The 57482-nt window shown below is 60.9% G+C and carries 48 protein-coding genes, 3 tRNA genes and 1 pseudogene (1 of these 52 running past the window's edge); 19 read left to right on the top strand and 33 right to left on the bottom strand.

Translation table 11 applies throughout. The features are described 5' to 3' along the window. The 10 genes from ACTHLA_RS06685 to coxB form a co-directional block, all read right to left on the bottom strand. On the bottom strand, positions 1 to 790 hold the start of the coding sequence (locus ACTHLA_RS06685) for a putative bifunctional diguanylate cyclase/phosphodiesterase (RefSeq protein WP_440186475.1). The gene continues 1010 nt to the left of window position 1, outside the view; 790 of the gene's 1800 nt are visible here — the first part of the coding sequence; its start codon is at positions 788 to 790; its stop codon lies off the left edge, out of view. A 103-nt stretch (positions 791 to 893) separates the two neighbouring features. Continuing rightward, positions 894 to 2150 carry a M16 family metallopeptidase gene (locus ACTHLA_RS06680; RefSeq protein WP_440186473.1) on the bottom strand — a complete coding sequence of 419 codons (1257 nt, stop codon included), beginning with the start codon at positions 2148 to 2150 and terminating at the stop codon, positions 894 to 896. Beyond that, positions 2147 to 2866, bottom strand: a complete 720-nt coding sequence (locus tag ACTHLA_RS06675; protein WP_440186471.1) for an SURF1 family protein — start codon at positions 2864 to 2866, stop codon at positions 2147 to 2149. The genes ACTHLA_RS06680 and ACTHLA_RS06675 overlap by 4 nt, the downstream gene beginning before the upstream one ends. A 1-nt stretch (position 2867) precedes the next feature. Next, positions 2868 to 3233 (bottom strand): DUF983 domain-containing protein, encoded by a 366-nt coding sequence (locus ACTHLA_RS06670; RefSeq protein ID WP_440186469.1) that lies wholly within the window; start codon positions 3231 to 3233, stop codon positions 2868 to 2870. Further along, positions 3233 to 4108: a cytochrome c oxidase subunit 3 gene (locus ACTHLA_RS06665; RefSeq protein ID WP_440186467.1), complete on the bottom strand. Its 876-nt coding sequence runs from the start codon at positions 4106 to 4108 to the stop codon at positions 3233 to 3235. Before ACTHLA_RS06665 ends, ACTHLA_RS06670 begins: the two co-directional genes overlap by 1 nt. Before the next feature lie 139 nt (positions 4109 to 4247). Further along, positions 4248 to 4784: a cytochrome c oxidase assembly protein gene (locus ACTHLA_RS06660; RefSeq protein ID WP_440186465.1), complete on the bottom strand. Its 537-nt coding sequence runs from the start codon at positions 4782 to 4784 to the stop codon at positions 4248 to 4250. A gap of 5 nt (positions 4785 to 4789) precedes the next feature. Continuing rightward, positions 4790 to 4975 carry a hypothetical protein gene (locus ACTHLA_RS06655; RefSeq protein ID WP_440186463.1) on the bottom strand — a complete coding sequence of 62 codons (186 nt, stop codon included), beginning with the start codon at positions 4973 to 4975 and terminating at the stop codon, positions 4790 to 4792. Further along, a complete protein-coding gene (gene cyoE / locus ACTHLA_RS06650) occupies positions 4972 to 5967 on the bottom strand; it encodes a heme o synthase (protein ID WP_440186531.1) in 996 nt (331 codons plus the stop codon). The genes ACTHLA_RS06655 and cyoE overlap by 4 nt, the downstream gene beginning before the upstream one ends. Before the next feature lie 129 nt (positions 5968 to 6096). Beyond that, a complete protein-coding gene (gene ctaD / locus ACTHLA_RS06645; protein WP_440186461.1) occupies positions 6097 to 7788 on the bottom strand; it encodes a cytochrome c oxidase subunit I in 1692 nt (563 codons plus the stop codon). Positions 7789 to 7811: 23 nt separating this feature from the next. Beyond that, the gene (gene coxB / locus ACTHLA_RS06640; RefSeq protein WP_440186459.1) at positions 7812 to 8780 is read right to left on the bottom strand and encodes a cytochrome c oxidase subunit II; all 969 of its coding nucleotides are present in this window, start codon (positions 8778 to 8780) and stop codon (positions 7812 to 7814) included. Positions 8781 to 9163: 383 nt separating this feature from the next. Between coxB and ACTHLA_RS06635 the strand changes: the two genes are divergently transcribed. Together ACTHLA_RS06635 and ACTHLA_RS06630 are read left to right on the top strand one after the other, a co-directional pair. Then, positions 9164 to 10606, top strand: a complete 1443-nt coding sequence (locus ACTHLA_RS06635; RefSeq protein WP_440186457.1) for a TldD/PmbA family protein — start codon at positions 9164 to 9166, stop codon at positions 10604 to 10606. A 210-nt stretch (positions 10607 to 10816) separates the two neighbouring features. Continuing rightward, on the top strand, positions 10817 to 12850 hold the full coding sequence (locus ACTHLA_RS06630; RefSeq protein ID WP_440186455.1) for a TonB-dependent receptor plug domain-containing protein: 2034 nt from the start codon (positions 10817 to 10819) through the stop codon (positions 12848 to 12850). Between the two features lie 9 nt (positions 12851 to 12859). Here ACTHLA_RS06630 and ACTHLA_RS06625 read toward each other — a convergent pair whose 3' ends face one another. The 3 genes from ACTHLA_RS06625 to ACTHLA_RS06615 form a co-directional block, all read right to left on the bottom strand. Then, positions 12860 to 14752, bottom strand: coding sequence for a peptide MFS transporter (locus tag ACTHLA_RS06625; RefSeq protein WP_440186453.1), 1893 nt, complete (start codon positions 14750 to 14752; stop codon positions 12860 to 12862). 104 nt (positions 14753 to 14856) lie between these two features. After that, complete coding sequence (locus ACTHLA_RS06620) at positions 14857 to 16227, bottom strand: glutamate--cysteine ligase (RefSeq protein ID WP_440186451.1); 1371 nt, start codon at positions 16225 to 16227, stop codon at positions 14857 to 14859. 103 nt (positions 16228 to 16330) lie between these two features. Then, complete coding sequence (locus tag ACTHLA_RS06615; protein ID WP_440186449.1) at positions 16331 to 17074, bottom strand: 16S rRNA (uracil(1498)-N(3))-methyltransferase; 744 nt, start codon at positions 17072 to 17074, stop codon at positions 16331 to 16333. Positions 17075 to 17165: 91 nt separating this feature from the next. Between ACTHLA_RS06615 and ACTHLA_RS06610 the strand changes: the two genes are divergently transcribed. Continuing rightward, positions 17166 to 18164, top strand: a complete 999-nt coding sequence (locus ACTHLA_RS06610) for a calcium/sodium antiporter (protein WP_440186447.1) — start codon at positions 17166 to 17168, stop codon at positions 18162 to 18164. On the opposite strand, the gene ACTHLA_RS06605 is transcribed toward ACTHLA_RS06610, so the two are convergent. From ACTHLA_RS06605 to ACTHLA_RS06575, 7 genes are all read right to left on the bottom strand, one after another. Beyond that, positions 18142 to 19065: an alpha/beta hydrolase fold domain-containing protein gene (locus ACTHLA_RS06605; protein ID WP_440186445.1), complete on the bottom strand. Its 924-nt coding sequence runs from the start codon at positions 19063 to 19065 to the stop codon at positions 18142 to 18144. The two genes, ACTHLA_RS06610 and ACTHLA_RS06605, sit on opposite strands and share 23 nt — an antisense overlap. A gap of 99 nt (positions 19066 to 19164) precedes the next feature. Continuing rightward, on the bottom strand, positions 19165 to 21093 hold the full coding sequence (locus ACTHLA_RS06600; protein WP_440186443.1) for a M61 family metallopeptidase: 1929 nt from the start codon (positions 21091 to 21093) through the stop codon (positions 19165 to 19167). A gap of 95 nt (positions 21094 to 21188) precedes the next feature. Beyond that, positions 21189 to 23168 (bottom strand): M61 family metallopeptidase, encoded by a 1980-nt coding sequence (locus tag ACTHLA_RS06595; RefSeq protein ID WP_440186441.1) that lies wholly within the window; start codon positions 23166 to 23168, stop codon positions 21189 to 21191. 111 nt (positions 23169 to 23279) lie between these two features. Further along, a complete protein-coding gene (locus tag ACTHLA_RS06590) occupies positions 23280 to 23690 on the bottom strand; it encodes an OsmC family protein (RefSeq protein ID WP_440186439.1) in 411 nt (136 codons plus the stop codon). 5 nt (positions 23691 to 23695) lie between these two features. Continuing rightward, positions 23696 to 24562, bottom strand: coding sequence for a pirin family protein (locus ACTHLA_RS06585; protein WP_440186437.1), 867 nt, complete (start codon positions 24560 to 24562; stop codon positions 23696 to 23698). An 11-nt stretch (positions 24563 to 24573) separates the two neighbouring features. Continuing rightward, positions 24574 to 25320 carry a hypothetical protein gene (locus ACTHLA_RS06580; RefSeq protein ID WP_440186435.1) on the bottom strand — a complete coding sequence of 249 codons (747 nt, stop codon included), beginning with the start codon at positions 25318 to 25320 and terminating at the stop codon, positions 24574 to 24576. A gap of 69 nt (positions 25321 to 25389) precedes the next feature. Next, positions 25390 to 26424 (bottom strand): DNA-deoxyinosine glycosylase, encoded by a 1035-nt coding sequence (locus tag ACTHLA_RS06575; protein ID WP_440186433.1) that lies wholly within the window; start codon positions 26422 to 26424, stop codon positions 25390 to 25392. A gap of 100 nt (positions 26425 to 26524) precedes the next feature. Here ACTHLA_RS06575 and ACTHLA_RS06570 point away from each other — a divergent pair. From ACTHLA_RS06570 to ACTHLA_RS06545, 6 genes are all read left to right on the top strand, one after another. Beyond that, a tRNA-Ser gene (locus tag ACTHLA_RS06570) sits at positions 26525 to 26616 on the top strand. 91 nt (positions 26617 to 26707) lie between these two features. After that, on the top strand, positions 26708 to 28213 hold the full coding sequence (locus ACTHLA_RS06565) for an exopolysaccharide biosynthesis polyprenyl glycosylphosphotransferase (protein WP_440186431.1): 1506 nt from the start codon (positions 26708 to 26710) through the stop codon (positions 28211 to 28213). A 3-nt stretch (positions 28214 to 28216) separates the two neighbouring features. Next, on the top strand, positions 28217 to 29692 hold the full coding sequence (locus tag ACTHLA_RS06560) for a lipopolysaccharide biosynthesis protein (RefSeq protein WP_440186429.1): 1476 nt from the start codon (positions 28217 to 28219) through the stop codon (positions 29690 to 29692). Continuing rightward, positions 29689 to 30612, top strand: coding sequence for a glycosyltransferase family 2 protein (locus ACTHLA_RS06555; protein WP_440186427.1), 924 nt, complete (start codon positions 29689 to 29691; stop codon positions 30610 to 30612). Before ACTHLA_RS06560 ends, ACTHLA_RS06555 begins: the two co-directional genes overlap by 4 nt. Further along, positions 30612 to 31391 (top strand): polysaccharide deacetylase family protein, encoded by a 780-nt coding sequence (locus ACTHLA_RS06550; RefSeq protein WP_440186425.1) that lies wholly within the window; start codon positions 30612 to 30614, stop codon positions 31389 to 31391. Before ACTHLA_RS06555 ends, ACTHLA_RS06550 begins: the two co-directional genes overlap by 1 nt. Before the next feature lie 3 nt (positions 31392 to 31394). Further along, positions 31395 to 31865: a GNAT family N-acetyltransferase gene (locus ACTHLA_RS06545; protein WP_440186423.1), complete on the top strand. Its 471-nt coding sequence runs from the start codon at positions 31395 to 31397 to the stop codon at positions 31863 to 31865. A gap of 280 nt (positions 31866 to 32145) precedes the next feature. On the opposite strand, the gene ACTHLA_RS06540 is transcribed toward ACTHLA_RS06545, so the two are convergent. The 4 genes from ACTHLA_RS06540 to ACTHLA_RS06525 all read right to left on the bottom strand — a co-directional run bounded on the left by ACTHLA_RS06540 (position 32146) and on the right by ACTHLA_RS06525 (position 38029). Next, positions 32146 to 34857: a valine--tRNA ligase gene (locus ACTHLA_RS06540; protein ID WP_440186421.1), complete on the bottom strand. Its 2712-nt coding sequence runs from the start codon at positions 34855 to 34857 to the stop codon at positions 32146 to 32148. A gap of 99 nt (positions 34858 to 34956) precedes the next feature. Next, entirely contained in the window at positions 34957 to 35511 is a 555-nt protein-coding gene (locus tag ACTHLA_RS06535) for a DUF2497 domain-containing protein (protein ID WP_440186419.1), read from the bottom strand. Positions 35512 to 35701: 190 nt separating this feature from the next. After that, positions 35702 to 37114 (bottom strand): TolC family outer membrane protein, encoded by a 1413-nt coding sequence (locus tag ACTHLA_RS06530; protein ID WP_440186417.1) that lies wholly within the window; start codon positions 37112 to 37114, stop codon positions 35702 to 35704. Between the two features lie 285 nt (positions 37115 to 37399). Continuing rightward, positions 37400 to 38029 carry a protein-L-isoaspartate O-methyltransferase family protein gene (locus tag ACTHLA_RS06525; RefSeq protein WP_440186415.1) on the bottom strand — a complete coding sequence of 210 codons (630 nt, stop codon included), beginning with the start codon at positions 38027 to 38029 and terminating at the stop codon, positions 37400 to 37402. 222 nt (positions 38030 to 38251) lie between these two features. Between ACTHLA_RS06525 and ACTHLA_RS06520 the strand changes: the two genes are divergently transcribed. Continuing rightward, positions 38252 to 38325: transfer RNA gene (locus tag ACTHLA_RS06520), tRNA-Cys, on the top strand. Between the two features lie 27 nt (positions 38326 to 38352). On the opposite strand, the gene ACTHLA_RS06515 is transcribed toward ACTHLA_RS06520, so the two are convergent. Then, entirely contained in the window at positions 38353 to 39651 is a 1299-nt protein-coding gene (locus ACTHLA_RS06515; RefSeq protein WP_440186413.1) for a methyl-accepting chemotaxis protein, read from the bottom strand. 318 nt (positions 39652 to 39969) lie between these two features. Here ACTHLA_RS06515 and ACTHLA_RS06510 point away from each other — a divergent pair. Both ACTHLA_RS06510 and ACTHLA_RS06505 read left to right on the top strand, forming a co-directional pair. Continuing rightward, positions 39970 to 40045: transfer RNA gene (locus ACTHLA_RS06510), tRNA-Asn, on the top strand. A gap of 96 nt (positions 40046 to 40141) precedes the next feature. Next, a complete protein-coding gene (locus tag ACTHLA_RS06505) occupies positions 40142 to 41680 on the top strand; it encodes a hypothetical protein (protein ID WP_440186412.1) in 1539 nt (512 codons plus the stop codon). Positions 41681 to 42181: 501 nt separating this feature from the next. Here ACTHLA_RS06505 and ACTHLA_RS06500 read toward each other — a convergent pair. The 5 genes from ACTHLA_RS06500 to ACTHLA_RS06480 all read right to left on the bottom strand — a co-directional run bounded on the left by ACTHLA_RS06500 (position 42182) and on the right by ACTHLA_RS06480 (position 47481). Beyond that, positions 42182 to 42421, bottom strand: a complete 240-nt coding sequence (locus tag ACTHLA_RS06500) for a hypothetical protein (RefSeq protein ID WP_440186410.1) — start codon at positions 42419 to 42421, stop codon at positions 42182 to 42184. A 6-nt stretch (positions 42422 to 42427) separates the two neighbouring features. Next, positions 42428 to 42802: a hypothetical protein gene (locus ACTHLA_RS06495; RefSeq protein ID WP_440186408.1), complete on the bottom strand. Its 375-nt coding sequence runs from the start codon at positions 42800 to 42802 to the stop codon at positions 42428 to 42430. A 207-nt stretch (positions 42803 to 43009) separates the two neighbouring features. Next, positions 43010 to 44068, bottom strand: coding sequence for an AAA family ATPase (locus ACTHLA_RS06490; RefSeq protein ID WP_440186406.1), 1059 nt, complete (start codon positions 44066 to 44068; stop codon positions 43010 to 43012). Between the two features lie 1478 nt (positions 44069 to 45546). Then, positions 45547 to 46176 (bottom strand): BRO-N domain-containing protein, encoded by a 630-nt coding sequence (locus tag ACTHLA_RS06485; protein ID WP_440186404.1) that lies wholly within the window; start codon positions 46174 to 46176, stop codon positions 45547 to 45549. Between the two features lie 600 nt (positions 46177 to 46776). After that, on the bottom strand, positions 46777 to 47481 hold the full coding sequence (locus ACTHLA_RS06480; RefSeq protein ID WP_440186402.1) for a recombinase family protein: 705 nt from the start codon (positions 47479 to 47481) through the stop codon (positions 46777 to 46779). Between the two features lie 782 nt (positions 47482 to 48263). Here ACTHLA_RS06480 and ACTHLA_RS06475 point away from each other — a divergent pair. From ACTHLA_RS06475 to ACTHLA_RS06455, 5 genes are all read left to right on the top strand, one after another. Next, the gene (locus ACTHLA_RS06475) at positions 48264 to 48860 is read left to right on the top strand and encodes a hypothetical protein (protein WP_440186400.1); all 597 of its coding nucleotides are present in this window, start codon (positions 48264 to 48266) and stop codon (positions 48858 to 48860) included. Positions 48861 to 49006: 146 nt separating this feature from the next. Next, positions 49007 to 50500, top strand: coding sequence for a tyrosine-type recombinase/integrase (locus ACTHLA_RS06470; protein ID WP_440186398.1), 1494 nt, complete (start codon positions 49007 to 49009; stop codon positions 50498 to 50500). A gap of 121 nt (positions 50501 to 50621) precedes the next feature. Further along, positions 50622 to 50963 carry a type II toxin-antitoxin system RelE/ParE family toxin gene (locus ACTHLA_RS06465; RefSeq protein WP_440186529.1) on the top strand — a complete coding sequence of 114 codons (342 nt, stop codon included), beginning with the start codon at positions 50622 to 50624 and terminating at the stop codon, positions 50961 to 50963. After that, on the top strand, positions 50941 to 51141 hold the full coding sequence (locus ACTHLA_RS06460) for a hypothetical protein (RefSeq protein ID WP_440186396.1): 201 nt from the start codon (positions 50941 to 50943) through the stop codon (positions 51139 to 51141). The genes ACTHLA_RS06465 and ACTHLA_RS06460 overlap by 23 nt, the downstream gene beginning before the upstream one ends. A gap of 35 nt (positions 51142 to 51176) precedes the next feature. Beyond that, positions 51177 to 51437, top strand: a complete 261-nt coding sequence (locus ACTHLA_RS06455; protein WP_440186394.1) for a hypothetical protein — start codon at positions 51177 to 51179, stop codon at positions 51435 to 51437. Positions 51438 to 51470: 33 nt separating this feature from the next. Here the strand turns inward: ACTHLA_RS06455 and ACTHLA_RS06450 are convergent, their stop codons facing one another. Beyond that, positions 51471 to 51968, bottom strand: a complete 498-nt coding sequence (locus ACTHLA_RS06450) for a DUF4142 domain-containing protein (RefSeq protein WP_440186392.1) — start codon at positions 51966 to 51968, stop codon at positions 51471 to 51473. Positions 51969 to 52257: 289 nt separating this feature from the next. Between ACTHLA_RS06450 and ACTHLA_RS06445 the strand changes: the two are divergent. Beyond that, a pseudogene (locus ACTHLA_RS06445) lies at positions 52258 to 54510 on the top strand (FdhF/YdeP family oxidoreductase); the annotation flags it as partial. On the opposite strand, the gene fdhD reads toward ACTHLA_RS06445, so the two are convergent. Together fdhD and ACTHLA_RS06435 are read right to left on the bottom strand one after the other, a co-directional pair. Further along, positions 54511 to 55326 (bottom strand): formate dehydrogenase accessory sulfurtransferase FdhD, encoded by an 816-nt coding sequence (gene fdhD / locus ACTHLA_RS06440; RefSeq protein ID WP_440186390.1) that lies wholly within the window; start codon positions 55324 to 55326, stop codon positions 54511 to 54513. After that, positions 55319 to 56338, bottom strand: coding sequence for a YihY/virulence factor BrkB family protein (locus tag ACTHLA_RS06435; protein ID WP_440186388.1), 1020 nt, complete (start codon positions 56336 to 56338; stop codon positions 55319 to 55321). Before ACTHLA_RS06435 ends, fdhD begins: the two co-directional genes overlap by 8 nt. Positions 56339 to 56527: 189 nt before the next feature. Here ACTHLA_RS06435 and ACTHLA_RS06430 point away from each other — a divergent pair, with 189 nt between their 5' ends. Continuing rightward, on the top strand, positions 56528 to 57232 hold the full coding sequence (locus ACTHLA_RS06430; protein WP_440186386.1) for an MgtC/SapB family protein: 705 nt from the start codon (positions 56528 to 56530) through the stop codon (positions 57230 to 57232). Positions 57233 to 57482: the final 250 nt, after the last annotated feature.

The raw sequence follows: 57482 nt of genomic DNA, 5'->3' as shown, positions 1-57482 counted from the left end.
AGACACGCGGAAAGCCGCGATGCGTCAGGACGGCGAACTCATCCTCGCCCAGTCGCGCCAGCACCGTATGATCAGCCGGTGGAAAGGCGTCGCGCAGGCGCTGTCCCAGCATGGTCAACACGCGGTCGGCGCGCTCATGGCCCAGCGCCTCATTGAGCCTGCGGAACCGGTTGAGATCGCCGACGACCAGATCGAAATCGCCGGGACGGCTTAACGCGGTTTGCGCCGCTTTCAGAAAGCCCTGGCGACTGTGCAGTCCCGTCAGCAGGTCCGTGTGAACATCGTGCAGATTGGCGTCGGCGCCGCCGTCAAGCCGGACGTCGCGGCTCAGATCGGTGAGCGTGCCCATGGCCAGGGCGCGACTCGTGCGCCGCCCTTTGAGATACAGACAGCGCTGGTCCTTGAGACGCAGCAGGCATTGCACCTGACCAATGCCCGCGCCGTCTCCCGGCAAGTCGGCGGCGGTCAGAACGTCGAGCGTGTGCAGCGCCGCTTCAAGCCGGTCAACCTCGCCCGTCTCCAGAAGCGGGGCCAGATCCTGCGGCGACAAGCGCCCCTGCAGCGAGGTCAGGCCAAGAGCGGCGGCGTCGCCATGAAATTCAAACCGACCGAGCGGCGCGTCATAAACCCAGATCAGACAATCGGCGGCGGCGGCGGCGGCCAGCAGGTCGCAGACCTCCAGCTTTTCGCTTCCCAGCTTTGTCGTCGCCATCGTCGCCTCATGCGTCATGTCAGGGCGGACCGCCGCCAAAGCGGAGCGACGCCAGCCAAACAAACCGTAATCCGCCATCAGCTTACCCAAACGTCATCATCAAGCAACAGGCTTGTCTTAACCTTAACAGGTTAATTTTGCTTGTGATCATCCGATAGTATATTGCAGCGCACAGATAAATTTACGCGGCCAAAATCATGGATTTCGGTCCCAGGCAGGCGCTGGCGTACATGCCCTGCCCGATAATGTTTTCGCCCATGCGAACAAGATCGTCGCGTGTCACGCTGGCGATTTCGGCGGCGACCTCATCGAGACTCAGGATGCGTCCAAAGACCGACAGATGGCTGGCGAACGTGCTGGCGCGGCTGGCGGCGTTTTCATGGTTCAGGAACAGGGAGGTTTGAAACTGCGCCTTGGCGCGCGCCAGTTCATCCTCGGACGGAGCGCGCGCCAATTGCGCCAGAACCTCCAGAATCAAAGCCTGCAAGGCCGCGGCGTCGCCGGGCGCGCAACCCGCATAGACGCCGAACACGCCGCCGTCGCGATAGGGCGTCGCCCACGAATCGACCGCATAGGCCAAACCGCGCTTTTCCCGCGCCTCCTGAAAGAGACGCGACGCCATGCCGCCGCCGAGAATTTCACTGAACAGGCGCAAGGGGATAATATCCGCGTCCATCCGCCCTACGCCTTGAAAGGCCAATGTCAGATTGGCCTGTTCGATGCGGCGACGCTGAACCGCCCGTCCCGCAGCAAAGGTCATGGCGGCGGGCGCGCCGAAACCGGTTTGCGGCGCGACCGGCTCGATACGCCCCTTGGCCGCACGCAGCACGTCCTCCGCCGTCACGCCGCCCGACACGCAGATCACCACGCGATGCGGCGCGTACAGCGTCTCCGCAAAAGCGCGCACCGCTTCCGGCTGCGCCGGCTTCAGGCTGGCCTTGCTGCCCAGAATCGGGCGGCCAAGCGCCTGATCGGGAAACATCGCCCCTTGCAACAGATCGAAGACATGATCGTCGGGCGCATCATAGGCTTCGAGAATCTCCTGCTCGATGACCTTCTTCTCGCGTTGCAGTTCATCCTTGTCGAGCGTCGGTCGGAACATCAGGTCGGTGACGACTTCAAGCGCCAGCGGCATAAGCTGCGTCAACCCCCTCACCTCAAAGCGCGTATGCTCATAGCCGGTCGAGGCGTTGATACTGCCGCCCTCATGCTCGATGGCTTCGGCCAAGGCGCGCGCGTCGCGACCGCCCGCGCCCTTGAACACCATATGCTCCAGCAGATGCGCCCAACCCGACTGCGCTTCGGTCTCAAAGCGCGCGCCGCCATAGACCAGCGCATTCAGCGCAAAGGTGCGCAGGCCGGGAACAGGATCGACCAGCAGGCGCAGACCATTGTCGAATTGGAAAAGGCTTTGCCCTTCCAGCAGGGAGGCGGTCATGCGGCGTTGGCGGCCTTGTTCTGTTGCGCCCGCTGATAAACGAAGCTGATAAAGACGCCGATCAGCGCCCAGGCCAGCCCAAACCAGGTCAGGGCGTATTCAAAATGTCGATTGCGCAGCGGCGCGGTCAGCGGCCCCTGCGTCAGCCCCGTCATATGGGCTTTTGACGCCTCGAGATCAAGCACGAGGAAATAATCGCCGCGCATAGGCGTTCCCAACGCCTTGCCCATATCGTTGGCCGAACGCCAGTACCAATCCTTGTCGGCAGGTCGATTGACCGGCGTGAAGGCATTGCCCTTTTCGAAGGGACGCAGACGTCCCACCGGCGTCAGGACCGTATTGGGCAGAGGCGTTTTATCGGTCATGAAGCCCAGATCGGTCAGCATGGCGCCGTTTGGCAGGGGACATGGGGTCAGGACGCGATAGCCCGGCGTTCCATCCATTTCAGAGTGCATGTAAATCAGACGGTCATTACGGATCGAACAATCCGGCAACCGCGCAGAGCGCCAGTCCGGTTTCTTTTCCTTCAGCAAATCCATGACGGGCACAGGCGGCATGGCTTCACTGCGCGCCATGTCGGCGATGAGACCTTCCTTCCAGCGCAGCCGGTAAAGCTGCCAGACGCCAAGGCCGTTCAACAGGACAAAACAGATGGCGACGCTGATCGCCATGCCAAGCGGCGCGGCGCGCGCCCAGTCGGACAGGCTGAGTCTCATATCAGTCCTTCACGCGGTGCCGCAGTTGCGACGCGACCATCAATGCCTTGAGCGGCTGCATCAGCAATAGGCTGACAATAATCGCGAAGGCGGGCCAGATCAGCAGGTGCGTGGCAATCGGCCAATCCGGGAACATGAAAAACGTGGTCAGCAGACCGGCGCAAGCCAGAAAACCGGCAATGAGGATAACGAAGACGACAGGGCCGTCGCCAGCCTCCGCCGCTTTGAAATTCGTTCCGCAAACTGTACAGACGTCCGCAACCTTGAGCCAAGAGCTGAACAATTTTCCCTTGCCGCAGACCGGACACTTGCCGAGCGCGGCTGCCGCGAACTTAACCTCGACAACCGCGTTCGGATCGTCGGCCATCAGTGCGCGCCGCCAAAAATCACATAGATAAAGGCGAACAGGAACAGCCAGACCACATCGACGAAGTGCCAGTACCAGGCGGCGGCTTCGAAGCCGAAGTGCTTTTTCGGCGTGAAGTCCCCGGCCAGAAGGCGAATCAGGCAGACGATCAGGAAGATGGTGCCGATGATGACGTGGAAGCCATGGAAGCCGGTCGCCATGAAGAAGCTGGAGCCGTAAAGCCCCGCATTGCCCGCTTCTTCGGAGAAGAACAGATGTTCGCGGATAATTTCGCTGTATTCGGTCGCCTGCACGGCGGTGAAGCACAGACCCAGCAGAATGGTCAGCAGCAGTCCCCACTTGGCGCCGTTGCGGTCGCCCTGCTGCAGCGCATGGTGCGCCCAGGTCACGGTCGTGCCGGAGGTCAGCAGCAGCAAGGTATTGACCAGCGGCAACTGCCACGGGTCCAGCGTCTCGACGCCCTTGGGCGGCCAGGTTGACCAGGCGGTCTTGACCTCGTCGATCGCCTCGGCGGCGCCGGAGCGATGGCCATGAAACAGCGCCATTTCAAAGAAGATCCAGAACCAGGCGACAAAGAACATCACTTCGGAGGCGATGAACATGATCATGCCGTAACGCAGACCAAGTTGCACGACCGGCGTATGGTCGCCTTTATGGCTTTCCTTGATAACGTCGCGCCACCAGAACACCATGGTCAGCAGGATGCCGACAATGCCGACAGCGAACAGCCACCATGTGCCCTTGGGCTCGCCAAACAGACCGCGCAGGCCCATCACCAGGCCGAGCGCCCAGCAGACGGCCGAGGCCGACCCCATCAGGGGCCAGGGGCTGGGATTGATGATGTGATAATCGTGTTTAACGCCTTGATGGGCCATCCTAGAGTCCACTCACTGTCTGGGCCGCTCTTGAGTCGCGGCTGATTATCAATATTGGGCAGAACCGATAACGGATTTATGCCAAGTTTTTGTACGCAGCACAATGCGAACGCTGTTCCGTTCGCGGTGTTTTTCAACCCTATTTCGTCTTGTCGAGTTGGAAGAAGGTGTAGGACAGGGTGACATCCGGCACATCCTTGGTGTCGCTGTCCTTCATGAGGCGGGGATCAAGGAAATAGACCACCGGAAACTGCTTGGTTTCGCCCGGTTGCAGGGTCTGATCGGTGAAGCAGAAACATTGCAGCTTCAGGACATAGTCGTGCATGGTGTCGGGCAGGACATTATAGGTCGCGCGCCCGGTGATCGGCGTCTTGGCGTTGTTGGTGACGGTGAAATAGGCCATGGCCGTCTTACCGACGCGCACGTCCTGATAGGGCTGGTCAGCCTTGAAGGTCCAGGGGATCGCGCTGGTGTTCGAGTCGAAATGCACGCGAATCACCTTGTTCACGACAGTTTTCGGAGCTTCCTTGGCCCGGTTCTGCGCGCCGGTCTGTATGGCGAGTGGACAGAAAAGGCGATAGAGCGGCGGCGCCGCCGCGACCGCGCCGCACATAAACAAAAACGCCCCGACCAGAATCAGAACCAGCTTGGCGTGGCTACGTTTTTGCGTCGCCATGATCTTTACGACTCCGCCGACGCGGATGCTGCGATGTCGGCATTATCGTGTTTGAGCCCCTGCGCCATGCGCGACATCGACACGAAGAAGACGATGATAACAAAGGCCGCCAGCGCCAGGCCGATGAACAGATTGCGTTGCTTTTGCGCCTTGAGATAGGCCAGCTTGTCCTCTGGAGAAGCTTCGGTCATGAAAAAAGCCCCTTGATCGCATGTTCGGCCAGCAAGGTGGCGAACAGCAAGGTCAGATACAGTATCGAAAACGCGAACAGATTGCGGGCGGCCAGAGCTTCTTTTTTAACGTCATAAAGCCCCGCCTCGCCACCTTCGGGATGGTCGCCCGCCCGCGACAAAAAGACGCGGACGGCCAGGTAGATGAAGATCGCGCCGCCCAGCACAGAGACGACGGCATAGGCGATTCCGCCGAGGTCGAACGCAATCGGCAAACAGGCGACCGGCGCCATGACCAGCGAATAGAGCAGGATTTGCAGCCGCGTCGATCTGGCGCCCCTGACCACCGGCATCATGGGGATGCCCGCATTGGCGTAGTCTTCGGTTGTGTAAAGGGCCAGCGCCCAGCTATGCGGCGGCGTCCACAGGAAGATGATCGCGAACAGCACCCAGGCTTCGAGCGGCGCATGCCCCGTCGCCGCCGCCCAGCCGATCACCGGCGGAAAGGCGCCCGCCGCCCCGCCTATGACGATATTCTGCGGCGTACGTCGCTTCAGGATCAGGGTGTATAAGACAACATAATAGAGGATGGTCAGGGCCAGCAAGGCCGCCGCCAGCCCGTTCGGAAAAGCCAGCCACATCACCGCCACCGACAGAAAAGCCAGCACGCCGCCAAAGGCGAAGGCGTCGTTGCGGCTGACGCGCCCCGCCGCCACGGGCCGCAGGCGCGTGCGACGCATCAGAGCGTCGGTCTTGCCTTCGATCGCCATATTGAGCGCGCCCGCCGCACCGGCGCCGAGCGCGATGCACAGGATGGCGATAAAGGCGAGAAAGGGCGAAATCCCGCCGCCGCCCGAAACTTGCGGCGCGACCACCAGTCCGGTCAGAGCGGTGAAGACGACCAGCGACATGACGCGCGGCTTCAACAGGTCGAAATAGTCGCGCGGCGTCCCGCGCGACGCCTTGGCGGCGTAGGCGGCTTCAAGCCCGGCCTTGAGTTCGGCCTGGGTCATGCCGCCTTGCGCGGCGATCTTGTCGGATTTGGAAGGGATGCGGGTCAAATCAGGTCTTTTTGAAAAAGCAAAAGGGGTGAAGATCATACAACCTTCACCCCCGCGCGTCTGCGTCAGGTTACGCAGATTTTAGTGATGCTCTTCCTCTTCTTCAAGCACCGGAAGTTCGGAGAACTGGTGATAGGGCGGCGGCGAGGACAGGGTCCATTCCAGCGTCGTGGCGCCCTCGCCCCACGGATTGGCCTCGCCCTTGCGGCGGACGATCAGGGCCTCAGCGAACATGACGAGGAAGACCAGCACGCCGACAGCGGTAAGCACGTAGCCGATCGACGAAATATGGTTCCAGAAGGTGAAGCCTTCGGGATAGTCGATATAACGACGCGGCATGCCTTGCAGGCCAAGGAAGTGCTGCGGGAAGAAGATCAGATTCACGCCGACGAACATGATCCAGAAGTGCAGCCCCCCGAGGAAGCCATTGTACTTCACGCCGTACATCTTCTCGAACCAGTAGTAGAAACCGGCGAAAATCGAGAACACCGCGCCCAGCGACAGCACGTAGTGGAAGTGGGCGACGACGTAATAGGTGTCCTGCAGGCTGTAATCGACGGCGGCGTTCGACAACACGACGCCGGTGACTCCGCCGACCGTGAACAGGAAGATGAAGCCGATCGCCCACAGCATAGGCACCTTGAACTCGATCGAGCCGCCCCACATGGTCGCGATCCATGAGAAGACCTTGACCCCCGTCGGCACGGCGATGACCATGGTGGCCATCACGAAATAGGCGCGCAGGTCGAAGCTGAGACCCACTGTGTACATATGGTGCGCCCACACGATGAAGCCGACGAAGCCAATGGCCACCATGGCGTAGGCCATGGCCAGATAACCGAAGACCGGCTTTTTCGAGAAGGTCGAGACGATGTGCGAGATGATGCCGAAGCCCGGCAGGATGAGAATATAGACTTCCGGGTGGCCGAAGAACCAGAACAGGTGCTGGAACATGACCGGGTCGCCGCCGCCGGACGGATCGAAGAAGTGGGTATGGAACTCACGGTCGGTCAACAGCATGGTGATGGCGCCCGCCAGCACCGGCAGCGACAAAAGCAGCAGGAAGGCGGTGACCAGAACCGACCAGGCGAACAATGGCATACGGTGCAGGGTCATGCCCGGCGCGCGCATATTGAAGATGGTGGTGATGAAGTTGATCGCGCCCAGGATCGACGAGGCCCCGGCCAGGTGGAAGGACAGGATGACCAGATCCATCGCCGGTCCCGGCGAGCCGACCGTGCTCGACATCGGCGGATACATGGTCCAGCCGCCGGCGAATCCGTTCTGTCCCGCGCCCGGACCGGACTGGGTGAAGATCGAGGTGCACAGCACGATGAAGGAGGCGACCAGCAGCCAGAACGAGATGTTGTTCAGACGCGGAAAGGCCATATCGGGCGAGCCGATCATAATCGGCACGAACCAGTTGCCGAAACCGCCGATCATGGCGGGCATGACCATGAAGAAGATCATGATGACGGCGTGCGCGGTCACCACCGAATTATAGGCGTGCTTGGCGTTGTCGGGATTGTCGAGATTGAACAGGCCGATGGAGTCGAGCAGCGAACCGTGCGCGAACACCTGCAGGCCCGGCTCGGCCAGTTCCCATCGGATCAGACCCGAAAAGGCGCCGCCGATAAGACCGGCCATGATGGCGAACAGCAGATAGAGGGTGCCGATATCCTTGTGGTTGGTGGTGAAAACCCAACGCGCGAGGAAACCGGGCTTGTGGTCGTGATCATCATGATGATCGTGCGTTACAGCAGGGGACGACATGGTTGTTTCTCTCTGTACTGTTCTTATTTCGAGGCTTCGGCCGAGGCCGGGGCGCCGGAAGACGATGCCGAATCAGAAGCGGCTGCGCTGGATACGGCGGCGGCGGACGCGGCGGCGGCCTGAGACGCGGCGGCGCTGGCGGCAGCGTCAGCGGCGATCATCGCCTTGGTCTTGCCGCCCTGACTGACGATGTATTTGTCGAAGTCTTCCTGTGACACGACCTTGACCTCGATCGGCATGAAGGCGTGGTCCTTGCCGCACAGTTCCGAACATTGGCCATAATAGGTGCCGATCTTGGTCGCCTTGAACCAGGTGTTGTTCAGACGGCCCGGAATGGCGTCCATCTTGAAGCCGAAGGCCGGAACGGTAAAGGAATGGATCACGTCGGCGCCGGTCACTTCGACATGCACGACCTTATTGACCGGCACGACCAGCGGATTGTCGACCTCAAGCAGGTACGGAATGTGTTTGGCGTGGGCGGTCTTGATGTCCTTGGCGTCGTCCAGCAGACGCGATTCGACGTCCTCGACGCCCTGTTCCGGGTAGTCATAGGTCCAGAACCACTGATTGCCCGTGGCCTTCACCACCACATCGGGCGAAGGCATATTGTTATAATCGCGCAACAGACTGAGCGAATAGACGGCGATCACGACCAGAATGGCGACCGGCACAGCGGTCCAGATGATCTCGATGACCGTGTTGTGCGAAAAGCGCGCCGGAACCGGATTGGCCCGCTTATTGTAGCGGATCATGATCCAGATTAGCAGACCCGCGACCAGCAGACAGATGCCGGTGATAATCGGAAACAGAAGATGGTTGTAGAAGTCCTCCGTCTCGACCTTGAGCTGGGTCGCCGCAGGTTGCCATCCCATCGCCTTGTCGGTGGGCTGCCCCATCAAATCCTCAGCGAACGCCTGCGCCGAAATAGCTCCGACCACGCTTGCCGTGGCCAGAGCGCCTGCAGCGGTCGTGAATAGCCTTCTAATGCCCATTCGCAAAACCCTCGTTTCGTTGACCGAACGGCGCCATCGCCCCCTGCGGCCTTATTATTACTGTATTGCTGGCTGCCCCTGTCGCCATGCGCGTCGCGCATAGACCGGGACATTATGTCCTACCCTAGGCCTCAACCCATAATGCCTTCGCCGCAAAATGCAAAGGGCAAAAACGCCGGTATTTAACGGCGGGCAAGGCTGCCGCCGCAAGCGTGCGCAATGGCTTGGGAGCGCCGCCTTCCAAGCAGACGCGCGTGATGCGGTTTATTGTCGCAGGCGCCCACAGAGGATTCGCGACGGGATGAATTTCGATTCGGCTATGGCTATCGCCGTCCGCACAGCCTACATAAAGACTTTCCCTGTTCGTCTTATGATAAAACGCCATGCCTGACGCCTCTCATCCCGCCGCCAACGCCTCGCCCTCCGACTGGGGCGATTTCGACCTCCATGCCGCGCAAGGCGTGCTGGACGACGCGCTGAGCGGGGCCGACGATGGCGAAATCTATCTGGAGCGACGCGAATCGGAATCGCTCTTTTTCGATGACGGACGTTTGAAGTCCTCGGCCTACAACGCCGATCAGGGATTTGGCCTGCGCGTGGTGGCGGGCGAGACCATCGGCTTCGCCAATTCCGCCGATATGACGGTCGCGGCGGTGCAACGCGCCGCTGAGGCTGCGGTGCTGGCCAAGAGCGGGAAAAGCGTCTCCGCCACGATCAGCGATAACCCGGCGCGCAGCAATCACAGCTATTATCACCCGCGCGATCCGGTGGGCGAAATGGCCTTTTCCGACAAGATTGCGCTGCTGCAGGCCATTGATCAGTATGCGCGCGACCTGCACCCCGGCGTGGTTCAGGTTTCGGCCTCGCTGGCCGCCGACCGCCGCTTCGTCACGATCTTACGCGCAGGCGGCGAAATGTATCACGACGACCGGCCGCTGGTGCGGCTGAACGTGTCCGTGTCGGTTGAAAAGGATGGTCGGCGCGAAACTGCTTCCGCAGGCGGCGGCGGACGCATTTCCTGGCTCGACATCACCTCTCCGGAAAAATGGCGGGCGCAGGTCGATGAGGCGTTACGTCAGGCTCTGGTCAATCTTGACTCCATAGCGGCGCCTGCCGGTGAGATGGATGTGGTGCTTGGCCCCGGCTGGCCGGGCGTGCTGCTGCACGAAGCGGTCGGACATGGCCTCGAAGGCGATTTCAACCGTAAGGGAACCTCCGCCTTTTCCGGCAAGATGGGACGCCAGGTCGCCGCCAAGGGCGTGACCATCGTCGATGACGGCACCGTGCCGGATGCGCGCGGCTCGCTCAATATTGACGACGAAGGCACGGCGACCTCCTGCACGACCCTGATCGAAGATGGCGTGCTGGTCGGCTATATGCACGACCGTTTGTCGGCGCGGCAGATGGGCGCCAAAGCGACCGGCAATGGGCGGCGCCAATCCTATGCGCACCAGCCCCTGCCCCGCATGACCAACACCTTTATGCGCGGCGGTTCTGACAAGCTGGCCGACATGATCGCCAATACGAAGCGCGGCCTCTACGCCGTCAATTTCGGCGGCGGTCAGGTCGACATCACCAATGGCAAGTTCGTCTTTCAATGCACCGAAGCCTACCTGATCGAAGATGGCAAGATCGGCAAGGCGGTCAAGGGCGCCAGCCTGATCGGCGACGGCCCCGCCGCCATGCGCCAGGTCGATATGATCGGCGATGACTTCCGCTTCGATCCCGGCGTCGGCACCTGCGGTAAGGCGGGCCAGAGCGTGCCCGTGGGCATAGGTCAGCCCTCCTTGCGCATTCGCGGCCTGACCGTCGGCGGAACCGGCTGATCAGGTTAAATATTTGTCATTAAGACTTGCGATCAAGGCGCTAATTCATCGCGTAATGATCTGATTTATGACGCAAATTTTGGCAAAGGCTGCGAACGTGAAATGATTTCCTCTGAAATCGTTACAGCCATTTAACTTGTCCCAAGGCGACGCGCTCCTATTGCTGACCCCGGTATTTTTCGTTGCGACTCGCCGGGGACATTCATCATTATGCGCCATAGCCTGCGCCTTCTCACCACCACCGCCGCGGTGACGCTCGCCGTTCTGGGCATCGGTCTGCCAGCCTATGCCGATGGCGCCGCCGCAGCCACAACCGTTAGCAGCAGCAGCGGCGGTCAGGTCGTCAGCTACAAGCCTGCCTATTTTGCCCAATATCAGGTCGCCACCGCCTTCGACATGGTGTTGCATGTGCCGGGCTTCGTCTTTGACGGCGGCGAAAGCGCGCGCGGCTTTTCCGGCACGGCGGGCAATGTGGTGATCGACGGTCAGCGCCCGACCACCAAGGCCGATCTCGGCAACACCCTGTCCAATATCAACGCCGATCAGGTCGATCATCTTGAGCTGATCACCGGCGGCGCGCCGGGCATGGACATGCACGGCCATCGTCAGATCGTCAACATCGTGCGCAAGAAGGACGCCAAGCCGAATTTTTCCGTCCTCGGCATCGTCCGCAATATGGACGGCCGGACCAATGCCGGGGTGCTATTGTTCACCTTCAACGCCAATCGCGACGGGCGCAGCACCGACATCACGGCGGATATTTTCAACTTCTTCGACAACGGCGCCCAGAACGCCCGCCGCATCACGACCGACGCCAGCGGCGCGACGCCGATGGCAATTTACGAACATGCGGGCGGAACCGGGATCGAATCGCAGGCCTCGCATTCCGAGCCGCTGTTCGGCGGCAAGATCACCTTCAACGGCACCTACAATCCCAGCATCTATCGCCAGACCGCCGATTATGTTCAGGACGGCGACGCCGGGCACGAGCATTATATCGAGAAGGACATGCCCAGCGAGCTGGGCGGGCAGTATGAGCGCAAGTTCGGCCACGGCCTTGATCTGAACCTGAACCTGCTGCGGCGTTATGAGCGCGACAACATCATCGACTCCTATGTCGATTCCAGCGGCGCTTCCGATTACCTCGCGCTCAGCCGCAGCCGTGAGAATATCCTCAATGGTCGTCTGGGCTGGGAGAAAAGCGACCGCCTGAGCTTCGCCATCGGCGCCGAGAGCGCCTATAACCGGCTCGACCGCGCCACGACGATCACGCTCGACACCGGCGCGTTCGACGATGACGTGCGCGTTGAGGAAAACCGCACAGAGTCCTTCATCTCCAGCAGTTGGAAAGCGACGCGCAAGCTGAATTTTGAAGGCGAGATCAGGGTTGAGACCTCGACCATCTCCGTCCCCGCCGCCAATCGCTCCGACTCCTTCGTCTATGTCAAACCGCGCTTTCAGGCGGTTTACGCCCTGAGCGACAAGACCAAGCTGAGCTGGAAGACGATCCGGCAGGTCGATCAGCTCAGCTTCAGCAGTTTCGCCAATTCCGTTCAGTTGCAGACCAGCCATGTCACCCTCGGCAATACCGCTTTGGTGCCGCAAAAAGACTGGTTGAACACCTTGATTCTGGAGCATAATTTCTGGGACAAGGGCGCTGTCAGCCTCGCCTACGAGCACTATGATTACGAGGATACGTCCGACTTTATCGCGGTGTTCGACGGCGCTGACGTCTATACGGCCAGCGGCAATATCGGCAAGGCGCAGTCCGACGTGCTGCATGCGAAGCTGGACACGCCGCTCGATAAGCTGTTCGTGCCGCACGGCTCGCTCAGTCTGGAATATTATTACCGCAATACGCGCGTCAAAGATCCGATCACCGGCGACGAACGCCATATTTCCGGCGTTGAACCCCACGTCTATTCCGCCAGTTTCAGCCAGGAATTTCCGAAGTCTCACACCAGCTGGGGCGTCGATCTTGAGAGCAACAACAAGGACCGCAACTATCTGGCCAATGAGATCGACGATTCCTTCTTCAATCCCTGGAGCCAGGTCTGGTTCCAGTATGTGACGCCGAAGAAGGTCACGTTCAAGATTGCGGTCAAGAACCCGCTCGCCCTGCGTTATACGCAGGATCGTTGGGTCTATTCCGGCCTGCGCGGATCATCGCCTATCGCCTATACGCAGCACACCACGTCCAAGGTGCCGCCCATGCTGGAAATCCGGCTCAAGAAGGATTTTTAAGCCTTCGTCTCACACATTCTGGCCGCTGCCCGCCGCTTCAGGCGCCGAGTCATTGGCGCCGAACGACCAGCCCTTGATAAAGAAGCTAAGGGCGAACAGGGCAATGCCGAAGACGATCACTGCGACGCCGATCATGTTGAACACCGACAAAGAGGCGCGCAGACTCTCCGCCGGATCGACGACGTGGCCGCCGATGGTCAGGGCGCTCATGCTTTTGGTGATCAGACCGCCGAAATACTGCGCCCAGGCCGTGCCGACGAACCACAGCGCCATCATGGTCGAGACGGTCATGGCGGGCGACAGCTTGGTCTGCTGCGACAGGCCGACCGGCGACACGGTCATTTCGCCGATGGTCGTCATCAGATAGTTGAGCACCAGGAAGATCAGCGGCAACTGGAAGGCGGCGTTGGCCATCGGTCCGGCCCAGACCAGAACGAGGAAGCCGAGACCGGTGCTGACAATGCCGAAGGCGAACTTCTTGACCGGGTCGGGATCTTTGCCGCGCTTGCCGAGGAAGGCGAACAGCGCGGCGAAGATCGGCGCCAGGATCAGAATCCAGCCGGTATTGATGGTCTGGGTCTGCGCCGCCGTATAGGTCATGTCGATCCAGACATGGCCCGCAGGCAAGGCGCCGAGCGTCGTGAGCTGATCCTGCGACGCGAAGACGATCTCGCGACCGAAGACATGCCAGATCACCGGCGCCTTGAGAAGGTTCAGATCGACATTGCGATCTGCGAACAGGGCCAGAGCCGAGCCCGCCAGTTCCTCCAGCGTGAAAAAGACGATCGACGCGAAGCTCAAGATCAGCGCCAGCCCCGTGCGAAAACTCTCGGCGCGCGTGAACTTCGTCATCATGTGCCAGACGATGTAGCCGAGCATGGCGATGGACATCAGCAACAGGGCGTAAAACACGATCGTGTTCTTCTGCACCAGGACATAGATGACCCCAACGCCGATCAGGCTGACGAGATAGATCAGCCAGTCCTTGCGCACCACGCCGCCGACGCGCGCCGACAGGGCGTCCGGATCGGGCGCCTCGCCCTTGCCCATCAGCCACGACTTGCCGAGCAGAAAGCCGACGAGGCCCAGAGCCATGCCGACGCCCGCGGCGCCGAACCCGGCCCACCAGCCGACCGTCTCGCCCAGATAGCCGCAGATGATCGCCGCCCAGAACGAGCCGAGATTGATGCCGAAATAATAGAGCTGGAAGCCGGAATCGCGGCGTGGATCGCGGTCGGGATAGAGCTGGCCGACAATGGTGGAGACGTTCGGTTTGAGATAGCCGACGCCGAGAATGATTAGGGCCACCGACAGGAAGAAGGCGTCCTCGGCCCAAGGCGTCACGACATGGCGTTCCAGCTTATAGTTTCCGGCGGGCAGAACCTGCGGCAGGGCCGCCCCGTCCGGCAGGCCGGTAATGGCCAAATTCTCCTGCGCGTCGGCGCTGTAGGCGTAAAGGTGATCGCCGACCTTGAGCTTGGGCGCATCCATGCCCTGACGCACGAACTCATAGGTCTGACCGTGATAGATCAGGGTCTGTTGCGCGGGTTTGCCCTCGAACGCCATGCCGAAATGGCCCAGCACCAGCAGGACGGCGCCGAAAATCGCGGCGCGGCGTGTGCCCAGCCACCGGTCGGCCACTAGCCCGCCGACGAGCGGGATCAGATAGATCAGCGTCATGTAGGAGGCGTATTGCGCGCTGGCGTGGCTGTCGCTGAACAGGAAATGCTTGGTCAGGTAATAGATCAGCAGCCCGCGCATGCCGTAAAACGAAAAGCGCTCCCACATCTCGATAAAGAAGCAGGCGATCAATCCCTTGGGGTGATGGCGCATCTGCAGGAAGACCGGAATGGCCGTGCAGACCGTGATGAGAATACCGGCGATAAAGACGAGATTGAGCATACGGCCTCAGGACATGGCGTCAGCCATCGTTACGGAACGATGGTTGCGCTTTTAACGACATGCCTTGGTGTGGCAGGTCTTTCCCGGTTTGACAAGCCTGCGGCCTAGTAGGCTTCCTCGGCGTAGAGATGGCGCAGATCGCCCTGCCAGCGCCCGTGATAGAGCGCCAGCAGGCGCTCGGCGGGCGTCACGCCGCTGTCGGCGATCTCGAACAGTTCCGACAGATAACCGGTTTCATCGACCATGCCGCCGGACAGGCGGTTGCGGTTCCTCAGGCCCAGCTTGGCGATGTCGAGCATGTCGAGCGTCCAGTCGCGCACCGGACGCCCGGCGATCTCGCCCTTGAGCCCGGTCTTCGCCGCCATGCCGCGCAGGGTGTCATGATCGGCTTTCGACCAGCCTTTGACCAGTTCCCACGCCTGATCAAGCGCCACAGTGTCGTACAGCAGGCCGCCCCACAGCGCGGGCAAGGCGCACAGACGGCTCCAGGGGCCGCCGTCGGCGCCGCGCATTTCGAGGTATTTCTTCAGCCGCACCTCTGGAAACAGGGTCGTGAGATGATCGGCCCAGTCGTCCATGGTCGGCAATTCACCCGGCAGGGCGGGCAGCTCGCCTTTGAGAAACGCTTTGAAGTCCTGACCGGAAGCATCAATATAACCGGCATTTTCCGGCACATCGCGCTTGACGAAATACATGGGGACGTTCAGCGCGTAACGCGCATAGGCCTCGTATCCGAAGCCTTCGTCAAACACAAAACCCAGCATGCCGGTGCGGTCCGGGTCGGTGTCGGTCCAGACATTGGCGCGCGCCGACAAGAATCCGTTCGGTCGGCCTTCGGTGAACGGCGAATTGGCGAACAGCGCCGTGACCAACGGTTGCAGGGCCAGCGAGACGCGGAATTTCTTCACCATATCGGCTTCGGAGGCGTAATCGAGATTGGCCTGCACCGTGCAGGTGCGCAGCATCATGTCGAGGCCCAGCTCGCCCTTTTTCGGCATATAGGCGCGCATGATATTGTAGCGCCCCTTGGGCATGATGGGCGTTTCTTCGCGCGACCACAGAGGCGAAAAGCCCAGACCGATAAAGCCCAGCCCCAGTTCCGACGCGACGGCCTTGACCTCTTCGAGATGCTGGCCGGTTTCTGAACAGATGTCGTGAATCGTCGCCAGCGGCGCGCCGGACAATTCGAACTGGCCGCCCGGCTCCAATGTCACCGAGGCCCCATTGCGCGTCAGGGCGATCAGCTTGTCCTGCTCGTAATAGCCCTGCCAGCCAAAACGCATCAGCCCCTTGAGCATGGCTTCGATGCCATCGGGACCGGCATATTCCGGTCGGCGCAGATCGCTGAGACGGAAGGCGAATTTTTCATGCTCGGCGCCGATGCGCCAGTCTTCGCGCGGCTTTTCCCCGCTGGCGAAATAGCTGACGAGATCGTCCATTGTGCGGACCGGCTTCGCCTCAGTTACGACCGCCATACGCCCCTGCTCTTTCCTGCTCAACCCGTCGATGCGTCGCCTATATGGGCGGCGCCTGGCGCTCTGGCAAGCCGGGGCGCAATTTATATCATCGTCGGTTACATTAACGCCAGTCGCCAACCGCCGCCTGACACAAGGTCAGGGCCGCGATCGCCGCCGTATCGGCGCGCAGGATGCGCGGCCCCAGATTGACGGCGCGCACGTTTGGCAAGCTTCGCAAGGTAGCGCGCTCCGTTTCGTCAAAGCCGCCTTCCGGCCCGATCAGGACGGTTATCGGCGCGGTCGAATCCGCCAGGGCCTGCAACAGAGGCGGCGTGGCGCGCGCATGACCTTCATGCGTCGAATCTTCGTCGCCAAAAATGAGCGTTCCCGCCCCCGGCTGCGCCAGCCAGGCGTCCAGCTTCAGCGGCGGCAGGATGTCCGGAACGTCGAGCCGTTCGGTCTGCTCGGCGGCCTCGCGCGCTATGGCGGTCAGGCGCTCGACGCGGGTGTGATCGGCATTGCTGCGACGGGTAATCAACAGTTGAATCCGCGCCACGCCCAACTCAGTCGCCTTTTCGATGATGTATTCCAGCGCCGCACGTTTGATCAGCGCCACAGCCAGGGCCAGGTCGCCAGGCGCCGTTTGTTCGCGCGTACGCTCAACCAGTTCCAGCGTTACAGCCTTCTTGCCAGCGTCGGAGATCCGCGCGCGCCATTCGCCGTCGCGACCATTGAAGACGCACAGCTCGTCGCCGACGGCGCGGCGCATGACGCTCACCAGATAGCGACCCTGATCAGGATGAAGCGCCAGCTTTAGACCGGGCGCAAAGACAGGCGTGGTTTCAGCAATATACAGTCGGACCATGGTCAAGGTTTAGGCCTATGCCAGCATACGCTCAAGCCGGTTTTGCTGAGTTCCGTCATCGGAATGTGGTAAGGACGCTGAGGGGAATGTCATGCCGCAAATCGTCACAAGCCATATCGACCTGATCCGCCTCATTGGCGGCCTGCTGGCGCTATTCCTCGGCGGCGAAGCCCTGATACGTGGCGCGACGGCGCTGGCCGATAAGCTGGGTGTGCCCAAACTGGTCATCGGCGTCACCATCATCGGCTTCGGCACCTCACTGCCGGAACTGCTCGTCGCCCTGCAGGCCGGGAGCCAGGGCGCGCCCGACATAGCGCTCGGGAATATTATCGGCTCCAACATCGCCAATCTGCTGCTGATCCTGACCATGGGCGCGCTGATTCTTCCGGTGGCCAGTACGGCGCGCAATCTGCGTCGCGACGCGCTGGTCATGCTGCTGGCGACCGGCGGCCTGATCTGGTGCGCCTGGCGCGGCCAGGTCACGCGGCTGGATGGCGAAGTCCTGACCGGCGCGCTGATCCTCTATTTGCTGATCGTGCTGATCGGGGCCTCAAGGTCGAAAATCGTCGAAGCCGCCCCGATCGCGTCCCTGCCGATCCCGCGCGCCCTGCTCTATCTGCTGGCGGGCATGGCGGGGCTGATCCTTGGCGCCGATCAGCTTGTGATCGGCGCTACCAGTCTGGCGCGCCATCTCGGCGTCTCAGAGGCCGTGATCGGCTTGACCGTCGTCGCGCTGGGCACTTCGCTGCCGGAACTGACGGTTTCGGTGATCAGCGCTTTGCGCCGTCAAAATGAGGTGGCGCTCGGCAATGTCATCGGCTCTAACATTTTCAATATCCTCGGCATATTGGGCATCGCCGCCTGGGTGCGCCCGATGACCGTGGCGCCGCATTTTCTGCGCCTCGACCTGCCCTTGCTGGCAGGAGCGTCGCTGGTCGTCGTCGCGCTCGTGTTGCGCGGTAAGCCTCTGGGCCGCGTCTTCGCGCTGATCGGGCTTGCCACATACGCTCTTTACTGCGCCTGGATAACGCTGGGCGCCGACGCCATAACGGCTCAGATCGTCACCCTTATCGCAAATGTGCAGCGATAAAGGCGTCCACAGCGTCCGTATAGGCGCCAGGCAGGCCCAGATCGTGGTTGATCTGCATGTGCGTCAGCTCTTGCGGGACCACAGGCGCATCCTGACCTATCGCCTGAAGTTTAGCGGCGAAGGCATTTGACTGCCCGCAGGAATCGTCCGGTCGCTTCAGTGAGCAGACAAGTTGCATCGGAACGGCGTCGGGCTTGAGTTGCGCCGCTGGCGAGACGCTGGCCCAATAGGCGGGATCCTTGCCAAACGCATCGTCATAGAGTTTGGCATGCCGCTTGTTCATTACGCTGGCGACATCAAGCGCGGCGCTGTCCAGCACCACCGTGCCCCGCCAGGCATGACCGCCCGACGCCGTCACGCGCGACGGATCGGCGGACAAAAGCGCCGCCAGATGTGCGCCCGCAGAATGGCCCATCAGGATCAATTTGTCACCGTTTCCGCCCCATGCCGCCGCATGGTTTTCGACATAGGCGACAGCGGCGGCGACGTCCTTCGCCTGCTCGCTGACCGGCGTGGGCAGCAGGCGATAATTGACGCTGACCAGGATATAGCCCTTGGGCAACCAGAATTTCAGCTTGTTGTCGATCACGCCAGGGCTGGTCTTGTCGCCGAGCCGCCAGCCGCCGCCATGCACCATGACGAGGATCGGCGCTCCCTGAGCATGCGGCGGCATGAAGACGTCCAGCGCCTGCGCCGCATCCGCGCCATAGCTCAGGGTCAGGCGCCGCGCGCCGGGAAGGATCGTCGCCGGATCGGTTTCGGGCTGGACGGACTTTGCCTTCATGCGGTCGATAAAACGGTCGCGCAGGGTTTGCGCATCTGCGGGCGCGCTGAGACTTGCGCACAGGATGGCGAGGCTGATCAGGCTTATTATGCGGAAAGAACCGGCTGTGATTTTCATGGACATCTCCCAAAGACAACAAAGCCGTCCGCAGAATACGACCCTGCGGACGGCCAAATTGCGGCGTTTGCGGCCTAAGGGGTTACAAGCCGTTACGGCCTATTTCTTCGCCGCAATGATGTCGCCTAACATATCCTTGGTTCCGTCGATGCGGACCAGAGACGGGTAACGCAGACCGCCATGATAATCGATGCTGACGGTCTTGTAGCGGTCATCCGCCTTGATCAGCAGGTCGATCTTGTCGCTGGTCTTGGCGTCGGCCTTGACCACGTCCTTGAGATTGTCGGCGTCGAACTCCAGACCGTTGACCGCGATCAGCTTCATGCCCTTGGTGAGTCCCGCCTTAAAGGCAGGGCTGTCCCATAATACATTGATGATCGCGCCTGTCTTGCTGACCGAGAAGCCGAGACTGTAATTGAAATCGGTCATCTTGTGATAGGTTTCGCGCGCCTTGAAATAGCTGGTCGGCGTATCGGTATAGACCAGCTTGTAGCCCGCGCGGGTCAGGCCGTCGAACGGCGGGGCCTTGCCGTGGTCATGCAGACGGTCGTTGAGGAAACTCGCCCAATCATAAGGATAGACCTTGTTGAGCGCGGCGACCACATCGTCGAAATTGTAGGTCAGCGTGTCCCAGGCGCCGTTGTTGACGCCGAAAAACGCCTTGGCGAAATCGTCGAGCGACTTCTTGCCGCCGGTCTTTTCGCGGATCAGCGTATCGGCGTCGAGCCAGATCAGCAGGCCCTCGTCGTAATATTCCTCGCTGGCCTGCCAGTTCGGCCAGCTTTGCGCCGCGCGCTCGGCGATGATCGGATCATTGGTTGTGTCCTGAAGGTCGCGCCACTGACGCGCCGCCAGATTGTCGTAATAGGCCGCGATCATGGCGATATGGCCAAGATACTGGTCGCGATCGTAAAGACCCGAACGCGCCGCCAGCACATTGCCCCAGTATTCGGTCTGGCCCTCATAGACCCACAGCAGCGAGTCGCGCATCGGCGCCTGATAGTCTGGCGTCCACAAATCCCACGGGCGGCGATACTTGCCGTTCCAGGAGTGCGTGTATTCGTGCGCGAACAGGTCGCGGCCATAGAAGGACTTGTCCCAGTCGGTGAAATAGTCGGGATCGACGCTGTTTTCCGATGACCTGTGGTGTTCCAGCCCGATGCCGCCCAGTTTATCGGACGCCGCGACCAGGAAGTCGTAATGGTCATAATGGTGCGCGCCGTAAAGCTTATAGGCCTGCTGCACCAGATTGCGATGGATTTGCAGTTCCTTGTCCGAAACGTCAAGCGACGACGGCTTGTCGGCGACAATGTCCATATGCACGGGCGTCGCCGCGCCCGGATCGAGGTCGATCCGCTTGAAATATTTGCCGGCAAAGACCGGTGAATCGATCAGTGTCTCGTAGGACACAGTCTTGAAAGTGATCGCATCGCCGTTCGTCGTCTCGACATCCAGACCCGAACCCTGCTGCCAGCCCTCAGGCAAGGTCAAAGTCGCCTGTACGGGAATCCGGCTGACATAATAGCCGGCCGGATAGATCGAAGCGAAATCCCACTGCAGATTGGCCATGTCCGGCGTCATGACGATGCGGCCTATGCCGTCATCGACCGGCGCCAGATACTGAAATTCGACCGTCACCGAATTCGCGCCTTCAGGCACATCGACGTGGAAGGCGTTAACCTCGACCACATCGCGCGTCCAGTTGAGCGGCTTGCCGCCGGCGCTGAAGGTAAAGCCCGCCATCTTGGAGACTTCGCCGTCCGGCTCGTGATCGCCCGGCAGCCATTTCGGGACCAGCAGGGTCAGCGGCCCAGGCTTAGCCGGAATCACCTCATGCACCTTGACCAGACGATGCACGGTGTCGGTCAGATCGACGCTGAGCTGGATCGTCCCGTTATACGGAATGTTCTGCGCGGCGGGGATCGGCGCCGGCATGGGCGCCCATTTGGGCGCGTCCTGAGCGACGGCGACGCCCGCCATCATCAGAACGCCGAGGCTCACACCTGCAAGAGTGCGCAAACGGTACATCTTAGACCCTTTCAAATGATACTTTATAACTTTGAAGCGCAGTTTGGCGTATTTGTAAAATGAAAAACGGCGGCTCCTCAGAACCGCCGCCTTGCCTATTTCTTCGCCGCCAGAATGTTATCGAGCAGTTTCGGCGCGCCGTCGATCGCTTGCAACACCGGGTAGCGCAGGCCGTCATGGTAATCGAGGCTGATCGTCTTATAATCATCGCCGACCTTGACCAGCAGGCTGATCGGGTCTTTCGAGGTCTTGGCCGCCGTAATCGCCGCCTTGAGCCCGTCGGGATCGTAAGCCTTGCCATTGACCGCAACCAGAGTCGCGCCCGGCGCCAGACCGGCGTTGAAGGCCGGGCTGCCCCACAGCACGTCGCTGATCGTTCCGTCGCTGTTAGCGACGGAAATGCCCAGCGAATAGGTGAAGGTGGTCATCTTGCGCGCCGTCTCGATCAGCTTGATGAAGTCAGTAGGCGTCTCGACATAGGCCAGCTTGTAGCCGCCACGCGCAAGACCATCGAGCGGCGCGCCCAGGGGCTTGCCCTCGCCAGTGCGGTCGAGCCGCGTGCGCAGGAAGCTGGCCCAGTCATACGGATAGACGCTGTTGAGCGTGTTGACGACGTCGTTGAAATTATAGGTGACCTCACCCCAGGCGCCGTTGTCGATGCCGAAAAACGCCTTGGCGAAATCATCCAGCGACTTCTTGCCATTGGTCTTCTCGCGGATCAGGGTGTCGGCGTCGAGCCAGATCAGCAGGCCTTCGTTATAATAGTCCTCCGAGCGTTGGTACGAACGCCAGCCTTGCGGCGAACGCTGAGCGATGATCGGATCGTTGGTGGTGTCCTGCAACGGACGCCATTCGCGGCCCGGCAGATTGTCGTAAGCCGCCGCCGTGCTGGCCAGGATTTGCAGCGCCTGATCCTTGGAGTAGAGGCCCGACCGCGCCGCCAGCATGATGCCCCAGTACTGGGTCTGGCCCTCATAGACCCACATCAGCGAGTCGCGCATCGGAACCTGGTAGTTCGGCGTCCACAGATCCCACGGACGGCGGAACTTGCCGTTCCAGGAGTGGGTGTATTCGTGAGAGAAGAGGTCGCGGCCCAGCCACTTGGTCTTCCAGTCGGTGAAATATTTCGGATCGACGCCGTCCTCGGACGAACGGTGATGCTCAAGCCCGTTGCTGGCCAGATTATCCGAAGCCGACACAAGGAAATCGTAGTGATCGTAATGATGCGCGCCGTACAGCTTGTAAGCCTGCTGAATCAGATTGCGGTGGATGGCCAGCTCGTCGTCGGTGATGGCCAGTTGTTCCGGCTTGTCGGCGACAATGTCCATATGCACGGGCGCCGGGCCGTTCGGATCGAGATCGACGCGCTTGAAATAACGGCCCGCATAGATGGGCGAGTCGATCAGCACGTCGTACGGCGTCGTCTTGTAGGTCACGGTATCGCCAGACGACGACTCGACCTCAAGCGCCGTACCGGCCTGCCAGCCCGCCGGATAGGTCACCGACGCCTGCACCGGAATCTGGCTGACATAATAGCCTGCCGGATACATGGAGGCGAAGGTCCATTGCAGGTTCAGCATGTCCGGCGTCATGCGGAAGGCGCCGACGCGGCTCGTCGTCGCGACCAGATAGTCGAAATCGACAGTGACCTCCTTCGTCCCTTCCGGCAGATTGATATGGAAGGCATAGACATCGACGACGTCGCGCGTCCACGGAATCACCTTGCCATCTACCTTGAAGATCACGCCCGCAATCTTGGTCAGGTCCGAACCCGGCGAGTGGTGGCCCGGCAGCCATTTCGGAACCATCATCACGAAATCCCCTGCCTTATTGACCGGCACGGTTTCGTGGATTTTGAAAATGCGGTGATCGAGATCGGTGGCGTCCACGGCCACCTTGATCGTCCCGGCGGCGTAAGGAATGTTCTGCGGATCGCCGATCGGCGGCGTCGGCGGCGCCCAGACCGGCTGCGGCGCCTGATCCTGCACGCCAGCATCCTGCGCCTGCGCGCCGACGCTCATCATGGCGACGCCCAGCGCCATAAGGCTGGCGCAAATTAAGATCTGCTTTTTCATGAAACGGCCCACTCAGCTTGAAAATCGAAGCGGGTAACGAAGCGCAGATTGTTACATCTGTAAAGGTGGCGATGGTAACATTACCGAACCGTAATGTGTCGTTATCCCTGCTCAGTCCCCGCTTGTCGTGATCCGCGTCTCGGTCGAGGTCAGGGTGCGATGCACCGGGCATTTCTCGGCGACCGAAATCAGGGTCGCGCGTTGCTCGGCGCTGAGGTCGTCGCCGTGCAGATGGACCGTCTTGGTGAAGACGTCCGCCCTGCCCTCCTTATGGTGGGTGAGATCAACCTTGACATTCACCAGCGGCCAGCCCTGCTTCTGCGCATACCAGCGCACCGTCATCACTGTGCAGGCGCCCAAGGCGGAGAGCAGCAAATCATAGGGCGCAGGCCCCAGTCCGCCACCGCCGAAATCCAACGGTTCGTCGGCCACAAGACCGTATCCGTTCGTGTCGATCGCCACGGCGTAAAGCGACTGCGCGGTTTCCGTCACATGCGCGGCGATGGTCTTGTCTTCAGACATGAGTTCTACTCTGGCAGAGGGATGAATTCGCGGTCGTCGCCCGGCACCGTGTCGAAGCGCCCGGCCTTCCAGTCAGCCTTGGCCTGCTCAATGCGTTCAGGACGCGACGAAACGAAATTCCAGTAGATATGGCGTTCGGTCAGATGCTCGCCACCGATAACGACAAAATGCGTGTCCTGCAGGGCCGTCAGTTCGACGGCGCCGGGGTTCAATACCGCCATCTGATAGGCTTCCACGCGCTGCCCGGCGATCTCCAGCGCGCCGGAACAGACATAGACGCCGCGCTCGGCGGCTTCCGGCGCCGCGACATGCGCGCCTGCAGTCATGCGTCCTTCGACATAGAGCGTTTCGGCAAAGGTCTTGACCGGCGAAATCGCGCCGTAAGCCGTTCCCATCATGACGCGCAGCACTGCGCCCTCATGCTCCACCTGCGGAATATCCGCCGCCGCATAATGATGAAACTCCGCCGCCATCTCCTCATCGGCTTCGGGCAGGGCCAGCCAGAGTTGCAAGCCATCCAGATGGCGGGACATCGCCTGCCTTGCCACAGTTTCACGCTCCGAATGGACGATGCCGCGCCCGGCGACCATCAGATTGATGTCGCCCGGTTCAATCGCGCAGTCGCTGCCCAGCGAATCCTTGTGCTGGATCTGGCCCTCGAACAGGTAGGTGACGGTGGCCAGATTGATATGCGGATGCGGGCGCACATTGACGCCCGGCCCCGGCGCGAATTCCGCTGGCCCCATATGGTCGAAGAAAATCCACGGCCCGACCATGCGATGCTTTGCAAACGGCAATACCCGCCGCACTTCGAAACCGCCCAAATCCTTGGGACGGGCCGGTATGATCATCAGGATGGGATTTTCGGCCATCGGGTAAGCCTTCAGTGCTTGCGCTTCTTGCGTCTATGGTGGTGCTTCGTCGCAGCAGGCGGCGCGGCGGCTTCGGCGGATGAAGCGGCCTGCGCCGCATTGGCAGGCGGCAGCGTTGTGTCCGTCGACGACGGCGACGGCGCCGGGACCGGAGCGACATAGCCTTTGGGCAGCAGTTCCACGCTCGTCGTCATCGGCAGATCAATTTTCGCAATCCGATCATGCAGAACGGCGTCGATCTTATAAACGCCTGGCGCGTCGCCCGGATCGAACTGGAGCTGAATGACCTGGGCGCGGTTGTCATAGACGGCCTGTTCCGGTCCGACCTGACCGATAATCGCCACCAGATTATGATAATCGCTCTTGGCGTAAAGCTTGCCGTCCGGTCCCGTCACCTTGAGGTCATAGGTCAGGTTGGCGACGCCGTTCGGATCAGGCTTGACGCCGGTGAAGACCAGTTTGATCGCGAGATTTGCGCCCGCCTCGGCGCGGCTGACGCGGTCAAGCTGGCGATCGTCGCTCTTGTCGGTGAAGGCGGCCATCTCCTTGGCGGGGATAACAATCAGCATGCCCGACAGATCGCCGTTGCGATTGGGGAATCCCTGCGTCGGATCGTATTGAGTCGTCTTTGTGCTTCCATCCGGCAGCAGGATGGCGGGTTTTGAGTCCGGCTGGGCCTGCGGCGTGACCGTGGCCTGCGCGGCCATAGGCAAGGCGGCGAAAGCAATCAGCAAGGCCGTATTCGGTAAAATGCGCATGACTCCATCCTAAGCCCAACCGCCCGCTTATGTCATGCGCAGCCAATCGCGGCAAGCTTATGACGGCGCTCAGAAACGCTGTCCTTCGGCCAAAGCGGCCTGTTCTTCCGGGGTGCTGCGCCGCCCCAGGACGGCGTTGCGATGCGGGAAGCGCCCAAAACGCGCGATCAGATCACGGTGGCGGCGCATGAAGTCGAGCGTGTCCTGATCACTTAGCAACGTGAACAGGCGCAGCCCTTCATTCTGATCGGCAAGGTTCTCGCTGTGCATGAAGGGCATGTAGAGAAATTTACGCTCCGCCAGTGTCAGGCCAGCGTCGAAGCCGCGCGCCACAGCCTCAGCGGCGATGGCGCGCGCCTGAGCGTCCGTGGCGAAGGCCTGTGCGCTGTCGCGAAACAGATTGCGCGGAAGCTGATCGAGCGCGATCACCAGCGCCAGCGCACTGCGCGGCGTCTCCCGCCACGCCTCAAGCCGCCCAGACCGCGCCCGTTCAAAGGTCAGTCCGAAGCGCTCTGCCAGCATGGCGTCAAAACCGTGCGTGGCATGGAACCAGTAGCCTTGCGTCTCCGGCGCAAACCAGACATCCAGCAACGTCTCCGCATCCGCCGCATGATCATCACGCAGGAAGATCCGCAGCCTGCGCCATTCGGTTCGCTTGCGCTCAAAGCTCAGGGTGCGCGCCGGACTACTCGACGGCAGGTCGATCAGAAACAGGTTTTCGGGCGCGCCGATCTGCCTGCGACCGATCTGCGCCGCCTTGCCGCCATTAAAAGCGACCACGCATAGGTTCGGCAGATTTTCGATCAGGTTGTTGAGCGCATTCGGTTCATGATCGCGAATATCCGCATCGAGACTGCCCTTGCGCGTCGCCGAACGCACGACATCCCAGAGCCCGACGCCCGCCGCATTCAGGCGCGTCAGGCGGGCTTCATAATCCAGCGTCGCCAGAGGTTCGCCGATAACATCCTCCATCAGCCGCCAGAACTGGTTCTGCGGATGGGCGTAATACTGCCCGCGCGCCAGTGACGCCTCGCCCGGCAGACTGCCCAGCACAAGCACGCGCGCATCCGCGGCAGTTGCAGGCGGGAAAGAAGCTTTACGCAAGACGTTCATCCGCCTGTTTTGCCGTCGCACATTCATCTGTGCAACATTTTCTGAAACCGCGTTGCGTTTTAAAAACGAATACGCTAACTGAACCTCCAACGGAGACGTGGCCGAGAGGCTGAAGGCACTCGTTTGCTAAATGAGCATACCCCTAAAAGGGTATCATGGGTTCGAATCCCATCGTCTCCGCCACCTTTTCTCTGAAAAATTCCGTGGCGTTAACCTGAGCCTAAGCCAAGTCGGATAAGGTCTTGGCGAGGACAAAAAGCCCTTGCGACAGGTCATGAACGCCGCCTTTAAACTCTCCGACAGCGCCCCGCCGCCGCTCAACCTCGATCCCAGCGATCGTCGCGGTCCGTTTCGCCCGGAAAAGCTGATCTCGCCGCGCCTGCGCCGCAGCGGCGCCATGTCCGTTCGAATCTTTCGCGGCGTTGATCTCGCCGCCCTGCTGCTGACCGGCGTTTTGAACCTCGTCCCCGTTCTGCGACCCGACTGGCGTCAGGCGTCTTTGGGCGATATTTTACCGTTTCTGGCGCCGGCTCTGCTGATCCCGTTTTGCAGCGGCGCATTTGATCTTTACAGCTTTATGCGCCGCGAAAACCTGCTGGTCCACCTCGCCAGACTGGCCTTCGTGATCGCGCCGGGCTTCGCGCTCGCCCTGCTGGTTGCGGGCGTGTCGCCGGATCGTCCCTACGTCTTTGAGACGCTGACGCAATGGGGCGTGAACGCCGCCAGCGTGCTGGCCGCCCTGCATGGCCTGTGGTGGCTGCTGATCTGGCGCTGGCGTCGTCAGGGACGACTGACCCCCAATGTGGTCGTGGTGGGGGCAACCCGGCATGCGCAGAAACTGATCGAGACGGCGATGCAGCGGCGCGACGTCAATATTCTTGGCGTGTTCGACGACCGTTTGTCGCGCAATCCCGACGCTCTGGTCGGCGTGCCCGTGCTGGGCGATGTGCAGAGCCTGCTCGGCCATAAGATTACGCCCTTTGTCGATCAGATCGTCGTCGCCATCGACACCTCGGCGAAGGCGCGCGTCAAGACCATTGTCGAAAAGCTGCGCAGCCTGCCCAATCAGGTGTCGCTGCTGGTGGACGTCGATACCGACGATGAACGTCGCGCCGCCCTGTCGCGCCTGTCCAACCTGCCGCTGGCGCGTGTCTCCGGCATTGGCGCGGACGAACGCAAGGAAATGGTCAAGCGCATCGAAGATGTGCTGATCGGCGCGCTGGCCCTACTGATCTTCGCGCCGCTAATGCTCGTCGTGGCGCTGTTGATACGGCTCGACAGCCCCGGCCCGATCTTCTTCCGCCAGCGCCGCCACGGCTTCAATAATGAACCCATCTATGTGTGGAAGTTCCGCTCGATGCGCGCGGAGATGACCGACCACACCGCCGCCCAGCAGGTAACGAAGGACGATCCGCGCGTCACGCGCCTGGGTCGTTTCATCCGCAAGACCTCGATCGACGAACTGCCGCAGTTGTTCAACGTGCTGGCGGGCGAAATGTCGCTGGTCGGGCCGCGTCCGCACGCCATCGGCATGAAGACCGGTCCGGACGAAAGCGCGCGTCTGGTCGCCGAATACGCCTGGCGCCACCGCATGAAGCCCGGCATGACCGGCTGGGCGCAGATCAAGGGGTCGCGCGGCGCCATGCACGCGGCCGAAGACGTGCGCCGCCGCATCGCGCTCGATATCGACTACATCGAGCGCCATTCGCTGTGGCTCGATCTCTACATCATGCTGATGACCATTCCGTGCCTGCTCGGCGACGTGAAGACGGTGCGTTAAGTCATGTTCTCGCGCGGCCTCTGGGGTTATCTGCCCGCCAATATTCTGCAAGGCCTGATCGGCTTCGCCACGCTGATGGTGTTTACGCGCATTCTTAGCCCGGAGGCTTACGGCGTATATGCCCTGACCTTCGGCGTCTCCAGCCTGGCGCAGACGGCATGCTTCACCTGGCTGGAAGCCGCCATGGCGCGCTTTTATCCGGCCCATGCGCGCGACGACGCCGAGGCGCCTGTACTGTACGGCACACTCTATCGCCTGTTCATCATGGTCGCCATCGTCTTCGCCGCCCTGTGCGTCGTCGGCCTGCTGCTCTGGCGCGTACACACGCCCGAAGGTCAGGCGCTCAAGGCGGGCGTCGCTATCGGTCTGGCCTGTGTGGCGCCGCGCTCGCTGGTTAAACTCGTGCAGGAGCAACGCAAGTCCGAAGGCCGCGTCAGGGCCGCCGCCATGATCGACATGGCGCAGACGGCGGGCGCTTTCGGCTTCGGCGTGGCTTGCGCCTATCTGGGCGTCGGCGGCGGATCGCCCGTGCTGGGCGCAGGCCTGATCGCGCTGGTCGTCATGCCGTTCGTCGTGCGCGAGGACTGGGGACGCGCCCTGCGGGGCCGTTTCGACCGCGCCGAGGCCAGCCATATAGCGCATTACGGCTTTCCCGTCTCCGCCAGCCTGATCCTGACCCTGGCCCTCTACACCGTCGACCGCTTCCTGATCGCGCACTATCTCAACGAAGCCGAGGCGGGCGCCTATCATGCGGGTTATAGCGTCGCATCGCGCATCCTCGACGTGCTGTTCATATGGTTCGGCGCCGCGGGAACGCCCGCCATGGTGCATGCTCTGGAGAATGGCGGCGAAAAAGCGCTGAAAGACACAGCCCGCCACCAGATCGTGACCATGTGTTTCATCCTGTTCCCGGCAGTCGGCGGTCTGATCATGGTCACGCCGTCTTTGGGGAGCCTTTTGATCGGCGAGGCCCTGCGCACGCAAGCGCTCAGCGTTACACCGCTGATCACGCTCGGCGCGCTTTTGTCGGGGCTGAACACCTATTATTTCCTGCAAGCCTTCACCCTGGCGCGCAAGACGAAGCTGCTGGTGGCGGCGATGGCCATTCCTTCGGTCAGCAATATCGCGCTCAATGTGCTGCTGATCCCGCGCATGGGATTGACGGGCGCGGCGCTGGCGGCGCTGATCGCCTTTGCGCTTGGCCTGGCGAGTTCATGGCTGCTGGGTCTGAAGACCTTGCGCCTGCCGATCCCCGTCCTTGAACTCAGCAAGATCGTCGTCGCCGTAGCGGTCATGGCGGCGGCTCTGGTCATATTGCCAAGCTGGGGCGGTCTGCCCGAACTGATGCTGAAAAGCGTCACCGGCGCCCTGATCTATGCTGGCCTCGCCTGGCTGCTGAACCTGAATGGCGTACGCGCACCGGCTTTACGCATCCTATCGCGGCTGCGCGCCAAACTCAGCCTCAAGGCGACGACATGAGCCTGCCCTCCCCGTTCCGAAACGCCGCCTTCGCCAGCGTGACCCCGCGCCTGTCGGTGCTGATCCCTTTCTATAAGGAAAGCCCGCTCGACCTGCTGCGCGGACTGCATACGCGCCAGCCGCAGGCGATCGAGATCATTCTGCTCGACGATGGTTCGGAACGCCCGGATATTACCGAGGCCGTCGCGGATTTTCTGGCCGCCAGTCCGCTAGCGGGCGAACTGATCACCCTGCCGCAGAACGAAGGCCGCGCGCGCGGTCGCAACCGCCTGACCAGCGCGGCGCGCGGCGACTATTTCCTGTTCCTCGACGCCGACATGCTGCCGGACAGCGCCGACTTCCTTGACCGCTGGCTGACCGAGACCATCGCCCTGCCACCAGTCGTATTCGGTGGTTTTTCCCTGCATCAGGCGCCGGACGAACCGGCTTTCGCTCTGCACAGGGCGATGGCGGGCCACAGCGATTGCCTGAATGCGGAGATGCGCGCCCAACAGCCGGAAAAGCACGTCTTTACCTCCAACCTGTTGATCCGCCGCGACGTGTTCGAGGCCGAGGGCTTCGATCCCGCCTTCACGGGTTGGGGCTGGGAGGATACCGAATGGGGGATGCGCGTCGCCGCCCGGTACGGTGTCGGCCACATCGACAACACCGCCAGCCATATGGGCCTCGACCGTCCGGAGACTCTCGCGCGCAAGTATGAACAGTCGGTCGACAATTTCGCGCGCGTCATCGCCCGCCATCGCGACGTGGTCAGCGCCTATCCGAGTTATAAGGCGGCCCGCCTCTTGCAGCGCATTCCCCTGCGCGGGCTGTGGCGTCCCATGCTGAAAAGCGTGGCCCTGTCCGGCCTCACGCCGTTGAAACTGCGCGCCCTGAGCCTTCGGCTCTATCGCGCCGCGCTTTACGCTGAGGTCGTCTGATGGACACGCCCTATGCCGCCGATCGTTCCTTGTATGGCAAGTTGCGCCGCCGTTTCGCGCGGCTCGTCCATACGCGCCCGGCAACGCTGGACGGCCTGCGCCGCCCAATGATCACCTTCAGCTTCGACGACGCGCCGCAATCGGCGGCGGACAAGGGCGCGGCCATTCTCGAAAAGTACGGCGCGCGCGGCACCTATTTCATCTCATCGGGCCTGAACGCCACCGACAGCCATCTGGGAACCTTCGCCAGCGACGGCGTCGTGCAAGCTCTGGCCGAACGCGGCCACGAAATTGCCTGCCACACCTACAGCCATTTCGATTGCGGCAAGGGCGCTGGCGGCGACATCGAAGCCGAGCTGGAGCAGAATCGTCTCGCCTTCCACGCGCTGGGCCTGCCCGACGCCCTGACCTTCGCCTATCCTTATGGCGACGTGTCGCCGCAGGCCAAGGCGCTGCTCAGCGAGCGCTTCATCGCCGCGCGCGCCCTGCATCACGGCATGGTGGTCAGCGGAACCGACCTGAACCAGACCCCCGCCGTCGGCATCGAAGGCCAATGCGGCGAACTGACCGCGCAGGGCTGGATGGACAGCGCGCACAAGGCGAAGGCCTGGCTGGTCCTTTACACCCACGACGTGCGCGAAGAACCTTCCGACTGGGGGTGCGCGCCACTGGTTTTAGAGCGCCTCGTCAAACGCGCCGTCGATATGCGCTTCGAGATCGTCACCTTCGCCGAAGGGGCGCGCAGAGCCTCCGGCATGGCGGCGGCGCAAGCGGCGTAGGCCATGACGCGCCGTTCGGAATTGAAGGTCCGTTTCGCCGACAGTGGGGACGTGCCTGCCTTGTTGCAGCTTTACCGCCATCTCGCCCCGGACGACGCGCTGACGCCGCTTGATGACGCCTTGAAAAACCGGGAGCTTTTGCAACTCTATCCCGGCAGCGGGATTATCGTCGGATGTGTGGACGGGGCGCTTGTCGCGACCTGCACGCTGATCGTCATCCCTAACCTGACGCGCGGCGGCGCGCCCTACGCCCTGATCGAAAACGTCGTCACCGACGCCGCGCATCGCAATACGGGCTATGGCAAGACCGTCCTCAAGGCGGCGACCGAGGCGGCATGGCGTAGCGGCTGCTACAAGGTCATGCTGTTGACCGGCTCGCAACGTCCAGAAACGCTGCAATTCTATCAGGCGGCGGGATTTGAACAGAGCAAGACCGGCTTCCAGATGCGCCGACTTCCGCCGCGCCGGTCTTGAGCGGCGGAATTAAGGAATCCACAGATAAGCGCAGATTTCAGGGTGGATTACACGCTACCGCTATCGCTTGTCAGCTTGGCGAGCAGGGTCATTGAACACGGATGAACACGGAAACGCTGGCCTGACGGCCAGCGACACGGATAGCCACGGATAAGCAGTAGCGTCGCCGTCATCTTGCTTTCAGATGGCCGAAGGCCATCATCCGCGATAACGATTTTTCACCGCCGATAGCGGTAGCGTGCAATCCGCCTCGAACATCTGTGTAATCTGTGGATAAAACCTACAGCGCCGCCTTCAGCCGCTCCAATGCCGCCGCCAGTTTTGCTTTACCGTTTTGCGCTTCCGTCAGGCGTTCGCGGTTTTCCTCGATCACCTCTTCTGGCGCGCGGGCCACGAAGTCGGGATTGTCGAGCTTTTTCGACGTGCCGATAATGGTCTTGTCGAACTCGGCTATGCCTTTGGTCAGGCGGGCTTCTTCGGCTTTCAGGTCTATAAACTCGGCCACGGCCAGATATGCAGTGGCTTCGCCTGCGACAAACGGGACCGCGCCATTTGGTATAGATTGTTCTCTATCCAGTTCTGCGTGAATGCTCTTTAAACGGCCCATCGCAATTAAGAGATGGGCGTGTTCAGTCAGCCATTCCGACGACTGCGCATTAACGCCTGTAAGAGTAAGAGATGGGCGCGCCGACCCCGGCACATTCATTTCCGAACGGATCGAGCGGATTTCATTGATCAGGTCGATCAGCCAGTTGATCTCACCATCCGCTTCGGCGTCAATGGCGCCCGCGTCGAACTTCGGCCAGGCGTGGGTCATCAACATGCCCTCTCCGCCGCTCTTCGCCCACAGCTCCTCGGTAATGAACGGCATGACCGGGTGCAGCATCAGGGTCGCCTGATCCAGAACCCAGGCCGTCATGGCGCGGATTTCCGCCTTGGCCGCCGCATCGTCGCCGTTCAGGATCGGCTTGGCCAGCTCCAGATACCAGTCGCAGAATACGTTCCAGATGAATTTGTAGAGCGCATTGGCCGCATCGTCGAAGGCGCAGGCTTCCAGCGCCTGCGTCACGGCGGACAGGGTTTTCTGCACCTCGCCGCGAATCCAGCGGCTCAGGGTCAGCTTCACACCTGACGGATCGAAGCCGTCCACGCGCGCGCATTCGTTCATCTGGCAAAAACGCGTGGCGTTCCACAGCTTGGTGCCGAAATTACGATAACCTTCAATGCGTTGCTTGGAGAGTTTAATGTCGCGCCCCTGCCCCGACATAGCGGTCATGGTGAAGCGCAAAGCATCGGCGCCATACTCGTCGATCAGCACCAGCGGGTCCATCACATTGCCCTTGGACTTCGACATCTTCTGGCCCTTGTCGTCGCGGACCAGGGCGTTGATGAACACCCGCTTGAACGGAACCTCACCGGTGAAGTGCAGCCCCATCATCATCATCCGAGCGACCCAGAAGAAGATGATATCAAAGCCGGTGATCAGGGTGTGCGTCGGATAGAAGCGCTTGAGATCGTCCGTATCCTCCGGCCAGCCCATGGTCGAAAACGGCCACAGCGCCGACGAAAACCAGGTGTCGAGGACGTCCTCATCCTGGCGCAATGCGATCTTGACGCCATAGTGCGCCTCGGCTTCGGCCAGCGCCTCGGCTTCAGTTTCGGCAACGAAGACCTTGCCGTCCTCGGCGTACCAGGCTGGGATGCGATGGCCCCACCAGAGCTGGCGCGACACGCACCACGGCTCGATGTTGCGCATCCATTCAAAATAGGTCTTTTCCCAGTTGCGTGGCTCGAACACGGTGCGGCCATCCTCAACCGCCTTGATCGCCTCCTTGGCCAGTTCACCGGCATTGACGTACCACTGGTCGGTCAGGAAGGGTTCGATCACGACGCCGGAACGGTCGCCGTGCGGGACCATATGTTTGGTCTTTTCGATAGCTTTCAGCCAGCCCTCTTCCTCGGCGCGAGCGATGATCGCCTTACGCGCAGCGAAGCGGTCCAACCCACGGAAAGCCTCCGGCACCGGCTCAAAGTTCAGCAGACGCGCCTGCTCGTCGAGAATATTGATCTGCGGCAGGTTGTGACGTTTGCCGACCTGGAAGTCGTTGAAATCGTGCGCGGGCGTGATCTTGACCGCGCCGGAACCCTTGAACGGATCAGCGTAGTCGTCGGCAATAATCGGAATACGCCGCCCCGTAATCGGCAGGATAACGTGCTTGCCGATCAGGTTGATATAGCGCGCATCGTCCGGATGCACGGCCACCGCCGTATCGCCGAGCATCGTTTCCGGGCGCGTGGTCGCCACCACGATATAGTCTCGGCGCTCGAACGTCTCGTTGCCGTCCTCGTCCTTGACCGGATGCTCATAATAGAGGTCGTCGGCCAGCTTGTAGGCGAAATGCCAGTAATGACCGTCCACCTCTTTCTGCTCGACCTCAAGATCGGAGATCGCGGTTTGGAAGTGCGGATCCCAGTTGACCAGCCGCTTATCGCGGTACATCAGTCCCTGTTTGTGCAGGGTCACAAACACCTTGCGCACCGCCGCAGACAGGCCGTCATCGAGCGTAAAGCGCTCGCGCGACCAGTCGCACGAGGCGCCGAGGCGGCGCAATTGCCGCACAATGGTCCCGCCCGATTCCGCCTTCCATGCCCAGACCTTATCGACAAAGGCCTCGCGACCCATATCGCGGCGCCCCACATTGCCAGCCGCCGCCAGTTGCCGCTCGACCACCATCTGCGTCGCGATACCGGCATGGTCCGTGCCCGGCAGCCACAGGGCCGCCTTGCCGCGCATGCGCTCAAAGCGGATCAGCACGTCCTGCAAGGTATTGTTGAGCGCATGGCCGATGTGCAGGCTGCCCGTGACATTGGGGGGCGGAATCACAATCGAGAAGGCTTCGCCCGCGTCCGAAGGCGCAAAGGCGCCGGACGTTTCCCACATCTCGTAAAGGCGCGGTTCAACGGATTGCGGATCGAAGGTCTTGTCTAACATGGCTCGGAATAAAAAAGAGAAATGATAAGGGCGGCGTTCGTTGCCGACGCCGCCCTCTTATCAGGTCAAACCCTGAAAATCTATGCTTTTGGGCGCGACTTAGCGGCGCGACTGACGCGCAATGCGCTCGACCTCGTTTCGCACCTGCTCCTCGACAATCGCCGGCAGGTTCTGATCGAGCCATGCCTGCAACATCGGCTTGAGCATATCGCGCACAACGTCTTCCAAAGTACGGTCGCTGACGGGCACCAGCAAAGAACTGGTCAGAGCCGTAAAGGACGACAGCGCGGCGGTTTCGGTCGTTTCGCTGACCAGTCCACCCGGACCGCGTGGCGCAGCGGCGACCGGAGCTGATTGGGGCGCAGGGGCAGGCGCAGGTTCAGGCTCCGCCTCAGGCGTGTAAGCGTCGATATCGCCAATCGACACAGACGACGGCGCGTCATAGGCTTCGGTCAGCTCAAGCACGTCTTCTTCCGGCGCTTCGTCCTCGGCCTCGTCCATAACGGGGGCCGGTTCCGGCGTGGGTTCAGGCTCAGCGGCGGCGGCTTCCGGCTCCGCGGCCTCGTCGGCAGGCGCATCGTCTTCGGAGATGATGCGGCGGATGGAGGCCAGGATTTCCTCCATAGTCGGTTCGTGTGCGGATTGTTCGGCCATCGTCTTATATCTGCTGCGAATCGGTTTGCGGAACTGAAACCAAAGCTAGGTGACACGTGTTCGGAGATTTTGGCAACCTTCAAGGGCGAGCCTGCGCCGCTTTTTCGCCAATTTCGATGAATTTTTCTGTGACGGAACGAAAACGGGGGCGACTGCGCGCCCCCGTCCACAGTAAAAAAGCAATGCCGGATTACATACCCGAAGCCAGGCCGTCCAGAAGCCGCGCCACCGGCTCCAGCGGCGACCAGCCCTTATTCTTCACCTTGTCGAAATTGGCTTGCGGATCATAGGTCTGAACGTCTGGCGCAAACGCCTTGGGATCCAGCGCGCCGGTGACGGCCAGCAACTGGCTGCCCGCGACATAGGCGTTGCGCTGCGATTCGATCAGCGACAATTGCGCGCTTTTCAGATCCTGTTCGGCGTTCAGCACTTCGATATTGGTGCGCAGGCCGACCTGCTGCTCGGTCTTGACGCCGTCAGCGGCGATCTGGGCCGCCTTGACGCCCTCCTCGTTCGAGGTCACCGCCGAGCGCGCCGCCAGCATCTGCGACCAGGCCTGCGACACGGTCGAAACGACGCTGCGGCGGGTCAGTTCGACACCCGCCGTTTGCGCCGCCAGATTTTCCTTGGCCTGACGCACCTGCGACCCGTTCAGGCCTGCGCTGAACAGCGGGATCGACAGGCGCGCCGTCAGGCTGGTGCTTTCATTGTCGCTCAGTGTGCCCAGGTGATTGGTCGGCGCGGTATAGCCCGATTGCGCCGACAGGCCGATGGTCGGACCGAAGACCGAACGCGCCGCGCGCACGCGATCCGCCGCCGATTGCTCGGCGTACATGGCGGCCTGCATGTCGGGATTGTTCTTCTGCGCCGAATCCAGCGCCGCATTGAGATCGGTCGGCAGGCCCGGCAGGTCCGGCACAGGATCGAGCGCCACCGGCGCCTGACCGACAATGGCGACGTAAGTTGCGCGGTCGGTATCGAGTTGCGCCTGCGCCGAGGCCAGCGACGCCGCTGACGCCGCCAGTCGCGCCTGCGACTGCGCCACATCGGTGCGCGTCAACTGCCCGGCGTCGAACTGCGCCTGGGTCTGATCAAGCTGCTGCTTGAGAATATCGTAATTGTCCTGCGAGATTTTCAGCGCCTGCTGATCGCGCTGCACGGCGGTATAGACCGATATGACGTCGAGCAGCACGCCCTGTTCCGTCGAGCGCAGGCTTTGCTGGCCCGACATGACCGTCGCCTTCGACGCGGCCAGCGAGGCGGTCAGCCCGCCGGACGCGAACAGGGTCTGAGTCGCCGACAGCGACAGACCTGTATAGGAGCGATTGCCCAGACCATCCGAATGATCGGCGTAATCGGTTGAGGCGCCCGCGTTCAGCGACGGCCCCAGATAGGATCGCGCCTGTACATAGCCTTCGTCCGCGGCCCGCTGCTGCGCCCGCGCGCGCAAGAGGGTCGGGTTTTGCGCATAAGCCATGGCTATGGCGTCGCCCAGCGATTCCGCCTGAGCCGCCTGCGCCAGCGCTCCCATCCCTCCTGCTGACGCCATCAGCAGCGCCAGCGACGTAGCGAACGACTTTGCGCCGAATATCGACTTCTTCATAAAATAGTACCCCGAAATTGCCCTCGTCCCACCCATTATAACAGGGTTTCGCGCCAGCGGCAGACGAACTCCAGATTTTCAGATGCCAGAACTTCATAAACTTGGCGAGTTAAGGATTTTTCACCTTTGCCATTTTTACGACGGCGCACGCATTTATGCATGTTTTTGCATATAAGGCATTACTAATGCAGGCTGCGCCTTATGTAAAGACGCGCCGCCCTGATGACAGAGCGGCGCGACAATTTGTGGCAGCGGCGCGTCCGCTTAGGCGCGGACGGTTCCGATTTAAAACTGAAACGACGGCGCGCGCCCAAAGCCCGGCAAGGTCGTCGGCGCGGAATCGAACGCGTCACGTTCAGAATAGCCGGATGTCAGGCGCAGATAGACCCGTGCGCGTCCGACCGGTCCGTCTTTCAGCACGACCACAAGACGGCCGCCGACCTTCAGCGCCTTCAGCCAGGCCGCCGGAACCTCGGCGACCGAGCCTTCGACAATTATCACGTCATAGTCTCCGCCCACCGGCGTCTTCAGATCCTGGATGGCGGTTGTTACGCCCAATGCCTTGAGATAGGGCTCGACCACCGCCATGGCGCGCGAGTCGGCCTCCTGCTCGGTCACCTTAAGTCCCGCCTCAGCAAGCACGGCGGCGGCGTAAGGCGCAGCTATGGCCAGCGCGGTTTCACCGAAACGCGGTTCGGCGATCTGCATCAGTTTGGAGATATCGCGCGGCGCCATCAGGAAACGCTCTGGCGCGATCACCGGCTCGACCTCGCCATAGGCGCGGAAGGCTTCGGACGGCGCGCACAGGCGCTCGCGCTGCACCTTACGCATGGCGGCGACCAGAGCCTGATCGGTCACGTCATTCACCCGCACCTGGGATTCGACCATATTCTGACGGCTGGCGTGAAAATCCATCGACGGCTTCCTTTTCGGAACAAGACGCAACTACATGAGTCAAAGCTCTAATCCGCCCGCTTATAAGCGTAATCCCCCCAAGGCTTCAACGGCTTTTTCAGCCGCTTTTGCGGCGCAAAAGCCGCATATGTCCGCGCATCTTAAAAATATCTTGGGAAAAATGCCGTAATCAGCGTTGCAGGCGGTCAAACGATCTGATAGCTGACCGCTTCGCTCCTGTGAGGCCTGATGGCGGAGCGGTTACGCAGCGGATTGCAAATCCGTGTAGCCCGGTTCGACTCCGGGTCAGGCCTCCAAGTGATTTCCCTTACATGTTTAAGGCGTTACGCCGTGCGCACTGAATCCAGGAAGCGCGCCAGTTCCTCGCGCAGGCGCGCGGCGACGTCCGCAACGGATTTGGCCTCTTCAAAAACGACGCTGGCCACCTGGCCCGTCTCATTGGCGCCGTCGCGCACCGAATCAATATCCTCGCCGACGCTGCGCGAACCGGCGGCCAGCGATTCGACGGTTCCGGCAATGCGGCTGGTCGCCGTCTGCTGCGCCGCGACCGAGCGCGCAATATCGTCAGCGCCCGCGCGCAGGTCGGCGATGGTCCGCACGATGTCGCCAATAGCGGCGACCGCGCCGCCGGCGTCTTTCTGGATCTGCTGCACCTTGCCGGTGATTTCGGACGTCGCCTTTTCGGTTTGCTGCGACAGGGCCTTGACCTCGGCGGCCACAACGGCGAAGCCTGCGCCATGCTCGCCCGCGCGCGCCGCCTCAATGGTGGCGTTGAGCGCCAGCAGATTGGTCTGCGACGCGATCTGCGCGATCAGATCCACAACAGCGCTGATCTCGTCAGCGCTGCGCCCCAACCGCGTCATAAGAGCTGAGGTCGCTTCGGCTTCGCCCGAAGCGCGCGCCGACACTTGCGACGCCGCCAGGGTGGAGCCCGCGATTTCGTCGGCCGACTGCGACAATTCCTGCACTGTGGCGGCGACCTGTTGCGCGCTGTGCGAGGTTTCGCTGGCCACGCGCGCGACCTTAGCTGCGCTTTCCGAGGCGTTGAAGGCCGATTCGCTCATCTGTTCAGAGGTCAGAATCATGGCCTGCGAGGAGCGGGTCAGTCCCTCCAGAAGGCTCGCCATCTGCGCCTCCAGTTGCGCGCCCATGGCCTGCAACGCATCGCGACGCTCGCTGGCGATCACCTCGGCGCGACGCGCGGTCTCTCCTTCCAGCCGCAACAGCTCCAGGCCGTTGGCGCGCAGGACGTCGATGGCGCGCGCCATATCGCCGATTTCGTCGGAGCGCTGCGCGCCCTCCGCCGCCCGGCTGTAGTCGCGGGCCGCCAGCGCCTTCATATGCTGACTCAGGCGGTTCATTATGGAAAAGACTTCGCGATCGAAATAGACCGCCGCAACCAGGCCCAGAACGCCGACCACCAACCCGAACGATAGAGCCAGATGTGAAAAGCCCTGCTCCATCCGCACAATCTGCGTGGCGGCGGCGCTGTCTCCGACCTCGCCCGCCATTCGGATCACAGTGTGAGTCTGCTCGACCACCCACAGAACGGCCCCGGTCAATCCAAGGAAAAACAAAGCAAGAAGCGCACGGATGCGAAATTTGATCGGAGGCAGACGCACGGCAAGGAGTCCTGATGATGTACTTGTGGTGGGCAGGCTTTCCCGCAGCGGGTTAAATTGTCATGAACAGACGGTGCGGCTTGATCGCGCAGCCGACGAAAATTAACTCCCCATTAACCTGAATCCTTACATAACGGCGTTGTCTTTGCTTTTTTGAAGACACCCACCATCACCAAAACTTTTCAAGGCCCGAAGGCGTTTCTTCGGGCTTTTTTTTGCTTGGGTTACGCGCCGCCTTGCGAGAATTGTTGAAAACTTCAATAATCAGGCTTGCGCATCGGATCAGAGCCTTGCTATAGGGCGCGCCTGCCAAGTTGATCCCCGATAGCTCAGTTGGTAGAGCGTTCGACTGTTAATCGAATGGTCGCAGGTTCGAGTCCTGCTCGGGGAGCCATTGCCGCACTTATGCGTGCAGGTTCAATAACTTACCGAAATCGTTAGGGTTTTAGACGCGCTCCTGTGCAAATCGGGTGTGCAAATGGCGATACGTATGGCGAAGTTAGAGCGTGACAAAAAGACCGGCTCATGGGCCAGCCGGAAGGTAATCCCGGAGGATGTCCGGGAGGCCTACGGGAAGAAAAACGAAGTCAAACGCTGGTCCGCCGCGCTGTCCTCCCGAGAGGCTACCGCCGAATGGCGCGCATGGCTTGACGCGGTAGAGGCAAGGATCGAACGCCTACGTCGGTCAAAAACCGGAGAGCCTGTCACGCTGTCGCATCGCGAGGTCGTAGCGCTTGCCGGTCAGTGGTACAAAGAGCGCGTCAAGGCGCATGAGGACAATCCCGGCGATCCCCATGGATGGGACGCGGCGCTTGACGACATGGCCCCCGACAATCCCGATCATGAAGGCTGGAAGGAACAGGCGTGGATCGTCAGCGACATTGACACCTTGCTGCAAAACGAAGGCCTCGCCCTGCACTCGAACAGCCGCGCAGCGGTCACTCGAGAGGCGCATGAGCTTGCCCCTTCCCTGTTCCGACTTATGGTCCGTCGCGCAGACGGCGATTACAGGCCCGACAAGATCGCCTCCGCGCTTCCCGCTTGGTCTCCGCCATCGCCAGCGCAGGACGTTAGCAAGTCACCTGCTGTCTCTTTCATGGGCCTTTTTGAAGAGTACGCGGTGAACCCTGACAAGACCCCTAAGGCTAGCACGATGGAAGCTTGGCGGCGGATGCTGAAAGTCTTTGTTGCCTACCTCGGCCATGACGACGCCGAGCGCATCACGGCAGACGACATACGCGGCTGGCGGCAAAGTCTGTCAGACGGCACCCGCAAGGCCGTAACGATCAACGGGAGCTATCTCGCTGCGCTTCTGACAGTGCTGCGCTGGGGCTTCGCGGAAGGCCGCTTAAAAACAAACCCGACTGAGGGCCTGACCTTCCGCTATCGTCGCGACGTGCGCCAGCGGGAGGCCGGGTTCACGGATGCCGAGGCCGCCACCATCCTCAAGGCCGCTCTGTCCGCACCACCGGGCAGGAACACGCCGCATCGCGACCGGGCGCGCCGTTGGATACCGTGGCTGTGCGCTTATACCGGTGCCCGTGTCGGGGAGATAGCTCAGCTTCGGAAACAGGATGTGACGCGGCGCGATGGTGTTCCGCTCCTCCACATTACGCCTGAGGCCGGGACCGTCAAAACGAACCGATACCGGTTTGTCCCCCTGCACTCACACCTCATTGATCAAGGCTTTGTCGAGATGGTGGCGGCGCTGCCCGATGGTCCGATCTTCTATGATCCCAGCAATGCACGGGGCGGCTCTGTTGAAAGCCCGCAAGCTGATAAGGTCGGTCAGCGCCTCGCGGTCTGGGTGCGGGAGATAGGCGTGAACGACAGCCGCGTCCAGCCTAACCACGGGTGGCGTCACCGGTTTAAGACGAAGGGCCGCACCGCAGGCATCCCGCATGATGCGCTCGACGCTATCCAAGGCCACATGGCGGGGAGCGAGGGGCGGAAGTACGGGGACCACGAAGTCGCCCTCCTGAAAGCGGAGATTGAAAAGCTGCCTCGCTATCAAATCGAAAGCGATTAATCTTGACGTGGCTTGTGGCCAGCCCTCATCACCTTCAAGTTCCCCCTTCGCAAATCCAGAGGATCAGCCGAACGACGCATTGCAAGGTAGCCCGGTGGTGGTCGCATGATCCCCTTCGCGGCGTTCGTCCACTTCTTCCGGCCTGCTTCCTGCGTCCGATAGGCCACCGTCCAGCCGCGCCGCCCGGTCCCATGGACGGCGTAAAGGGCCTTAGGTAGTCCATCCCTGACCCAGCGTTCCCAGTCCTCACGGTCCATCCAAACGAACGCGCCGGGGCGGTTCGACAGTTCAATGAGGGTCAGGCGGTTTCCGTCCTTATCTGTGACGGGGACGATGCGCCCTTGCGTCATGATGTTTGCTCCTTGGTTTCTAGTTATGCCCTGTGTGACTCAGGGAAGCCCGCACAGGCCCCATCAGGCCGCGCCCGGTTATGGCGGGCGAAAAAACGAGATGAGTCTGTGCGGGCTTCCTAGGAGTCCTGAAGACGTTACGGGTATCGGCCTACGGCTGGGGCCGGTCGAGCAACTGACAAAGCCGCGCATTGATTCGGCCCTGCTCGTCGCGTAGTTCCCTGAGCCTGCCTATGGCGGCGCGGATAGTCTCCACAGTCTCCGCCTCCGCGATCATGTCGCGCACGATCTTGATGGACCGATTAAGCCGGATCATGGCAGGGACGATCTCATTGTAAAGCGCGTCCTCCAGTTCGATCAGGTCGATACCGTCCTGCGTTTCAAGGGCCATGACGGCTCACCATCCGCCGATCTTGCGGCGCTCCTTCCGGTCCATCAGACGGAGATTGCAGCGGCGTAGGTCGAGCGGGTCGCCTGACAAACGGCGGACCACCTTACCGGGCGGCGGCTGGATTATGCTGCGGGCGACAAGCGTGGCGTAGCCTGTCCGCCCGTTCTCACGGTCGCTATACGCGACCTGAAACTTGCGGTTCACGCCCCCGCCTCCGCTCTGCGCGTAAAGCGATTGCGACCGGCCCGCCTCAAGCCAAGCCTCCCAGTCCGCCCGGTCCATGCCGCAGAACAGGCCGGGGCGGTTCGACAGTTCGATCAGGACGACAGGGTGATTGCGGTCGTCGGTGGTGTGAATGACATTGGCGACGTATTTTGCCATGGGTTTGCTCCATAAAAGAAAAGCCCCCGGCGGGATGCCGAGGGCGGTGGTCATGCAGTGAAAGGCTCATGAGGATCGCGGCGAAGTCCGGCCCGGAAAGCCTTGTGAGGTAAAGAACCTCACGTCCTCACGGGCTAGTAACGGACATGAGGAATGAGGATCACCTACGGAGGAGGGCTGCGCCCCCTCCTTCGTGACTGAGGCGGCTTAGAGGTCGTCGTCCGGGTCGGCCTCCTCGCGGGCTGCCTCGAAGTGAGCCGCAACTTCCTTATCGGTAATGATGCCCTTGGTGATGGCCAGCTTGAACCTGCCGTTAATCCAGCCCTCGGACGGCGGCTTGCCCTGCGTTGGCCAGAAGCGTTCCGGCAGGGCCTTGCCAACGGCGACTTGGTTCGTGAAGAGACCAGACCTGACGAGCGCCGCGAGGGTTTCCAGCACTTCGTCCTGGGGCAGCTCGAAGGCCCACTCAAGATCGCCATTGTCAGTCCGCGACAAGGTGACCGCCCGGTCCCCGATAGTGCTGTCCCGCAGGCCCCGGTATTTCTCCCAGACCATGTGAAACCGCGTGGTCCCGGCTGGGTCCAGCACGTCGCGTCCCTTCTCCTTCTTCATGCCCATGATGACCTCGAAGGTTGTCGCCAGCATCGAAGAACCGCGAAAGCCGCTGCCGGACTTGTTCGCATGGTGGATGACGAGACAGGCAATCTTGGCCTGCTTAAGCCGCATCAGGAAGCGCACGAAGGTGTGCATCTTGGCGGCGTCGTTTTCATCGTCGATGGCGGCTACGGTACTGAGATTGTCGATGATGACGAGGTCCGGCTTCTCCCGGCGCAGCTTGGCGAGGATGTGGTCGTGCTGCTCCTCGTCCGCGAAGTCCCAGAACTTCACATCCGGGTCTTGAGCATGGCGCGCAAGGATGATCAGGTTGCGGTCTGCGGCGTCCACATCAAGCCCGCTTACGGTGTCCTGAAGGGTGACTAGGCGGGCCTGAATGTCATCTGAGGCCATCTCGCCGTCCACCAAGATCACCTTGCGGGGGGCCGGTGCGGTCCACCCAAGAACGGCCCCGCCGCCAGCGATGGCCAACGCGAGGGTCATCGAGAACATCGTCTTACCTACGCCGGGGGCAGCCCACAGCATGACCGACTCCTGCTCTCTGAGCCACGGGGACAACAGAAAGTCCCGCTTCGGGAACTGCTTGGCTTTGAGACTGCCAAGGCTAACGTATTGCAGGCGCTGAGGGGCCTGCGGGTTTTCATAAGGCATAGTCACTCCTTCGCCATCCTCGCTCCTCGGAATGGCGTTGCTGTGGTGATTGATTTTCGGTGGTGAACTGGTCCGGGCTATGTCGGTAAGCCCGCTCTCTCCGTTACGCTCAGGGCGTTACGGGGGTGATGGTTTTCGGCGGGAACCGGCTATCGGCAGATGAGTCAGCCTTGCATCGCTCCTGACGTTGGCCCAATGCCGCCTTCTTGAGCGCTCCGGGTAGGCTTCCGGTGATCCTGAAGGGCCACAAGGGGCAGGACACGGACACGCATTTGCGGACCTCCGCAGCATTGTCGCCGCAGCAGTCGAGACACTTGGCCCTGATGGCGGCTTTGGCCAGCCTGATGGGAACGCCTGCGTCGGCCATGTCGTCGGCTGTCAATCTGCGAGGGTCTTTGCCGATGAGGTGGGGCGCGTCGGCGGGCGCTGTGGCGGCTTCGAGTAGGCCTTTAGGTTGACGTGATGGGGTCATGTGGCTCCTGACATGAAAAAACCCCCGGCGTGATTGCCGAGGGTGTGGGTGGGTGATCCTGTCTTCCTACATAGCGGACAAAAAACAGGGCAGGACGGGCGCGCATTGAAATGTCATGCGGCCCCTAAGCGCCCCCGGCGGTGGACCGGAAGGCGGAACTTTTGGCGGCTCCATGGGGAAACTCAGACACCACCCGGTCGCATCACGAAGTCAGCACTGGGCCGATCTGCGGAGCGCCAACGGGCGGTGTCTGAGCGGGCCTGACGCGTAGGAGCGGCACGTCAGACGTTCGGTATCTGTGGAGGCTGCCTTCGTGGCTGGCCTGTGTGAGAGGGGGCCTCTGACGGGGAAGCCCCCATCACAATGGCAATCCGCATGGTCGGCTTCAGGTCAGCTTGATGTGAACCTGAAGGCCTACTTAATGGTTATCTGACGCGGGCCAGAAGAGTTTGCTTTCCTATAGGGAGGTTTTATTCCAGACCCCTGCCGTTCAAGCCCTCCCTGCCGTGGTCCGCGAGGGCGTATGAGCCGGTCTTTCGGATGGACGACGGGCCTTCTTCGTTGACCCAGCGCTGGAATACGATTGCCCGTGAATAGGGGGAAACCGATTACCCCAGCTTCCGCACAATCAGCATGGACGCCCCACCACGAACCCGATTAGTGGTGACGATGATCATGTCCTTCCCGGAGTGAGGGCCTAAGTGAATCCGTTTCACTTTGGTCAACTGCGTCTCTTCAAAGCAGTTGTAAGCGTTGGCGCGGCCATTGCTGATGCCGTACAGGAAGGTTAGGACGTCTGCACCCACGAACCACGGCTCGCCGTCGATCAGGGGCGGTGCGAATGTTGACCGGCGCGTGGTTTGCTGTGACGGCCCTGATGGCTCTAACGACGAAGGAGACGGGTCAGTGTTCGGCACTATGCAAGCCTCTGGTCAGCCTGAAGCTATCCATAAGCTGACTTGACGCTTATCTTAATGTTGATCCGAACCGGGGGCCGGGAGGGTTTCTATAATGGGGCTTTATTCCAAGCCCTTGTATTCCTTGGGTTTGTGACTCCGCGCCATTTGCGCAGCTTCAGGGCGGCCGCTGCGGTCAGCATCCGGTCAGACTCAGGGGAGACCTTCAGGCCTTCAATGAGCGCCGTCAGGCTCTCGATCTTCGCTTCCAGCGGAGCGATGGCCTTGGCGACAGCCTCGGCAATGTCCATGGGCAGCGGCATGGCTTCCCTGCCGTGGTCCGCGAGGGAATACGCGCCGGTCTTTCGGATGGAGGGGAGGACTTCGCGGAAGAGCCAGTCCTGAAACACCTTGGCCTCCGGTCTATCCGACTTCGTGATGAGCCTATAGACCGCAGGTTCGGAAATCAGGGTGAGACGTGGGTTGCCCGGACGTTTAGCCTCGTTCGGATGAAGGCTAATCCGCAGGACAACCTTCTTGTCGATGTCCGGTAGATTATAGATGACACTGTTCGTGCCGCGATTAGCGCGGAGCGCCAGTGCTTCCATAACATCCATCGCCACGAACCACGGCTCGCCGTCGATCAGGGTGGTGCGGATGTTGACCGGCGCGTGGGCTTCGGTGGGCTGGAAGGTGAAGATGGTGGCGGTTTCGGTCGAGGTGGTCAGGGATGACCACATTGATTCCAGTGGATTGAAATACCATCAAGGTTGCGGTCTTTTAACTTGATGATAGTTTCATTTCTGAGATGTGTTCACACCACACTCCACCATAGCGAAACCGGGCGGCTGACCCACCAAAAGGCCTCGGTCACCGCTGTGTCCATTTTAACAAACATGACATTGAGGAAACCTAATGCGTTTTGCATCGCCTATTTTCTTGTCTGCGGCTGTCAGTATGTTGATACCGTGCGCAGCGTTCGCACAGGACGTGCCTCAAACTTCCGAGAAACCTTCGTTAGATTCGGCTTATACACGCGCAAGGGACTGCATAACTCCTCATCTTATTGCCGACGAGCCGTCGGGTGAACCTGCAACCGTCATAGTGGACGTAGCCATGGGGTTCTGCGATTTGCAGATAAAAGGGATTTGGACGGCCTTGATTGCTACTTCTCAAAGTAAGGAGATGCGGCAAGGAACGATTGACGCGGGACCGGGGGAAACACTTAGAATCTATCGTCTCAGCGCTCTGGAAACGGTTATGCAAATGCGGGCCAAACGCCTCGCAGAAAATCGAAGCGATACGCGCTGACTGCCGTCACTTAGCGCCCTGAGGCCTTCTTACACGGCCCGCTCAAGTACGCGCTTTACGCCCATTGCCGTCCATGCGCCGCCACGCTGCGTCTTGACGTGCATGCCTGACAGCCGTCCGGCAATCGCCGCAAACGACAGCCCTTCGTCACGCAGGCCACGCACGATAGGCCCGACTTGGCCTGCGAACTTGTCCGCCTTTGCTTTGATCGCTTCGACACCGAGATCAGGGCGTGGAGCCGACAGGCCGTGCGGGTTGCCCAGCTTCGCGACCACCCTTCCCGACCGCTTCGAGACATACTCGTCGCCAGCTTCAAGCCTTGCATTGATCGCGCCTAGGGCAGCCTTCGTCCGCGCAGAGATGGCCTTACGCTCCGCCTGGGCGACCGCTGCCATGATGTGAATGGTCAGTTCGTTTGCCTCCGGCATGTCGCAGGCGACGAACTGTGCGCCCTGATCCATCAGACGGGCGAGGAACGCCACATTGCGGCTCAGGCGGTCAAGCTTGGCAATCAGGAGCCGCGCCCCCGTCAATCGGCAGCGCTCCAGCGCGTGGGTGAGTTCGGGCCGCTCGTCATTCTTCCCGCTCTCGACTTCCTCGAAGTCCCCTACAAGTTCACCCCCGGTCGCCCTTAGATAGTCCGCGACGGCTTGCCGCTGGGCTGCGAGGCCGAGGCCTGACGCGCCCTGTCGCTGGGTCGAAACCCGGTAGTAGGCAATGAACTTCCCCGACATAACAAATCTCCATACGGTCGTATCTTGATTTGATATACCGCATTAAACCATTAGTCAACGGGCTATTAAACGCCCGCTTGTCAGGACCGTCTGCATCATTGCATCAACTGCGCCGCTGCACATTTACTATTATATTCAATGACTTGACACGCGACCGCAATGCGGAGTCTAAGGTGGCTTCTAACTATCAAAGCGAGATACACATGCTAACCACACCTCCCGCTTCCAAAAAGAAGGCCCTTGGCCGCAAAAGAAATGACCTTCACCGCTCAGGGTGCGAGATTAACAGGTTCGCTGCGGAACACGCCCGATTGCTCAACGCCGTCTCGAAGCTTCCGCCCGCGCGGCCCCAACCGGGGAAAGACCGTGAGGGTGCGGCAGGCCCGATGCCTTTGGGAACGCAAATGCAGGATGAAGAGGCGCGACTGGTGCGCTTTACGTCAGGCCTAATGCCTGCCCCACCTCACCCCTAGGCTTCCTTCCGGCCCGCTCTTGGATCACCTCCGGGGCGGGCCTCATCATATAAGCGCCGCCCTGCGCGGGCTGCCTTCCGGGTGGACCGGCGGGGGACTTTGGGTTGGCTTCGGGTTTACCGGCGCGCCCCCCTACGGGGGGAACTGCGGCTCGCCTCCCGCGTATATGGGGCTTCGGTTATGTGACCCTAAAAGTGATCGGATATTTCCAGCCCACAAATACGTATTTTCCTTAGCTGCGACTTCAGCCTTAGAGTCTAGCAGCGATATTTCTTTTCGCGTATTCATCTCAAAACTTTGGAGGGAAAGATGGACACAGCTACCGTTACGCTGATTGTAGGCATCGGCTCTATTTTCGCCAGTGGTGTGGTGTCGTCATTTGTGACCTATCGCTTGAATAGAAACCATACTCAAAAAATATTTCTCCGTGAAAAAGCAGAACAGCTTTACCTATCCACCGATGAATTTGGAAAAGATTTGAGTTGTCATGTTATTTCATACTACCCTCTTATAAGAGGAGAGATCGACTATAATAAAATGTTAGAGATGCAAATAGAGAATTCTAGTGTTAAAAAATATGGCGGTCATGAAACCATGACTATGCTGGTTGATATTTATTTTCCTAGTGTGAAGCCTGCACTTGAAAATGTTTTGAAAGCTCAGAAGGCATACAGCGGCATGGCCTCCAGCATAAGGAGCGCCTACCAAAGCAACGGCCATCTTCGCCATGAAGATTGGAACTCAAAGGTCACAAAAGTCGCAATCGGGATAAACGACAGCATTAACGAGCTTCAACATGAGATCGTTGTTGCGGCGAGGACTCACGCAGGGGTCAAACACAAGCACGCTCATCCGTTCAAGCACCTTTTCAGTCGGCGGAAAGTCACTAACCCGTCAAATCGTTAGGAAAGACATACACGGTTGGCCGCTTGCCTTTATCGGGCGCGTGTGCAAATGTCCTGTGCAGAAACAAAACCTACGCGCGTGTAAAGTTAAACATTTTCAGTACGTTATATGACTTTATAGGCCGTCCTGCTCGGGGAGCCAGGCGCATGTCCCAGGACATGCGAGGGCGTTTGAAAACTCCTTTAAAATCAAGTAATTTAGGCGTCGGAAAGTCCTCCGATGTTCGCCCAGATTTGCCCGCATCCGAGGCCGATTGGGGTGATTTTTGGGACCGCGTTTCGTATCGTTTTCAAATCATACCCACCTTGGTGTACCCAGTCATGCCGCTGACGGACGCAAAAATCAGGGCCGCGAAGCCGAAAGGCGATAAACCCTACAAGATTTACGACGAATCAGGCCTGTTTTTGCGGGTCTCCTCCAATGCCTCAAAGCACTGGCGCTGGCGTTACAGGTTCGAAGGCGTCAAAAGGACGCTGTCATTTGGCGCCTATCCATCCGTGTCGCTGGCGCAGGCGCGTCAGAAGCGAGACGATGGCCTGCAGACCTTGAGCGAAGGGCGAGATCCATCCAAAGAAGCCGAACGCAAGGCGCGCGAAATCAGGCGCTCCGCTATCAATACGTTTGACGCGGTCGCTCAGGAGCTGATTGAACTCCATGAGGCCAATGGCATGGCCGAGGTCACCCTCGTCAAACATCGCTGGCTCCTGTCGCTCCTAACCCCGGCGATTGGCGCTCGCCCGATCAACGATATCGAACCGCTAGAGATTCTGGCGCCGCTAAAAAAGCTGGAAAAGGGAGGCCTCAACGAAGCCGTCCATCGCGCGAGATCCTTTGCCGCCCGCGTCTTCAAGCTGGCCATTGTCACCGGTCGCGCCAAATATAATCCAGCCGCAGATCTCGGCATCGCCCTTGTCTCGCGCAAGACCCGTCATTTCCCGGCCCTCATCGCCCCCGACGCTATCGGTGGCCTGATGCGCGCCATCGATGGTTTTGATCGCTATATCATGACGCGCTTCGCCCTTTGCTTTATAGCCCAGACCTTCGTTCGGCCGGGTGAATGCCGCCGCGCCGAATGGTCCGAATTCGACTTTCAAAATGCGGTCTGGCGGATTCCCGCCGAGAAGATGAAAATGCGACTCGAACACGTCGCGCCGCTGTCGCGTCAGGCGATGGACCTGCTGATGCAAGTCAGACGCTACAGCGGCAACAGGCAATACGTCTTCCCTTCGGTCCGCACCTGGGAGCGCCCTCTCTCGGAAAACACGCTCAACGCCGCGCTGCGACGGCTGGGTTACACCAAGAATGAGATGGTCTCTCACGGCTTTCGAACGACTGCGAGCACCTTGCTCAATGAGTCGGGGATGTGGACGCCTGACGCCATCGAACGCGCCCTCTCCCACCAGAAGGCCAATTCCGTACGACGGATCTACAACCGGGCGGCGCATTGGGACGAGCGCGTTGAAATGGCGCAGTGGTGGTCAGATTATCTTGACGACCTCCAGGCGTCAGCGCTCCCGCTTGAGAAGCGCGATCAGTCCGGCCCGATAAGCGAGGTCGGCGAGGCGCCCAGGCGTGCATTCGGCCGCTTCAGCCGCCCCCCATCGTCGCCATCGTCATCGCCATCGCGGCGATTTGCCTGAAGCCGGTGCGCCAAATTCTGATCATGGATATTGAAATATAGAACCTAGTTCTATATATTCTATGAGGTTTCTGTCCTGTGCGAACCTTTAAAAGCAAGGCCTTCGTCCGGTTTGCACGCAAATCCGCGACGCACAGCTTCTGAAGGCCGCGCATGATGCGGGCCTTGGTCTCATTGACGCCGATCTCGGCGGCGGCGTGATCAAGATGCGCCTTGGGCGGACGAATGCGGGAAAGTCAGGCGGGTTTCGCACCATCCCGTTTTTCCGGGCTGCGGACCGCGCCTTTTTCATTCACGGCTTCGCCAACAAGGACCAGGGCAATAATATCAGCGACGCGGAGCTACAGGACTTCAAATTGCTTGCGCCTGTTCTATTAGACGCGACCGAAGCGCAAATCGCGAGCCTTCTGAACGCGGGTAAGTTTATCGAGATAAATGACGATGCCAAAAGCGAAAACCTATAAGAATGATGTCTCCGCTAGCCTGCACGAGCTCGCCAGCGATCTTCACGAGGTCGGGCTGATCGACAAATCGACCATGCGCGGGTTTGATGAGCGTTGCCTGACGCCTGTGCGGGCCTTTACCGCGAACGACATCCGCAGATTGCGCGAGCGCGAGCAGGTCAGCTGCCGCAGGGCATGACGATGAGCGATTACCAGAAGATGGAGCGTTAAGCGATGGACAACGGCGATATTCCCCCAGACCTTCAGCCGGTTGATCCGGCGGTTCATCCCCTGCTGGTGGACGACGCGATCGAACTTTCGCCCGACGAGACGCGGATGACCCAGCGGCTCGGCGCGGCGGTGGTCAGCGCCTGGTTCGTTCTGCCGCGCGACATTCAAAAACATCTGTTCAATCTCGCCGTTCAGGCATCAGATGCGAAGCGCCTGCGCGGCGACATAGCGCGGTTCCTGCACGAGACAGGTGGCGAGACATAGACCGGGCTTAGCAGAACGAACTGTCGATAAAGGCTACATCCTGGCGTTGATCCTATCGACAATGGCCTTGTGCTCTTCGAGCACGGGCAGGGTCTTCATGGCGAAGTTGCGGAGTTTCGCATCCTTGCCCTTGGCCGCGTACCGACTGAAATCGGACACATCTTCGCGGTGATCGCGCGCCATGAAGGATATATAGGCCTTATCGACGTTTCGGCTGGACAAGACCTTGTCGATCTTGCCCTGGAACTTGGCGTTGAGATGTGTCGGCAGCATCAGATGATCATCCGATGCGACCTGTTTCAGCTCTTCGCCCGATTGCGTGTGGTCCTTGACCATGCGCTCGGCGAAGCTGCGCACATCCTTATTATGTGAGCGTTGCAGCATCTTTTTAGCAAGCTGCACCTCCATCATATCGCCCTGCGCCGCCTTATCGGCGAAGGCGGCGGGCGTCGGCGTCGCCGCTAGGACCGATGCGGCGGTGAGGGTCAGTATGAGTACGGTGGCGAACGCAGCCGTGGAGGCCTTGACCATGGGATGTTTCCTGTCGATGTGAACGCGCCCTCAGCGGGGTGTCAGCATGGGCGCGCGCGACTAAAGAAGCGACGCGCGAGGTGGATCCGATCCGTAAAGCGCCCGACAGGATCGGACACGCCACAAGAGATTGGACGGGCCTTTTCATATTTCATCCTTACACCCTCGCCGCTACGGCTGGTGGCCTCCCCCCAGCCTTCGGAGGTTTTCAATGGAAAACTAAACCGACTCCAAGCACGATCCCGACGAAAAGCATTCCGTTCATTACAAAGGCCCTTCCGGCGGCTGGGGTTCCTTACGCGGCATAGCCAGCGTGTTCGGCGAGGAATGGAGCCAGCCCGACGCTCTCAAGCTTCTGGCGACGCAGAACAAACCCGGCGGCTTCATGTGCACCTCATGCGCCTGGGCCAAGCCGCTCAAGCCGCATCCGTTCGAATTCTGCGAAAACGGCGCCAAGGCGACCCTGTGGGAGGTGACCAGCGCGCGCTGCAAGCCGGACTTCTGGGACGATCATACGGTCACGGCCTTACGCGGCTGGAAGGATCACGATCTGGAAATGACGGGGCGCCTGACCCATCCGCTGCGTTATAACGCCGAGACGGATCGTTATGAGGCTGTGGACTGGAGCGACGCCTTTGCCGAGATCGGCGCGACATTGAAACGGCTCAATCCGAAAAAGGTCGTCTTCTATTCCTCCGGCCACGCGGCGCTGGAGCCGTCCTATCTCTACGCGTTGCTGGCGCGGCTCTACGGCACCAATAACCTGCCGCAAAGCTCGAATATGTGCCATGAGACGACCTCGGTGGGCTTGAAAAAGGTGATCGGCTCGCCGGTCGGTACGGTCAACTGGGACGACATCGGCATGACCGAGGCGTTTTTCTTCTTCGGTCAGAACACCGGCCAGAACAGCCCGCGTTTCCTGCATCCGCTGCAAGAGGCTAAGAAGCGCGGCGCGCGCATCGTCACCTTCAATCCGGTGCGCGAAAAGGGACTGATTGAGTTCACCAATCCGCAGAATCCGGCCCAGATGCTGACCGGACAAAGCACTCAGATTTCCGACCTCTACCTTCAGGTCAAGTCGAGCGGCGACATAGCCGCCATTATGGGCCTCTGCAAGGTGGTGCTGGAGGCCGATGACGCGGCCCAGGCTGCGGGGAAGGCGCGCATTGTCGATCACGCCTTCATCGAACAGCACACCATGGGCTCAGAAGACTTCATCAAGACCGCGCGTGAGACCTCATGGGCGGACATTGAGCGCGAAAGCGGCTTGTCGGAGGACGATCTGCGCCGCGCCGGCGAGATCTTCGTCACCTCGAACAAGATCATCGCCGTCTATGGCATGGGCCTGACTCAGCAGGTGCACGGCTCGGATAATCTGGGCATGCTGGTCAATCTGATGCTGCTGCGCGGCCAGATCGGACAGCCCGGCATGGGCATGTGCCCGGTCCGCGGCCACTCCAACGTGCAGGGCCAGCGCACGGTCGGCATCGCCGAAAAGACCAAGCTGGTCCCTATGGACAAGCTTAAAGAATTGTTTGGCTTCGAACCGCCAACGGAAGACGGCATGAATATCACGGAGGCCGCTGAAACGCTGTTCCGCGACGAGCTTCAGGGCTTCATCTGCTTAGGCGGCAATCTGTTGCGCGCCACGCCCGATCAGAAGCGCATGGAAGACCACTGGCCGAAGCAGGAGCTGACGGTCATGATCTCGACCAAGCTCAATCGCAGCCACCTGTTTCCGGGCAAGGTCGCCTATATCCTTCCCTGCCTTGGCCGCACCGAAATCGACGTGCAGGAAAATAACCGCCAGGTCTGCTCGATCGAGGACAGCTTCTCCAACATCAACGGTTCGGTCGGCAACGCCAAGCCGCCGTCAGAGCACGTCCGCAGCGAACTGGCCATCATCGCTGGCATCGCCAAGGCAAGCCTGCCGCCCAACTCTAAGGTCAAATGGGACGCATGGACGCGTGATTACGGTCTGGTGCGCGACCTGATCGAACTGACCTATCCGGAGGATTTTCGCGATTACAACAAACGCCTGTTCCAGCCGGGCGGCTTTTATCGCGGCAACTATGCCAGAGAACGCATCTGGAAGACCGAAACCGGCAAGGCGATGTTCACCGTGCCCGAGGCGCTGCGCGCCAACGCTTTCGAGGACAAGCCCGGCCGCTACCGCCTGATCACCTTACGCTCGAACGACCAGTTCAACACCACCATCTACGGCTATTCCGACCGCATGCGCGGTATCGAAGGCACACGCGACGTTTTGTTGATCAGCCGTGAGGAGATGGCGGCGGCGGGGCTGCGAGAGGGCGAGATGGTCAAGCTGGTCACCGATCTCGATGACGGCCAGCATCGCGAACTGGGCGGACTTAAGGTGACGCCGTTCGATCTGCCGCGCGATACGGTCGCGACCTACTATCCTGAAGCGAATGTGCTGGTGCCGCTCAGCCACCACGACAAGCTGTCCAAGACGCCGGCCAGCAAGTCCGTGCCCGTGCGTATCGAACGCGAAACGGAAATCTTCGCCGCTGCGGAATGATCAAAATCGGATGCGCTGCGGATGGGTGAAAACCTCAAACCCGACTGCGCGCGCCACCGCCACGACAGTAAGCCCCCCCGCCTCGGCGACGCGGAGCGCCATACCAGTCGGCGCCGATATGGCGATCAGGATCGGCGCGCCTATGGCGAGCGTCTTCTGCGCCATTTCATACGAGACGCGGCTGCTTAGCACGACTGCGCCGGGCGGCGGCGATGCGCCGTCGCGCAACAGGGCGCCAGCCAGCTTGTCGAGCGCATTGTGTCGCCCGACATCTTCGCGCACGACCAGATAGCCGTCCTGCGGCGTAAAGTAGCCAGCCGCATGGACGGCGCGCGTGCGCACGCCTAAGGCCTGATGGTCGCGAAGATGGTTGACGGCTTGCGTCACCTGTCGCGCGGTTAAGCTCAGATCAACCGCGACCGAACCGGGCTTGGCCTCCACCATATTCAGGCTCTCGACGCCGCAAAGGCCGCAGCCGCTTGGAGAAAGCCGGGCGCGCCGCCGCGCCACATGCGCAAAACGGCCCGGATGCAGCCAGAGCCGCGCCTCCACGCCCTTCGCTTGCGGCGCGATCTCGATGCGTCTTATATCGGAGACGCTTTTGATCAGGCCTTCGGTCAGGCTGAAGCCGACCGCAAAATCCTCCAGATCTGCGGGGCTGGCCATCATCACCGCCTCGCTGGAGGCGTCGATCACAATGGCGACGGGAACCTCCTCGGCGATGGCGCGCGTCCCCGAGACATCCCTGCCCTGCTTCCAGATGCGTTCGGGCGCTTCAATGACCGCCGCGCGTATGGCCGCCCTCGCCTCATCCATGCATCGCATCTGTCTTGGCGATTCCGCGCGACGAGCGTCGCCGCAAGAAGGCTGTGGCCGTTGCAAACAGGGCCACGCTCGCCACGCTGACCTGCATCAGGACGGAAGGCGACTTGGGCTGCATCGGCTTTGGCGGCGGCGGCGCGAGCGTGACATCCGTTTTCAGTGACAGGGCGCGCCCTGAGGCGCGGGCGTAAACTTGCGTAAATTCGGCGCCAAAGAAGACGATCTGCGCCGAGTAATAGACCCAAACCAGCAGAACGATCAGCGAGCCCGCCGCGCCGTAGCTGGAGGTAAAGCTGCTGTGGCCCAGATAAAGACCGATCAGCGCCTTGCCGATCGTGAACAGAACAGCGGTCAGGCCTGCGCCCAGCCATACATCGCGCCAGCGCAGCCGCACATCGGGCAGGTAGCGAAAGGCGAAGGCGAAGAGAAGCGTGGAGACCAGCAAGGACACGATGCTGTTGATCATCTGGCCCAGCACAACAGGCAGACTGTCGCCAAGCGCTCCACTCACCCCCGATAAAGCCGCCGACACCACCAAGGACGTCAGAAGCAACAGGCAGATGGCGGCGACCATGCCGAAGGATAAAATGCGACGGCGCAGAAAGGCGCGCACTCCCGCCTTGGCGTGCGGCGCGTTAAAGATGACGTTGAGCGCCGCCTGCAACTGATAGAAGAAGCCCGTCGCCGACACCAGTAATGTCGCAAGCCCGATCAGGGTGGCGATCAAACTGCGCGATGCGCCCTTATCGTGGTCGATGACCGTGTGCAAGGCGCGCGCCGCATCCTCGCCCATCAGCCCCTTAATTTCGTCGAGCAGCATGCGACCGGCGGCGTCATGACCGATAAACATGCTCGCCACGGCGATGGCGATCAGTACCAGCGGCCCGATCGACAACATACTGTAAAAGGCTAAGGCCGCGCCGAGCTTGGGCGCCTCATCGGCGTTCCATGCCTGAAAGGTCGCCTTGAGCAGGCTCCACGGCGTGCGCCTTATGGTGTTCGACATATCGTGGCCCCGCAAATTCACCTGATGAGCGCCCGCCGATGGGGCCACAAAGGGCGGTAAGAAATCAATGCTTAAAAGCCATGGCGGGGTCCCACTTATCCGATTTCTACGAAAGTCCCTCAGCTTTCGTCTGGTCGCGCGTCTGAAGCAGAGCGAAGTTTAACCTCCGGTTTAGCACAGGAGACTGACGTGCCTTTGCACCTGACCTGGCAGGACATAGCCTTGCGATTGGCGCTGTGCGTATTGGCTGGCGCCGTCATTGGCTTAAACCGTGACGCGGGCGGTAAGCCCGTGGGCATGCGCACCAGCATTCTGGTTTGTCTCGCCGCCGGCATGGCGATGATGCAGGCCAATCTCTTGCTTGATGTCACGGGCAAGACCGACGCGTCCTTCCCGGTGCTGGATCTGATGCGCCTGCCACTGGGGATTTTAAGCGGCATCGGTTTTATCGGCGCGGGCGTTATTATTCAGCGCAGGCACGGCGGGGTGCGCGGCATCACGACCGCAGCAAGCCTGTGGTTTGTCACAGTGGACGGTTTGGCCCTGGGCGGCGGCCAACTGGGACTCGGCCTCGCCGCGCTCATCATCGGCGTCGTCGTGTTGTGGCTGTTCAAGCCACTGGAGCGCTGCGTGCCGCGCGAGCATGTCGGACGGTTGCATCTTGACGTGCGCGCGCCGGGCCTCGAGGCCGATCAGTTGCGCCAGGCGGCCAGTGGATTAAAGGTGAGAATCGACGCCGTGACGCGAGACGCTAATAGCGAAGCGACGCAAGTCGAATGCGAAGTGCGCTGGCGCGGACGCGACAACATTACCGACGCGCCTGACGCTGTGCGGCGTCTAATAAGACTGCCGCAGGTCGTCGCCGCGCGTTGGACGCTGGAGGACTACCGATGACGCCCCAGCCCTCGCCGCCAGATCATAGCGTGCCATGTCGGCTCTTGCTTGTCGTCGATCCGCAAAAGGGCTTCATGACGCCAAGCAGCGCGCATATCTGCGAAAGGCTCTTAAACTTGCAACAGCGGTTCGACGTGGTGATTTACAGTCGTTTCCTTAAAGCAGACCCTTAACCGTTCCGAACTATCCAGAACATGAATGAAATGGGACCACGCACTGACGCGCTCGATTTAGCGCTCGACCCCCCCAA

This window comes from Asticcacaulis sp., from assembly GCF_051956075.1.
Taxonomy (GTDB): Bacteria; Pseudomonadota; Alphaproteobacteria; order Caulobacterales; family Caulobacteraceae; genus Asticcacaulis.
This window is presented reverse-complemented; position numbering and strand designations above follow the sequence as displayed.

Excerpts from the sequence above, each read along its gene's own strand:
- ACTHLA_RS06500 (WP_440186410.1), bottom strand. The coding sequence starts at position 42,421 with ATGGCCCTTGAAACGCAGGACGGTATCGACCTGATCGAACTGGAGGAC.
- ACTHLA_RS06655 (WP_440186463.1), bottom strand. The coding sequence starts at position 4,975 with ATGACCGAAGCTTCTCCAGAGGACAAGCTGGCCTATCTCAAGGCGCAA.
- ACTHLA_RS06540 (WP_440186421.1), bottom strand. The coding sequence starts at position 34,857 with ATGTTAGACAAGACCTTCGATCCGCAATCCGTTGAACCGCGCCTTTAC.
- ACTHLA_RS06615 (WP_440186449.1), bottom strand. The coding sequence starts at position 17,074 with ATGGTCCGACTGTATATTGCTGAAACCACGCCTGTCTTTGCGCCCGGT.
- ACTHLA_RS06525 (WP_440186415.1), bottom strand. The coding sequence starts at position 38,029 with ATGGATTTTCACGCCAGCCGTCAGAATATGGTCGAATCCCAGGTGCGG.
- ACTHLA_RS06660 (WP_440186465.1), bottom strand. The coding sequence starts at position 4,784 with ATGGCGACGCAAAAACGTAGCCACGCCAAGCTGGTTCTGATTCTGGTC.
- ACTHLA_RS06610 (WP_440186447.1), top strand. The coding sequence starts at position 17,166 with ATGCCGCAAATCGTCACAAGCCATATCGACCTGATCCGCCTCATTGGC.
- ACTHLA_RS06675 (WP_440186471.1), bottom strand. The coding sequence starts at position 2,866 with ATGAGACTCAGCCTGTCCGACTGGGCGCGCGCCGCGCCGCTTGGCATG.
- ACTHLA_RS06450 (WP_440186392.1), bottom strand. The coding sequence starts at position 51,968 with ATGGTCAAGGCCTCCACGGCTGCGTTCGCCACCGTACTCATACTGACC.
- ACTHLA_RS06560 (WP_440186429.1), top strand. The coding sequence starts at position 28,217 with ATGTTCTCGCGCGGCCTCTGGGGTTATCTGCCCGCCAATATTCTGCAA.
- ACTHLA_RS06495 (WP_440186408.1), bottom strand. The coding sequence starts at position 42,802 with ATGGCAAAATACGTCGCCAATGTCATTCACACCACCGACGACCGCAAT.
- ACTHLA_RS06600 (WP_440186443.1), bottom strand. The coding sequence starts at position 21,093 with ATGTACCGTTTGCGCACTCTTGCAGGTGTGAGCCTCGGCGTTCTGATG.
- ACTHLA_RS06505 (WP_440186412.1), top strand. The coding sequence starts at position 40,142 with ATGGCGAAGTTAGAGCGTGACAAAAAGACCGGCTCATGGGCCAGCCGG.
- ACTHLA_RS06555 (WP_440186427.1), top strand. The coding sequence starts at position 29,689 with ATGAGCCTGCCCTCCCCGTTCCGAAACGCCGCCTTCGCCAGCGTGACC.
- ACTHLA_RS06595 (WP_440186441.1), bottom strand. The coding sequence starts at position 23,168 with ATGAAAAAGCAGATCTTAATTTGCGCCAGCCTTATGGCGCTGGGCGTC.
- ACTHLA_RS06565 (WP_440186431.1), top strand. The coding sequence starts at position 26,708 with ATGAACGCCGCCTTTAAACTCTCCGACAGCGCCCCGCCGCCGCTCAAC.
- ACTHLA_RS06460 (WP_440186396.1), top strand. The coding sequence starts at position 50,941 with ATGCCAAAAGCGAAAACCTATAAGAATGATGTCTCCGCTAGCCTGCAC.
- ACTHLA_RS06535 (WP_440186419.1), bottom strand. The coding sequence starts at position 35,511 with ATGGCCGAACAATCCGCACACGAACCGACTATGGAGGAAATCCTGGCC.
- ACTHLA_RS06545 (WP_440186423.1), top strand. The coding sequence starts at position 31,395 with ATGACGCGCCGTTCGGAATTGAAGGTCCGTTTCGCCGACAGTGGGGAC.
- ACTHLA_RS06585 (WP_440186437.1), bottom strand. The coding sequence starts at position 24,562 with ATGGCCGAAAATCCCATCCTGATGATCATACCGGCCCGTCCCAAGGAT.
- ACTHLA_RS06490 (WP_440186406.1), bottom strand. The coding sequence starts at position 44,068 with ATGCCTTATGAAAACCCGCAGGCCCCTCAGCGCCTGCAATACGTTAGC.
- cyoE (WP_440186531.1), bottom strand. The coding sequence starts at position 5,967 with ATGACCCAGGCCGAACTCAAGGCCGGGCTTGAAGCCGCCTACGCCGCC.
- fdhD (WP_440186390.1), bottom strand. The coding sequence starts at position 55,326 with ATGGATGAGGCGAGGGCGGCCATACGCGCGGCGGTCATTGAAGCGCCC.
- ACTHLA_RS06455 (WP_440186394.1), top strand. The coding sequence starts at position 51,177 with ATGGACAACGGCGATATTCCCCCAGACCTTCAGCCGGTTGATCCGGCG.
- ACTHLA_RS06590 (WP_440186439.1), bottom strand. The coding sequence starts at position 23,690 with ATGTCTGAAGACAAGACCATCGCCGCGCATGTGACGGAAACCGCGCAG.
- ACTHLA_RS06620 (WP_440186451.1), bottom strand. The coding sequence starts at position 16,227 with ATGGCGGTCGTAACTGAGGCGAAGCCGGTCCGCACAATGGACGATCTC.
- ACTHLA_RS06435 (WP_440186388.1), bottom strand. The coding sequence starts at position 56,338 with ATGTCGAACACCATAAGGCGCACGCCGTGGAGCCTGCTCAAGGCGACC.
- ACTHLA_RS06530 (WP_440186417.1), bottom strand. The coding sequence starts at position 37,114 with ATGAAGAAGTCGATATTCGGCGCAAAGTCGTTCGCTACGTCGCTGGCG.
- ACTHLA_RS06550 (WP_440186425.1), top strand. The coding sequence starts at position 30,612 with ATGGACACGCCCTATGCCGCCGATCGTTCCTTGTATGGCAAGTTGCGC.
- ACTHLA_RS06475 (WP_440186400.1), top strand. The coding sequence starts at position 48,264 with ATGGACACAGCTACCGTTACGCTGATTGTAGGCATCGGCTCTATTTTC.
- ACTHLA_RS06625 (WP_440186453.1), bottom strand. The coding sequence starts at position 14,752 with ATGCTCAATCTCGTCTTTATCGCCGGTATTCTCATCACGGTCTGCACG.
- ACTHLA_RS06670 (WP_440186469.1), bottom strand. The coding sequence starts at position 3,233 with ATGGCCGACGATCCGAACGCGGTTGTCGAGGTTAAGTTCGCGGCAGCC.
- ACTHLA_RS06480 (WP_440186402.1), bottom strand. The coding sequence starts at position 47,481 with ATGTCGGGGAAGTTCATTGCCTACTACCGGGTTTCGACCCAGCGACAG.
- coxB (WP_440186459.1), bottom strand. The coding sequence starts at position 8,780 with ATGGGCATTAGAAGGCTATTCACGACCGCTGCAGGCGCTCTGGCCACG.
- ACTHLA_RS06605 (WP_440186445.1), bottom strand. The coding sequence starts at position 19,065 with ATGAAAATCACAGCCGGTTCTTTCCGCATAATAAGCCTGATCAGCCTC.
- ACTHLA_RS06580 (WP_440186435.1), bottom strand. The coding sequence starts at position 25,320 with ATGCGCATTTTACCGAATACGGCCTTGCTGATTGCTTTCGCCGCCTTG.
- ACTHLA_RS06680 (WP_440186473.1), bottom strand. The coding sequence starts at position 2,150 with ATGACCGCCTCCCTGCTGGAAGGGCAAAGCCTTTTCCAATTCGACAAT.
- ctaD (WP_440186461.1), bottom strand. The coding sequence starts at position 7,788 with ATGTCGTCCCCTGCTGTAACGCACGATCATCATGATGATCACGACCAC.
- ACTHLA_RS06470 (WP_440186398.1), top strand. The coding sequence starts at position 49,007 with ATGTCCCAGGACATGCGAGGGCGTTTGAAAACTCCTTTAAAATCAAGT.
- ACTHLA_RS06630 (WP_440186455.1), top strand. The coding sequence starts at position 10,817 with ATGCGCCATAGCCTGCGCCTTCTCACCACCACCGCCGCGGTGACGCTC.
- ACTHLA_RS06665 (WP_440186467.1), bottom strand. The coding sequence starts at position 4,108 with ATGGCCCATCAAGGCGTTAAACACGATTATCACATCATCAATCCCAGC.
- ACTHLA_RS06485 (WP_440186404.1), bottom strand. The coding sequence starts at position 46,176 with ATGTGGTCATCCCTGACCACCTCGACCGAAACCGCCACCATCTTCACC.
- ACTHLA_RS06635 (WP_440186457.1), top strand. The coding sequence starts at position 9,164 with ATGCCTGACGCCTCTCATCCCGCCGCCAACGCCTCGCCCTCCGACTGG.